We start from the raw sequence: 57,671 nt of genomic DNA on the forward strand, positions 1-57,671 counted from the left end.
CTCGTCATCGTCTCTCCTGATTCGCGGGACAATCTTGCCCGCCGTCAGGCAGAAACTCCACTTATCGCCCTGTTCAGATTTCCGGAGCCGGCTCTCTATTCCTGCTTTGTCTGGGTGATGGTGTATTTTTGCAGCGCTATTGCTGCCGTAGCTCGTTGAAATGCTGCGTAACAAGGTCGGATGGAGTTCGAAACTCCCAGAAAATGCATCAATGCTCGATTGGCACGTCAGACGAGGCTGGCCTTTGACCAGGAAATCGGATTCGCTGGTAGCCGGCTCGTCACACTTTGAACTGGCCGCACAGTTTTGCCAGAAAGTCAGCCTTCTCGATATTCGAGCATATCCGTCGGCGAAGGCTCCGGGCTCCCGGCAACCCGGGCTACTTGGTCCGCCGCAGCGGCCGGTTGCGTGCTTTTGCCGCGCTTGCCATCTCCGGCCGCGTTCCCGCCGTCGCATGCTCGGGCGTGTCGTCCTTCCAGCGTACCGAGCCGAATGGCCTCTCCAGCATGCGGCGCACGCGTACCGGCGCAGGGCCGATGTGGAACTGAATTGCCCGCTGTTCCAGGGTACGTTCCGACCGGGTCGAGCGGTTGCGCCAGCGCAAGTAGTCGAACCAGGTCGGAAAGTGATAGCGCTCGGTCCATAATTCGGGGTCGGCAATGTCGCGCGCGATTGACCAGCCATAGGCGCCGTTGCGCTGGCGAGACAATTGCACGTCTTGCATGACGTTGTGAAACGCGCGGGCATTCTCCTGCGCAATCCGGTATTCGATCTCGACGACAAGCGGTCCGCTGCGTCCGGTCAAGGCGAGCCGTACTTCGGGATCGGCGAGCAGCTCAGCCTCCTCGCCGCGCGCGCCGACACGGGGCATGGGCAGCCACCGGCCGATGAGTGGTGAGACCAGCATCAGGGCGGCCGAAACCAGCAGCGCGGTTTCAACTCCGGCCGCATCGGTGAGATGGCCCCAAGCCCAGCTGCCGACGGCAATCCCGCCCGAGCTCGCCGCCTGATAGGCCGCAAGCGAGCGTCCGGTCACCCAGCGCGGCGCCGACAGCTGCACCCCAATGTTGAACACCGCCCATGTCAGCATCCAGACGGCTCCAGCCAGGACCAGTGCCGCCGCGGTCAATACCGGCTCGCGGCTGAGCGCGACGGCGGCCATCGCCGCGCCCATGGACAACGCGCAGGCGCGAACCGCGGCCTCGCCGCTCATCCGCTTGCGGATCTCGGCAATGTTCAGCGCGCCGACCACGGCACCCAGGCCGAAGGCGCCGAGCATGATACCGTAGGTCTGGGCGTCGCCATGCAAGACATCCCGCACCACCAGAGGCATCAGCGCAGTGATCGCGCCGCCGCCGACGCCGGTCACCAGAGTGCGAAGCAGCACGACCTTGATCGATGGCGAATTGCTGATGTAGCGCACGCCAGACACCATCGCGCGGCTCAATCTTTCGGGCGGCAGGCGTGAAGGGGCGCTGACGCGTTTCCAAAGGAATAACGCGGCGATCAGGGGCAGATAGAGCAACGTGTTGAGCGCGAATGCGGCCACTGCACCGGCGCTAGCCACCACCACGCCGCCGATCGCCGGGCCTACGCTCCGTGCGATATTGTAGCTGATGCCATTCAGCGCGACGGCCGCAGGCAGCTGCGCTTCCAACGGCACTTGTTCGCTTACCGATGATTGCCAGGCCGGTCCCATCAGCGCCATGCCGCTGCCGACAACGAAGCAGAGTACGAGCAAGACGTTCGGTGTGGCCAAGCCAAGCCAGGCGGCTACCGTCAGGCCGGTTGCGCCGGCGAGCGCGATGCCAAGCGCAACCAGCGCCACGACGCGGCGATCATACATATCAGCGATCGCGCCCGCTGGCATCGAGATCAGCATCACTGGCAGCAACAGCGCGGTCTGCACCAACGCGACCTTGTCAGCCGAGGACGTCATCTGCGTCATCGCCCAGGCTGCACCGACACCTTGAATCAAGCTGCCGATATTAGACAGGAGGCTCGCAAGCCAGATACGGCGGAACGTCGCGTGCCGCAGAGGCGCCGTGATGCCGTGGGCGCTACGCGACTGGACTTTGGCTGAATCGGTCATGTCGGATCGTGTTGATCTACCATGATTTGATTCTGGTGCGGATCACAAGGATGTTCCCGGCGCGATATCGCGACCCTGGCATGGTCGTGAATGAGACGCGCCGATCGCATAACGGTGTTCTGCCGGCTGCCGATCCTCTATTCCAGTAAGAACCTTTTCCAATCGTAGCGCACGGCGCGCTGTCGATCGAATGAGTTAGGTCTGCATCATGCCTATTCGCTCCAGCGCGTCGCTTGCATGGTCACGTTGACAGACGGTGCGTCGCCCGCGTGCAAAACCTTGTACGTAACGGACCAACGAGCGAGGTCCACGAGTGCGGAATCATTTGTCGCGAGATACGGTGAACCACGCTCTCACTGCTAGGGAGCTGAAAGCCCATGTAGCCGAAAGCCATGTCACGGACTATCGATAGTTCACATAGCGATGCAGCGTTGGCGGAACTTGCTGTCGATCGGTGAGCTTTTACGTGTCAGTGTAGGGCGCCCGGTCTACCCCCATACCGCGAGATGCGCAGCGAAGGATCCCCATCGAGAACGCAAAGTGGTGCAACAGATCGGGCCACTGAGGCCGAGGCCAACAATTGTTGCCCCCACAGGGAGCGCGTCTGTCGCAGGCCGGATGAAATATTCGAAAGTTGCGATACTGCTCCACCGCTTGATCAGCATATAACCTTCACACCAGGCAAGCGAACGTGACGGCATACCGTGGGCCAGTCTTTGACATGGCCGTGAAGCAATTCGAAGTAATCGCAGACGACCTGTCCATATCGCAGGACGCGAGAGCCCGGCTCCTGATGCCGAAGCGCCCGGTCACGGTCTCTTATCCGACTCACCGCGATGGCGGCACGACGGCCGTCTTCGAAGGCTATCGTGTGCCGCATCACCTGACGCTTGGCCCCACAAAAGGTGGTGCGCGGCTCGCGGCGAGCGTTGATCTCGGCGAAGTCGCGGCACCGGCCATCTGGATGAGCTGGAAATGCGCACTGGTCGCACTGCCGTATGGCGGCGCGAGGGGAGGACTCAACGTCGATCCGTCACGCTTGCCCGAACGCGAACTCGAGGTGCTTTCGCGCCGATATATGCGCGCGCTGCCGCGCGGGCAGGATAGTTGATCAACGGGCACGACGCGACTTACAAAAAATCGACCAAGGCGCGGTCACCTGCGTGATCGAAGCACTCCCGAGTCGGGAATCATGTGTTTGATTAGTGGGCGTGCGACTTGCTGCAGTTATGCGTCCTTCGAGGGAGAGAAAAACGTGCAGTCCGCGCGTCCTGCTGGTTGATTGAAGACAGCTGCGTCTGCCCTGCTGAACAGTGCACGGCGGATCATCCATCTTTCTTTTTTTGGAGCCATCATCGTCGCTTCAGGATTGTGGTATTGGGCGAATTGAGCAATGAACCTAACCGATACAGGCAAGCTTGACGGCTATGCTGTGGCTCTGGTGGCCTTGAAAGAAGCCGATCGGCTGCGCGCCCTGAAGCCGCGCGCAGGGACTGATTTTGCCTCGAACGATTATCTGGCGCTGGCGAGCGCGCCGCGTATGAAGAAGGCTCTCTTCGCCGCGCTCGACGCCGGCACGCCCGTCGGCGTTGGTGGGTCACGGCTCCTGCGCGGCAATTGCGAGGGGCACGGAGCTCTCGAAGCGGAGGCGGCGCAGTTCTTCCGGGCGAAGACAGCGCTTTTCTTTGGCGGCGGTTACATCGCAAATTTCGCTGTTCTGACAACACTGCCGCAACGGGGCGATCTGCTTGTTGTCGATTAGCTCGTGCACGCCAGCCTTCATGAACGCGCTCGAGCGGGCCGAGCCGAGTTTCGGATAAGCGCCCATAATGATCCCCAGTCGATTGAAGACACGATTGGCGACTGGCACGCCAGGGGCGGAGTGGGCGCGTCTGGATCGTGGTGGAGAGCCTCTACAGTATGGACGGTGACTTCGTGCCGCTTGAAGATCTGGTCGCAATCGCCGAGCGCTACGAGGCCTTCCTGGTCGTGGACGAGGCCCATGCCACAGGCGTTTACGGCGATCAGGGACGGGCGCTCACCGCGCCCTATGAGGGACGCGAAGATCTCTTGGTGATCCACACCTGCGGGAAGGCGCTGGGTGCAGCGGGGGCGCTTGTCACTGCTTCCGGCGTATTGCGCGACTTCATGGTCAATCGGTGCCGTCCATTCACTTGCGCCACCGCGCCGTCGCCCCTGATAGCCGTCGCTGTCCGAGAAGCACTCTTGATCCTGCAGGACGAGCCTGAGCGGCAGCAACGCCTGATCGACCTTATCGATTTTGCACATCGGCAGCTCATTGTGTGCGGCCGCCCGAGCCGTTCGAACTCACAGATCATTCCTTACCTCGTGGGCGGCAAGTCCCGCGCGATGCGGCTCGCCTCTGCACTGCAGGCGGGTGGCTTTGATATCCGCGGGATACGGCCGCCAACAGTGCCTGTGGGAACGGCAAGGTTGCGGATGTCGCTGACGCTTGATGTCGGACAAGATGATGTATCCGATATGATTGATGCGCTGGTCGAAGAGACCTGGGGCGACGTGCGATGAGGTCGCCGATCATCATCGTGAGGCTGATGTCCGGATCGCTAAAGCAATCTTCAAACGTGCGCGCCGGCGCGCAGATGCTCCTTTTCGATGGCGCACTTGGGAAATGTCAATGACAAGCCCGCACCTGCGCCGAGCCAGGAGGGCTCTGTGGATGGCACCTCAAGGCGTCTGTCGATCGGGACTGCAGGCTTGATGAACTCAGGCGAGGGTGCAGAAGATTGTTATCTACTACAATCGATGATCGCAATAGTTGTACGGGCGACACTTCCGGTATATGTGGATCCAAAGTACGAGCTCTGGACAGATCCAACGAGGCTGCTCTTCCGACACTGCGGTCTCTTCGTTGGTTGATGCAGGAGAGGCCGTCCGATGCCGACGCGAGTAGCATTTTTCTTAGCATCGGCCGGCTGGGCAGCCGTCGTGGTCGTAATCCTGCTCTATGTGATCTTCAGCCCTGGTTGAGCCGGTTGACCTGAGCTGGACCATCTGTATCGGTGTCAGGGCGGATAGGCCGGGATTCTGCTGGAATTCTCGCCTGTTCCGGAGGCCTGGCTGAGATTCCGGCGCGTCCTGCGGCGCAATCTGCCGCTCAAATCAACTCTGTTGACTTTGGGCTCCAACGTGGAGGCATGGACGCTGCCGGCCGCGGTATGAGTTTTTCCTGGTGCCGGCCGCGCATTGCCAACATAAGTACGAAGAATATGAGGAGGATCAAGAGACCGCGCATACCAGAGTTTTTCCCGAAGCTATGACAATCATGGTGCGGATCACATCCGGTGCATTTGCTGCAGCCCGATCGACGAGTGAATTTCGCAGCAGTCAACGGAAGTCCGGCCAGGCCGCACACGACTGGGCGGCCGTGCGAAAGTGCCAGCTCAGCCCAGCAGATCGACCCTGCCGGTGTCGAGCCGATATAGACCTCCGACTATCTTCAGTCTGTTTTGCTCAATTGCTGAGCTCAGAATTGGGCTGGCCGATTTGAGTTTATTGATGTTGTCAATCACATTTTGCCGGGTCGCATCGGCGAACGTATCTCCGGTTTTCTGGCAAGATCCTTTTACCGCAGGCGCAGCGACGATGGATGGAATATGCCCCGGCGCGGGCCTACCCTCGTGGAGCGACTTGATCGTGGCGTCTATCGCGCCGCAATGATCGTGACCAAGTACCAGGATCAACGGCGTGCTCAGCACGGCGACCGCATACTCCATACTGGCGAGCGTGTCGTCGTTGGCGAAGTTGCCGGCGAGGCGGCAGACAAACAGATCACCAAGTCCGCTGTCGAAGGCAAGTTCGGGTACCACACGAGAGTCTGCGCAGCTCAGAACCGCCGCATATGGATTTTGCCCATCGACCAAAACCTGGCGCTCGCCTTTGAAATGGCCACCTCGTGATGCGCCCTGGACATAGCGATCATTACCTTTCATTAGCCGCTTCAGCGCAGCCTCCGGCGAGAGCAGATTCGCGTCGACAATATTGTCACCAAGCCGGCCAACCGCCGAAACAGCCAAAAGCAACAGCGAGCGCCGCGAAGGCGCGATCGTGACCGGATAGGACGTGTTCTGGGAACGACCTGCATGCATGCGTGTTCACCTCATCGCGAGGCCCTACGCCATCCCGTGGCTTCGGCCTCCGTTTCGCTGCAGAACCAGCGTTCAGCCGGCTTTTTCGTCATGTCGATTTGTCCGTAACTGAGTTGCCCGGGCAAGTGATAAGTGCGCTCGCCGTTGCGGCCCACGGTGCCCTTTATCAGACACTCGGGCGAGGGCGGGTCCGATAGCAGAGCGGATCCAAGCAGGAGTTCCTGCGCGTCGGTCGGCACCGAGCTCGCGCCGACGATGATCGTCCCCTTGTTGCGGCGACGCCAGTCCCAGGGCGCGATGAACGCCCCCGACCACAGAGCCGCGTAGGCATTGCTCGCTATCACCTCATAGATAGTGTAAGTATGGGAAGATGGACCCGATGACAGTGCCCAGCCCGAGCTTACCATCCAGGCGTTCACGTCCTGGCCTTCGATGAAGCAACTGCCGAGTGACCTCCCGTACTTGTCTACTCCCGCGGTCTGACAATCCCACGTTCGTCCGTTCGAGTACTTGATAAGCGCGTCGCGAGCAGCTACGCCGCAAGCCCATTTCCGGTCATGGGCGTCGAGGCAAATCTGATCAGTCTCTGGCGCCTCGATATCCGAGAGCCGAATTCTGGTTTGCTCGATCTCGATCGTATTGCCGTCGACGATGTGCGGCGGGCCGCTGAGTTTCGCCGCGCAAACCGGAGATGTGATGAGAGCGAGCAATGCCGTCATCATTACGCGGTGTTTCATTCCTACAACCTTTTGCTGTCGGTCGATCAGCTCAGAAAGTCGCGATCCGGCGCCGCCACATTCGACTGCTTGACCGCACCATGTCCGTTATCCGGCTTGCATCGTTCGACGTTTGCTTTGTGAAAGTTTGGTCGTGAGTCAACCTACGACCTGACGCGACGTGAGTTTCAAGCGATTTCTTCCGGTGTGCATTTTGCGATATGCTTCCGGCCTTGCCGGTCTCTCTCAGTGGGCGCGCACCGCACCCCCTCGACCGGAGGGGGAGATCCCCCGTGCTGAGCGCCGAACTCGCGATGTAGGACAAAGCCGAAGCTCGGGACTCTGTTTCTCATTCGGTTGAGAATAAAGAGTGTCCGTCCGCCTTTCGGCGGCGGAGCGAAGGTCAGCGCGGATGGACCGACGTTGCCAAAACATCGCTCCAACTTCCATTAGAGAGAACTGCGGATGCTTCTGCTGCGACGAGGACATTCACAGTAGGCTAGGCTCTGTTCACGGAGGGGCCGACCTTTGAACGAAATCTGTTCTCGCTTGCTCTGTCCGATTTGAACAAGAGCGCCATTTCCGCGCTTCGCCACAATACTTCCTGGTACCGCTCCGTTCGTATAAACAGACAAGAATTGTCCAGGGAGAGGCATCGCGACCGCAGCGTTTTTTGCGCCACCATCGGCCACAATTGACGCGCCACACCGACCAAAGGCCTGGCCATTCCTGCAAAGCCGGTGCGATGGTTCGGACTTGAGCCGTGCCGCTCAATCTTCGGCAGCACCATCTCTCGAATCTTGACCAAGACCTTCTCGGCGAGGTGATCGCTGCCATCAGGGCATGGGCGGATGGTCGGATCGCCCGAGCCACGGCGTGCAGCACCGCGTTCGCGAGCCCTGCATGCGCGAAATGTGTAGGCAACCGTAACCAGCCTTGCACGATCGTCTCCCAAAGAGCTTGAATCGTACCTAGCGTCAGCTTGCATAGTCTCAAGCTGACCAGCTCGCGCAATCCAGAAGGCTTCATGATCAAATGTGAAAAGCTCAATGCCTTAAGTTCTAAATATGCGAGAGGTCGCTACTGCGAAACCCTGACGCAAGGCTGGCCTACATCCGATGTGCGCAGTCAAAGGAACTGCCGGAGTGGGACGCGCAGTTCGAGATCAGTCGGACGACTTCGGATTGCCGCTGGGGCGAGGCCAAAGTACAAATCCTGATGTGCCCCATGCCGCTCTTTCCGGAGAGCTAGAGGCAATCGGTGCTGCTTGCGACGGCGCAACTTTGCTCTGCAAGTGCCGGCCGCAAGTTGACTCGAAGCCTCGTTGCGAGCGGCGCCGGTCATTTGGTTGTGGTCGTATCAAGCGGATTTTGAGCAGCACCTCCAGGCGAGTTCCTCTGATACTCTTCCGGCAGAGGCACATGTCCTCTCACTGCGTTGCGTGCGGCGCAGGCCAAACCGGCTCTCGCACGCTGGCACGCCGCTGCTGAGCTCGCGGAAAGGCCGAGAGCAATCGTGCTGCCCGACTTTTCCCATGGCGTGCTGCGGTCTGCGAGACAGGCTCGACTCGCCGAGGCATAATAGCACACGCGAGTTTGAGAGCGCATGTGCCTTGCTTTTGCCCCGAGCCGCCGAGTGCTCAAGGAGTCGCGGCGCGATCTTGCTGTGAGCGATCATCTACCGAGGCCTTTCGCGTCCAATCTAACGCTTCCCGTTCATTTGGCTCTATGCGATCGAACCAGGAGCCGGGAGGAAAAGCCGCGATGCGCTTGGCAAAGAAGGATTGCGGCTCCCAATCTTGTCCGTCGCTCTTCTCGAAGGCGATGACCCCGTTATGGGTAAAATAATGGGGCCCTGGTATATTACAGTTCACCAACAGCAGAACGCGCCACAGATTACCTTTCTCGGTCGGCTTGTCATTCGCCTCCGGTATGTAATCCACCCCGACGGGCTCGACGATGTGACAGCGGCCGTGCCGCAGAACATTCCCGAGCTTGCCTTGCGCCGTCGTCACGAAGTTGAAGTTGGCCGGATTATGTAGAAAGCGAAGATTTGCGTTCTTTTCGCCGTCTGCGACTTCACTGGCGATCAACGACAGCGCCAAGGCGCGCCAGCCCAATTCAATGGGTTTTGCATACGTGGACGCAAGTTCGATCGTCCCATCGAGCGCGATCTTCCAGGTAATGACGTACTGTTCGTCTGATGGATTGTCCTGGTGCCTGGTCCACGAAAAGAAAACATATTCAGTTCGGTCAATCCCTTGAGCGCCCCCCCATGTTCGAGGGACGAACTGCGCCACCCTCGATACGTTGGAGATAATTTGTTCTATCGTCTCACCGTCTTGCGCTCGCCACGTTGACTTGACCCGTTCGACAAGGGCGCTATCGTTGGCGCGAACACTGTTGGTCGTCGCAGCCAGCCCAGCCAGACAGAACAGCGATCGACCGAGGCAAAACCAAAGCACGCCTCTTCCAGGTATTTTCTTCATACGCCGACCCATCTGGTTTTCATCCACGCGTCAATATACAAAAACGGGCAACCTTCAACCTGTCATGCGCGATCGTAAGAAGTTAGCGGCGACGTGACGCGGGCGCCCACTGGTGTCCCGCGCGAGCAGGCGCGTCCCCTCTATGTCACGCGCCGCTAACTTCAGTGGCCAGCCACAGCCTCAAATTGCCGTGCTGGACCCGCCCAGGAGGAGAAGCCTGGGCATGCCGAGGACTTGCATTCTTCGTGCCAGGCAATAGCGAGCAGTTCGCGCTGGATTTGTGTCGTCTTTGTCGAGTTTCCGACTCGCGCGCGCTTCAATGTTTCCATTCAGCCCATCCACCCCGGCTTGTTCATTCTTGTCACGCACGGAATATTCGACCGCGCAGGCGAACGCCTTGCTGCCAGGTTCCTGATGACAATCGGAAGCAGGTTTGCCGCCATTGAACCGCTTGGGTATCGTTGCCGGAGTGTCGGCTTTCGACCTCTACAATGGCTTTCGGCACTTGCGGCCAAAGGGGCCACTGCGCGTACGTGCTCGTGCATGGCGAGTTTGAGCGCAATGACATGGTGCAGTACTCGTCATCGAGGCGATTGCTGCAATGGACGCGGATGTCATCTCGATCGAGACCTCGCGCTCGAAAATGGAACTGTTCGACGCGTTCAGGAGCTTCAAATATCCGAATCAAATCAGGCCGGGCGTGTACGACATCCATTCTCCACGCGTCCCCGAGACGGGCGAGATGAGGGAGCTCATGGTGCTGGCTCGCAAGCGGCTGCAGGATTCCCAGCTCTGGGTCAATCCGGACTGTGGCCTGAAGACGCGCAAACGGGAGGAGGTTCGCCCGGCGCTGGTGAACATGGTCGCTGCCGCCCGCGAACTGCGCGCTGCATCCGATCCGGTCGGCCGTTGATCCTGCGCTTGGGCCTTCTCGAAAAAGCTGATCCGCTTGTAGGTCATTTGCGCTCTCGATCATCTCGATAGAGCTCTGTATGAGTACAAAAAGAGCCCGGCCGCGCTTAGCGGGCCGGGCGGAAGTGAAGTCCGGGAGGAGCGACGCTGACGCATCGCGCCGACTTCCAACGGCGGAGGGAGGATAGCCGATGGTTCGATCACCGGCGGGGACACTCGCCGAAAATCTGAGCCAGATTAAAGCACCGGCTCGGGGTAGCTCAATTATGCCGTGGTATGCAGCCGATATAGCCGAGCATTAGAAATCTACACCAAGGTTTGTCGCTGATGAGCACTCGCAACGGTTTGCCGCGTCGAGCAACGGGGCCGGTGATGCCTGCGCTCGCGGCATCGACGGGCACTAAGCGCACTTGCCGGCGCTGTCCTGCCTGCAAACGATACGCTCGATCAGCGCGACTATACGAAAAACGCGACTGCAAGAATCTCATAAGCATAGCCGATGCATAAGCGACTTGTTATTGTTTTGAACCCTGCTCGGGCAGTCGCTGGTCCGGTTCCACCCGATAGCCAGGTTTCGGCTCGAGCCTCTTTGGGATCGATGAGCGGATCGACGCGGGAGATGTCACGAGCTTGAACGTGGCGGGATGCCAATCGCGTGCTCCTCGCCAAAGCATAAGCCAGTTCAATGATGCCGGACTCGGATCTGAAACGACTCCGTTCGGCGCAGCCGGTTCAGACCGCCCGACTATGCGTAGCGCCGCACTGAGGAAGGTGTGCGTCGAACGCCGATGCGACGCTCCGGACCAGGAACTCAGCGCCATCGGCTACCGAAAGCCGGCCATCGTCAACCACAACGACGCCATCTGCGATAAGGCTGTCGAGTCGAGAACGATCGACGACGGCTAACTCCGGATCCCTGCCGTGACGGCGGGATGTCTCGGCGAGATCGACTGTCATGTCGCACATGATTCGCTCGATGATCTCGGCGCGGAAGCGATCGTCATCCGCCATCAAATAGCCCTTCGCGGTGGCGAGCCGATCCTCGGTGATGCGAGCGAGGTAATCCCTTGTCGAGACAGCGTTCGCGACGAACCCTTGTTGCATGTGGCCGATCGCGCTGGCGCCAAGGCCAATCAGCGCGTCCGCGCAATCGTCAGTATAGCCCTGGAAGTTGCGCCTCAACCTGCCGTTCTGCCTCGCCAGGGCGAGGTTGTCGTCCGGCAGGGCAAAGTGATCGATACCGATGCGTACGTATCCAGCATCAACCAAGGCTTCGGCGATCGTTTCGGATTGGAGGTACCGCTCGACACTGTCGGGCAGAGTGGATTGATCGATCTTGCGTTGATGCTTCTTGAATGCAGGAATGTGCGCGTAGCCAAAGGCGGAAAACCGGTCCGGATGCAGCTCGAGGCATTTGGCAAGGGTGTCCAGGCACGAAGCGACTGTCTGCCGGGGCAGACCATAGAGCAGGTCGAAATTGATCCGGCCGACGCCGGCGCGGCGTAACCGATCGACCGAAGTCGCGGTCTGCCCGAAGCTTTGCAGACGATTGATGGCCCGCTGAACAACTGGATCGAAGCTCTGGACGCCAAGGCTCGCCCGGTTGACCCCGCAATAGCCCAGCGCCTCGGCCATCGGCTCGCTCAACATGCGTGGATCGATCTCCACGGCGATCTCGGCATCAGGCAGGACAGCGAACGAATAACGCAACGAACCGACCAGATCAGCAAATGTTTCAGGTGTCATGATCGTCGGCGTGCCACCCCCGAAGTGGATATGAGAGATCGGTTGTCGTTGGCCGACGGCTTCTGCAACGAGGTAGGCTTCAGTGCGCAGTCCAGCCGCATAGATCGCGATCGGATCGTCGCGTTTCGTCACAGATGTGTGGCAGCCGCAGTACCAGCACATGGTTCGACAAAATGGCACGTGCACGTAGATCGAGGCTGACGCTGACTGCCGGCTGCCCAGGGACTTGAGCCACGCTTGATAGTCCGACTCGCGAACTGACGCTGAGAAATGCGGGGCCGTCGGATAGCTGGTGTAGCGCGGCAGCCGGTGCTGCCCGTAGGATTGTGCCAGGTCCGGTCGCATTCGGATGCCTTTCTCGCTCTCCAGGCCCGATTATCGGACAGGCGCCGGATAAGCTTTGCGCTGCCTCAAAATATCCCGGTTGCTGATGGCTGTGGTGACTCTGAAACGAAATTGGTAGGGCATGCCCGCGGCGCATACATGGTGCTTTGAACCGCGAAGATGCGGTCACAGCTCAGGAATGAGCCTCCTTGACGATGCGGACCCCATAGCTCGTCGTGCTCGACTCGCGCCAGCATTGGGCGAGGCGAACGAAGCAGCAAGCGGTGTCGATGTCGAAGGTGACGTCCTGCGCCCTGGTGTTCGTGCCGAAAGTTCCGGCTTGGCGGCCGCTCGCAGTTGGCGTGCGACGAGCCGAACCGGCTCCGGGCGGATGATTGAGACCGTGCCGGGCGGGGCTTGAGGAGGGGAGTATTTCGCCGCATCCGGCGTGGCCGCAATCGTCTGTCCTCATCGGTCGCCATGAGACGCGCCCGTTCGCGCGATATCAATGCGGTGTGGGCCGAGCCTGCCATCCCTGGCGACGATCACCCCGGAACCAGAGACCCGAGGCAGGTTCGGCGATGCCGTTTGCGCCGGCAATTGAAGCGAGCGATCATCGAGCGCACAAGTCATCCTGACGCTTCGGCAGCCTGCGAGCCGGCGAAGCATCGCCATCCTCATTTCGACAGGATGAGCATGACGTCCACTTGCCTCCTCAAACGGCAGCGATCAATACGGGCCATCCGTCGCGGCGCCGTGTCGCGGGTTGCCGGCCATTGCGGACGAAAACGCGACTGAGCTCCGTTCGGCTTCAGCTTCTTGTTCCAATTGTAGAATATGCGCTCTTAGCGCATCGGAAGTCGCTTCCGCTGTCTCGCTGAATAGCGGATCTCCATGATCGGTGAGGGCGGAAGCGACTTCGGTCCAATCATGAGCCGATAGAGCCTCAAGGGCGGCGGGGAAGAAGTCTCGTTCTTCCCGCATCATGTGGTGCCGCTCGCGTGCTATAAAGTCGCGTACGATGGTGCCGACATCTTGCCGAAGGACTTCACGATTCGCCAGGACGCCATCAATGGCGCGAGAGCACTGGTGCAAACGGTCAATGACTTCTTGGTGCTCATGCGCGAGATCGCCGACCATTGCAGCCGCATCCGGATCGCGCGTCTTGAGCTTGGAAAAAATCAAGTCTTCCTGAGGATGATGGTACATCTCCGGGTAAACCTCGAAGTAGCTGATAATCGCGCGGATCACCTCATAGTCCGGACGAATCCCATGCTCAAAAATCTCCAATTCGCGTTGAAGGGCGACCAGAAGCAGATCAATATTGCGATGCTCTCGAAGCAAAAGATCGATGATCATTGCGGTGCTCCATGGAGGAACAATGTAAGCTAGAAGCGATTCTGTCATTTGTGCCAGATCGCCGAAGCTGAAGTTCGATGTCTTTCGCCGCAATTTGCCGGCGCTGCTTGGCGCACGGAAGTTGCGCATTTCGCCCCCGTGCCTGGAGCTGGGGCAAATCGCCCTAGCCAAAGTTCTGCCCAAAGCGGTTGGACAATTTGTCCTTGCGGAGCTCGACCCGGCGCGAGGTCGGCAGGGCGATCGCGCCATTCTGCTCAAGTTGAGTAAAGGTGCGCGACACCGTCTCAATCGTCAAGCCAAGGTAATCTGCAACATCCTGCCGTGACATGGGCAGTTCGATGGCAGCATTCTTCGAAGCCCGGCGAGACATATCGAGCAGGAACGCGATGACCCGCTCTTCTGCGCTGCTGATCAGGAGCATGTGACGCTGCTGGAAGCGGCGCAGCTCGAGCGCCATCGCGTCCCAGAGCTGCCTTGTGAGTTCCCTTTCGTGACTGGCGCGAAAAATGAGAGTGGAGCGCTTCACCATCAGCAGGTGCGTCTCGCAGATCGCCTCGGCTGAAGAGATATGGCTTCCTTCGGCCTCAAAGCCGAAGATGTCGCCGGGCAGATAAAACGCACCGATCTGACGACGTCCGTCCTCCAGAATCCTGTAGGTTCGCACAGCACCCGACACCACCTGATGCAGATATTCGGCAGCCTCGTCCTCTCCGTATATCTCGCTATTGCGCGTGAACCGCATCGGTGTCGCAATCATACCAAACGGTCCACAACTGTGAGGTTGCCCACGCAAGACGCTATTCGGATGGTGGCTGGTCTCAGTAAAACTGGCGGCCTGGGCGTGCATGGCGGACCCTCTCTTGCGAACGTCGATGGGACGCAGATTGATCGCTGCTGACAAACTGTGAAATCCGGATGTTTTACCTAAGTAGAAACCACTACGTATTTACACGTAGGTCCATGAGGAGGCCGTCTTGAACGAGGGCGGCGCGGCTCCCTGGTTGCTCGAACATACTCAAATCAGATCAGGCGACCTTTGGATCGGAAGTTGCATGCTGACTGGTCGGCCGCGCCCATGGAGACAATCGAAAGCGCACTGCCGCACCCGTGAAGAACTCCAGCCAGGGCGAAACGCTGTCGTCTACCGCCACTTTCAGCTCGCCGCAGGAAGTGTCCATCGGACACCATAGCTCTGATCCCCGTCAACACCGGTCGGCCACAGAGGTGACGAGGCGGATCATCCCGATCGATGTACGCCGGGCGACCTGGACGACGTGCCCGGTCACCATCTGCTATGTGCGCATATGGACCGACTTGGAGAGCGATCATAGAGCTCGGCTCGCACGTGATATTGACCTGGCTCAATAGCTGGCCTTACGGCTCTCCAGCAATTTTAGAAACCGGAGGAAATCGTGATCTGGCCTGGCCTGAAGCTGAGCTCGGGCATCGTCGGATGGCCGGTGACAGACTGTCCGCGAGCAGTTCATGTAGCATCTCGACCAGTAGAGCGGGTGCAGCGTTCGGAGCCGTGGCGCTCGACGCCCGGCTCGGCCGCACCTCGTCGATGGAGCGACGGAGGGACGCATGAGAGCCTCGACAGGGGGCGCTCCTGTTCCTGATCGCGCGGATGGGCTCGCCATGACGCCGATCGCGACGGCGTTCCGACGCATGCTGGCGGGATGGCGACATGTCGCACGTACAATTCGTGCCCTCAGTGCGACATCAGGACCGGGATGTTGATCGTACGAAGCATATGCCCGGCGGCGGCGCCGAGCAGCTTTTCCTGCAGCTGAGAGCGACCGTATCCCCCCATCACCAGCAGGTCGAGGCTTTCGTCGGCCGCAAGCGACAGGAGGGCGCGCTGCGCTGACCCAGATGTCGGAAGTGACACGACCTTTGCAGGGAGTTTTGACTTTGCAAGGTACTCTCCCAGATAGGCAGTGGAACTTTCCGCCGGGACCTTGTCCGGAGCGGTGGTCGCGATGATGGTGAGGGCATTGGCTTTGCACAAAAGCGGCATCGCGTCGTGCAACGCGCGGGCCGCACGGCGGCTGCCGTCCCAGCAAATCCCTACCCGTCTGATCGAAAAAGCGCCGTGGAAGATATGTGGCAGGTACAGAACAGGCCCACCAGCCTGGAAAAGGATCTCCCTGGGAATCAGATTATCGTAACTGTCGTAGCCGCTCTGGGGCTGTGTGACGATGGTCATGTCGTGGACTCGCGCGCTGGCGCAGATGATCCGGCGCGCCTCGGCGGGAATCGCGCTCAGCGCGCGGCTCGCGTAGGAAATGGCGGCATTCCGTGCCTGCAGATCGAAGACACGAAGTGCCGCTTCGGCCCGCTCCAACGCACGCGCCTGCTCGACTTCGAAAACAGAAGTGACTGCCGCCACGCCGAGGGCAAGGAGCTGAGTGTTGGTTCTCTCGTAACCGATCGCCACAACGTCAAGATGCGCGTCGGTGCTCAGTGCGAAGGAAATCGAACCGTTGACCACAGCCCGCACCGGGAGCTCCGTGGGAAGATGCACCAATATGTTCCCAAACATTGCCGTTCTCCGAAGTGAAAGACCTGCTGCTGTCGGGGCACAAATCCAGGCCGGCAATTGATCTGATTCATATGCCGCGTTGAATTTTCTTGAGCACGATCAACTGGCAAGGAGCAGTTCTCGCGATGGTCCGTAGCAGGAATCAGCGTCGCCTGTGTTGCATCGGTGATGTTAGCCGCGGTGCTGCAGGATTCGTGCCCAGCCATTTTGGTGCGATACCAGCGCGGCGATTGGGTTGGCGATTGGATCGCGGAGGCCGTCCATTCCTCACCATGCCCGGTTTGACATTCTTCATGTCCTGGCAAACCAGGCCTGCTGGAGGAACAACGAGCCAGCAACCGAAGGTCATGCAAGGCCTCGTTCGCCGCGTGCGCCGGATTGTTGAACTGCGGCTGGAAACTCGATCAGCGCGGCTCGCCGGTGATTGATGAAAACGGCCGGCAGTCCCGTCGGGTTCGTTTCGGATCGTGATTCCTCCTGTCGCTGGATCAGTCCTGTCGTCGCCGGGAGTGTTTTTTCCGCAGCGCCGGTACTCGTCCTCATCTCGAGCGAAGCGGACCCAAAGATAAGCCTACTCCGCGCCGTCGGACAAGTCGTGGCTCTATGCACCGCGGCAGGCATGCTACAGCCGAACTGAGGCGTGAGGATTTTGGCGTGCTGCACGGAGGCAGCACCTGCGGCCGAGGCGGTATGAGACACCTCCGTGACGATCCGCTCAAGGACTGTCAGGTCAGATAGTTGGATGACAAGCTCGGCCACCTTAACATTGAACCACCCGCAAACACATGGAGGTAGTAAACCTATGGAGGTAATAAACACATGGAGGATATGAAGCCGTGGAGGTGAGAGAGCCAAAAAACGGGGCACGGATGACCTAGAATGCATACGCAGTCTCTCTCGGGAGACGTTCCGTGACCCTAAGGGAGCGGAGTTCACCGTTGGAAGATTGACGAAGGAGATGGCGCTTGCCCACACTCAAGAATCGTCAGTTTTCACAATCAGATCCCCTTCCAATTGTGGACCGATGTGCTTGCTGAAAGCGACGAACGTCGCTCCTACACTGACAAGTGGATTTTCGACCGCGCAGCTTGAATGCCTGATTACGCCATTCCGCGCCGCTTGCGATGCTGCTAGAATCCGGCGGAGATGGCGATCCGCATCAACTCGGACATGCTGCGGACATTGGTCTTGGCCATGAGGTTCGCGCGGTAAACCTCGACCGTCCGGGGGCTGATGCCAAGATCATGGGCGATCACCTTATTGATCTTGCCGGCTAGCAGTCCCTGCAAGACGTCACGCTCACGCGATGAGAGGTCCGCGAGGCGGGCTTCCGCCTGCAGTTTCGCTGCGTCATCCGCTGGCTTCGTTGGTCGCGCTTCCAGGGCACTATTGATCGCACGCAATAGCACCTCGTCCTCGAACGGCTTCTCGATGAAGTCGGCCGCGCCCGCTTTCATCGCTTCAACTGCGAGCGATACGTCGCCATGACCAGTAATCAGGACGACGGGACAGTCGACGAGATCGGCGTTGAGTTTGCAGACCAGTTCGAGGCCGCTCATGCCCGGCATGCGGATGTCTGATACAATGCAGTCAACCGGACCGCTCGCGACGTCACTGAGAAACGCGGTCGCCGTCTCATAGGTTGCGACGTAGAAACCGCCAACATCAAGCAGAAACGCGAGCGAGTCCCGCATCGCGGCGTCATCGTCGATCACAAGAATGCGACGCCCGATCATGCTTCTTCATTAACCTCCGCAAATGGCAAGGTAAACTGAAAGACCGTGCCGCCGCCCGGATTCGCTTCCGCGACGATGTGGCCGCCATGAGACCCGATGATCGTCCGGCAGATTGATAGTCCCACACCCATGCCATGCTCTTTGGTCGTGACAAAGGGCTCGAACAGGCGGTCGGCGATATCAGGGCTGATGCCGGGGCCCGTATCAGCAACGGTAAACCTGGCGAGGCCATCGACCTTGGCAACTCCGACGGTTAATTCGCGACGCGGGCAGCAAGCCATCGCCTCGATTGCGTTGCGTATCAGGTTCAGCGCGACTTGCTGGATCTGGATCTTGTCGACGATGATCGATGGCAGATCGCGATCGCTGCGGATAGCCACCCGTACGCCTTGCTCCCTGGCGCCGAGCAGGGCCAGAGCTACAGCCTCTTCAAGGAGCGTGAGTGGATTCTCCACCGTGTGCTGCGTCTCGCCTTTGGCAACGAAGTCTCGCAGGCGCTTGATGATATCGCCGGCGCGCAGAGCTTGTTGGGCGGCATGTTCGAGGGCATCACCAATGCGGTTGGCGTCCGGCTTGTCTGACGACAGCAGAGCCTTTGCGCCGCGCATGTAGTTTGTAATTGCGGAGAGCGGCTGGTTGATCTCATGGGCGATAGACGATGCCATCTCACCCATGGCGGTCAGCCGTGACACGTGCACGAGCTCGGATTGCAGTTCTTGCAGTCGCCGTTCCTGCGCCCGCCGTTCGGTGAGATCTCGGATGAAGCCGGTAAAGAAACGTTCGCCGCGCACTTTGGCGTCACCGACGGCAAGCTCCATCGGAAAAGTCGAGCCGTCGCTCCGCTCGCCGACCACGATGCGGCCGATGCCGATGATGCGCCGCTCGCCGCTCGTCAGATAACGTTCGATGTAGCGGTCGTGCTCGGCGCGGTATGGCTGCGGCATCAACCTGGATACATTCGCTCCGACCACTTCGTCCGGAGCCCAACCAAATAAACGCACTGCCGCGGCGCTGAACGAGCGAATGATGCCCTTCTCGTCAATCACGATCATGGCTTCCGGCACGGTGTCCAGGATCGACTGCAGATGGGCTTGCCGATACCGCGCCCGCTCTGATTCCCGCCGCAGCCGATCGCCCATGAAGCCGAGGAGGGGACCAAGTACCGCGAATCCCGCGATATCGATCATGTTTGCGGAATCGGTGATGAGGCATCGCCCAAGAAATGCTGCGCTGATGATGAGGCAGAGCAGCGTAGCGAAATTGGCCGGTCCACGGCCAGCGGCGAAAGCGGCAAAAACCACGACCGGGAGGTAGATGATCGTGAACGTGCGGTCCTGAAGATACGGATTTAGCGCCGCGCGCAGCACGAGGGCCAGCGCGGCGGCTGTCGCGGCAGTGCCATAGCGGTACCAGATGTGATCGGACATATTTGCCGGCGGATCCTCTTATTCGATCGACTCTACATCGTTGTTCATGGGAGGCCATCGGAGTAGCCGCATATCAGTTTACGCCAATGTGTGGTGCAGGATGGTCGCCGCTATCCGGGCCAGATGCGCCAGTGCGTGGGCTGCACAGCGACATGTTCCCCGGTCTTGGGCCTGATCCAGCCGCCGAATATCCGGCGGCAGGGAAAGACCAGCCGGTGAATGGTATTACCCTCGATCACGGCAATCTCCAGGTCCCGGTCAAAGGGCGCCGTTTCGATCCGCTCCCAGGTCAGGTTGCCAATAGATCCTGGAGGGTGTTCATCGCCGCGGGCTGACAAATTCAGGCAACCTTCCGAACACTACCGACCAGATCGCTTCGCCGCTGCGCGAACAGGCTCAGCCCAATATTGCCCAAGCGGCGCATGATCTCGATCGCGCCAGTTGCGGTCCGGGTGCTTTGGGTCGTGGCGCCGCCGAAGCTGTCGTGCTGGGACATGATCCGCTCGCCAATCGAACTATCAGGACTGGCGCTGCGAAACAACTCCCGGGATGCGCTCGAGTCGATCCGGACCAGCTCAAGCCGGCGCCGGTTGGTATCTGCTGCTGTTGTACAGAAGCCGGACTGGACTACCGCTCCCGCAATCGCGCCCGCGGCGGGACAAGTGTCGCCGTGGTCTGTCATGTCGAACATCCTTCGTTAGTCGGAAGTCTCCCTGTCCCACGGCGTCAGCGTGGAGCGTTGGGGGTTGATGGCGTCAACTGCGCGAGCCTGGCGGCGTCTCCAGGCGAGAACCGGGGCGACCTCGGTATTCGCTTGATGTCATTCGGATGGACTGGCTGCGCTCGGCCCGAGCTTCGCGCCGATCCGCTGGCCGATGAAGTGGCCGGCATCACAAGCGGCGCAGGTTATCGGGTGCAGCTCGGGGGTGTCCCGCAGCAGTCTTTTAACCCAATCGCGGGTATTGGGACACGAAAAGATGATGGAGCGCCGCCTCTCTCTGTCTGCCATGCGTCTGACCTTGACTGGAAGGTCGTTTCTATCCGCAAGCCGTGGCCGCAGTATTGATGCAAGTCAAAAAAACTGATGCGCGCCCAGAACGGCCCGGGGCGAGCGACCGCTGCGAGCGGGTTGCAGGTAACCTGTACCAACCCGGGTAATTCGCCAGGGCCGCGTGTCGGTCGCTGCACGCCAGCGCGTAGCCGGGTTGATGGAAATCAAAATGCACGACACGCAGTTGTGCGAATATTGGGACGCACCGCACGCGCATTGGGCCATGACAACGTGTCATCAATGCTGCGAGAGCCGCGAAGGAGGTGGTAAATTGATTGCTCGCCTCACATTGTCGTTGGTCTTGCCGGGGCTGATCGCGGCCATATGCTTTGGCGCTGAAGTGTTAAACCTTGGGCTTGTCGAAACTTTGGCTGCGACTGGCCTGATCATCGGCTTTGCCGTTGAGTCCGCGCCTCAACTCGTTCGGTCCAGCGCATGAGCAGACGAAAAGCTGCTGTTCCTGAGCCACTTCAAACAGAGTGTGATCCGCCAAACCTGGACGGATAGCGATTGCAAATTCTGCAGGACAAAAAGAGCGCTCGCATCACGCTGCCCAGTCTCGACTTTATCTCGACGAACGGAGCAGACAATCTCTTCGGGATGGCGCTTGAGACAGATCAAATACTCTCCTGGCGCGAATGGCAGAATGGGGGATAAGCAGACGCAGACGCAGAGGAAGAGGGGTCTCATGCCTTCATTTAGCGTTCGGTTCATCAAGACCGTTTGTGACGATACCGGTTACGAGCATCGTGCCTGTCAGGCAGCGTTCAGGGTGGATGCCGCCTCGCTGAGTTCTGCTGCACAGCAGGCAGAGACCGATTTCTGCAAGCAAAAAGGTGTCCGCGATTGGACCATCTTCGCCGATGCGATGGAGCTTCGAACCCCGCCTGCATTGCCGCCGGCATAGGGTGGTTAGCCTGAGTTCAGCTAGGGTAGTCCGCGAATCTTGATCGCGGGGACAGTCTGCAAATCCAGGTGCGATCCTGGAACACATCTTCCGTGCTTCGGTTCGAGAGAACAGCTCGCGACATTGCCGCCAACTGAGCAGGCCCCCTGTTGTCCGCGACATCAGAGCGGACCTCGCCCGACATTTGGCGGCCTGCGGTTCTGCGGGCTCGTTGCAGCGCACCGCCGAGCCTCGTCCGGGCAGGGCGATCCGGATCGAACGATTTGCTCCCACAGACGGGTCTTATTTGATGCATGTCAAAAACAAGTCTGCGTCCGGCAGCTATGGCTGCTTCGAGGGGTATAACACATGGTTAGCCAATCTGCGTATATCGGTGGCCCGTGGGGGGTCAGGAACCTGCTCAGCCGGTTACGAGCGAGCATGTCCCGGACAGCCGAACTGGCCTATTTGAGCCCGCAGGACATCGACGCGATCGCACGTGAGCTTAACCTGTCCACGTCCGACTTTCGAAGAATGGCGCAAAGTCCGGGTTCTCCTGAACTCTTAAGCAAGCGTCTCACACTTGCCGGCTTTTCGGAGAATACGCTTGCCACCTGCCATGGAGACGTATTGCGCGATCTGCAGCGGGTATGCGGCCTGTGTCAGGCCAAGACCCGCTGCGCCGCCGACCTCGAGCGGCATAAGTCTGTAGATCCCCTCAAAGGCTGCCCCAACGAACAAACCCTGCGCGCGCTCGCTCGTGAGATCGACAGCGTCCCGCAGCGTTTTCGCGATTGATCGCGCTCAATGTTTCCGTCGCCGGAAAATGTGATTCCCGAGCAAGCCGCTTTCAACAAGGCCAAGACATGACAAGCCCATCCCCCGCCTCGAAATCCATGACGATGGGTGAAGCAGGCCTGATGTCGGTATTCGCTGTTTCTGCCTACGTCTTCTTCTTCGCAGGGGCGATGGGGCACGATTCTGCGTTTAGCTTCCACGCATTGCTCGCTTCCGCCGCCAGTCTGGCGGCCGCAGCCGTCATCCTCAATCGCTACTATGAACGCCCGGCGCAATTGCCGCCGGCGGAGATCAAAGGCCGGCCGAATTACAATCTCGCTCCGATCAAATTCGCCTCGGTGATGGCGATGTTCTGGGGCATCGCAGGCTTTTCTGTCGGTGTTTTCATCGCGTCACAACTTGCCTGGCCCGCACTCAATTTCGATCTGCCTTGGACGAGCTTCGGCCGCCTCCGCCCACTGCATACATCGGCCGTCATCTTTGCGTTTGGCGGAAACGTGCTTATCGCGACCTCCTTCTTTGTCGTGCAGAAGACCTGCCGCAGGCGCCTCGCTGGCGATCTTGCGCCGTGGTTCGTGGTGGTTGGCTATAATTTTTTCATCCTGATCGCAGGCACCGGCTATCTGTTCGGCGCCACCCAGTCGAAGGAATACGCCGAGCCGGAGTGGTACGCCGATCTCTGGCTCACTATCGTCTGGGTCACTTACCTCATTGTGTTCCTGGCGACACTGGTGAAAAGGAAGGAGCCGCATATTTTCGTCGCCAATTGGTTCTATCTCGCTTTTATAGTGACCATTGCGGTGCTCCACCTTGGCAACAATCCCGCATTACCGGTCTCCGTGTTCGGCTCGAAGTCCTACATCGCCTGGGGCGGCGTGCAGGACGCCATGTTTCAGTGGTGGTACGGCCACAACGCAGTCGGTTTCTTCCTGACCGCCGGCTTCCTGGCGATCATGTACTACTTCATTCCGAAGAGAGCCGGGCGCCCGGTCTATTCCTACCGCCTCTCGATCATCCATTTCTGGGCGCTGATCTTCCTCTACATCTGGGCGGGCCCACACCATCTACATTATACGGCGCTGCCGGATTGGACGCAGACCCTGGGCATGACGTTCTCGATCATGCTGTGGATGCCCTCATGGGGCGGCATGATCAACGGCCTGATGACGCTCTCGGGTGCGTGGGACAAGCTGCGGACAGACCCGGTGCTCCGCATGCTCGTGGTCTCGGTTGCCTTTTATGGCATGGCGACGTTTGAGGGCCCCACCATGGCAATCAAGGTCGTCAATTCGCTCAGTCATTACACGGATTGGACCGTCGGCCACGTGCATTCTGGCGCGCTGGGCTGGGTCGGCTTCGTATCATTCGGCGCGCTCTATTGTCTGATTCCCTGGCTTTGGAATCGCCAGCTGTATAGCCTCAAGCTCGTCAACTGGCACTTCTGGATCGCCTCGATCGGGATCGTGCTCTACATCTCCGCGATGTGGGTGTCCGGCATCCTGCAGGGCCTGATGTGGCGCGCTTACACCTCGCTTGGTTTCCTCGAATACTCGTTCATCGAGTCGGTCGAGGCTATGCATCCCTTCTACATCATCCGTGCCGCGGGGGGCGCAATGTTCCTGATTGGTGCGCTGATCATGGCCGCCAATCTTTGGATGACGGTAAATGCAAAGGAAACCGATCAAATCCAGGACACTGGAGCGCTCCAAGTCGCGGAATAGGTCATCGCATGTCTCTCTGGAACCGACACAAGATCTTTGAGAAGAACTCGATTATCCTGATCGCAGGGATCCTTGCCGTGATAGCGGTCGGGGGGCTGGTCGAGATCACGCCGTTGTTCTACCTCAAGAGTACGATCGAGGCGGTAGACGGCGTGCGGCCGTATACGCCGCTCGAGCTTGCGGGCCGCAACATCTATGTACGTGAGGGGTGCTATCTGTGTCACTCGCAGATGATCCGGCCATTGCGTGACGAGGTCGAGCGCTACGGACATTACTCGCTCGCCGCTGAGAGCATGTATGATCACCCGTTTCAATGGGGTTCGAAGCGTACCGGCCCGGACCTCGCACGCGTCGGCGCGAAATATTCCGATGAATGGCACGTCACGCATCTGATCAATCCGCGCGCCATCGTGCCGCAGTCGGTGATGCCCGGATATCCGTCGCTGGCGCACACCGAGCTCGACCTGACCGACATGGTCGCACATCTGCGCACCAGCCGGGCGGTCGGTGTCCCCTATACTGAGGAGCAGATTAAAAACGCCATCGCCGACTTGAAAACCCAGCTCGATCCTGACAGCGCGGACCTCGCCTCGTTCCAGAAGCGCTATCCCAAGGCGGCTGTCCGCAACTTCGACGGGAGGGTTGGCAATCCGACCGAACTCGATGCGCTCGTCGCCTACCTGCAGATGCTCGGCACGCTGATCGATTTCAAGCTCTACGACGAAAAAGCCAATCTGCGCTGAAGGAGGATCATGTGATGAAAGCCGTCATTTCCATCGAGAGCCTCGCGTCAAGCTTCATCGTGACCCTCTGGACGCCGCTGTTCGTCACCATCTTCATAACCATCGTCGTTTATGCACTCTGGCCCCGCAACAAGAGGCGTTTTGATTCTGCGGCGCGCATGCCGCTGCGTCGGGATTGACAGATCATGACGGACCAAGACGACTTCGATCGCATCTCCGGCCGCTCCACCACGGGACACGAATGGGATGGCATAAAGGAGCTCAATACGCCGCTGCCCCGCTGGTGGATTCTGACGTTTTACGCCACGATCCTTTGGGCGATGGGCTATTGGGCAGTTTATCCAGCCTGGCCGCTCCTCTCTGGCTACACGACCGGCGTGTTTCATTATTCGACGCGCGCCAGCGTCGTCAACGACCTTGCCGGCCTCGAGAAACTGCGGGGCGAGAAGATGGCGGTGCTCGGCAACGCGTCTCTTGCAGAGATCGAGGGGGATCCGGCTCTGCTGGCACTGGCCCGCGCCCGCGGCAAGACGGTATTCGCGGACAATTGCGCGCCATGCCATGGGAGCGGCGGCGCTGGTGCCAAAGGCTATCCCAATCTCAACGACGATGACTGGTTGTGGGGCGGATCGCTTGACCAGATCCTGCAGACCATCCAGTTCGGCGCACGTTCCGGGCATGCCCAGGCGCATGAGGGACAAATGCCGGCCTTCGGCCGCGATGGCATCCTCAAGAGAGATGAGATCGTCACGGTAGCGAATTACGTGCGATCGCTGTCAGGCCTGTCAACAGCGGCGAATTTCGATGCTGCAGCCGGCACAAGGATCTTTGCCGAGAATTGCGCGGTCTGCCATGGCGAGAACGCCAAAGGCAATCAAGCACTCGGCGCGCCGAATCTGACGGACCACATTTGGTTGTACGGCTCGGACGAGGAGACGCTGGTCGAGACCATCAGCTATGGTCGCGCCGGCATCATGCCGGCCTGGAGCGGGCGGCTCGATCCCATCACAATCAAGGCACTTGCCGTCTACGTGCATTCGCTTGGTGGCGGACAATAGGCGAGATGAGCCGAGAAGCCCAGGGGCCCATTGACCTAGCTCTACGTCAGTCACCTGCGCCAGATGTAAGGTCGGCCATGAAGCTCGTCGTGAACAAGACCGTTTCGCGCGATGACCTGCCGGTCGGCGAGGACGAGCGTCTTTATACAGCTCATAAGAAGGTCTATCCGCAGAGCGTCTGCGGCACTTTCCGCGCGATCAAATGGCGGCTGATGGCGGTGTGTCTGGGCATCTACTATCTGCTGCCGTTCGTGCGCTGGCGTCGTGGCTTAGGCGCTCCCGACCAGGCGGTGTTGCTCGACTTCCCGAACCGGCGATTCTACTTTTTCTTCATCGAGCTGTGGCCGCAGGAGCTTTATTACTTCACCGGGTTGCTCGTGCTTGCCGCCCTGGCACTGTTCTTGATGAACGCGCTGGGCGGACGGATTTGGTGCGGCTATCTTTGTCCGCAAACGGCCTGGACCGACCTGTTCTATGCGGTAGAGCGATGGGTCGAGGGCGACCGTCGCGCGCGGCTGAAGGCCGCCGCACGGCCAATGACAGTGAGGATCGCGGCAAGGCGCGTGCTGAAGCACGCGATCTGGCTGATGATCGCTTGGTGGACCGGTGGTGCCTGGGTGCTCTACTTCGCCGACGCGCATACATTGGTGCGCGATCTGGCAACCTTCCAGGCGCCCGCGGTCGCCTATATCTGGATCGGAATCCTGACTGCTTCGACGTACCTATTGGCCGGCTACATGCGCGAGCAAGTTTGCGTTTATATGTGCCCCTGGCCGCGCATCCAGGCTGCGCTCACCGACGAGTGGGCGCTCAATGTCACCTACAAATACGATCGTGGCGAGCAGCGCTGCTCATTGAAGAAATCGTTCGATCTGCGCGCGCGCGGCGAAAAGATCGGAGACTGCATCGATTGCAATCAATGCGCGGCAGTCTGCCCGACCGGAATTGATATCCGCAATGGCGCCCAGCTCGGCTGCATCCAGTGCGGGCTGTGCATCGATGCCTGCGATGCCGTCATGAAGAAGATCGGGCGCAAAACCCGCCTGATCGGTTACGACAACGACATCAATATCCGGCGCCGCATGGAAGGCAAGTCGGAGGTCTTCAAGCCCGTACGCCCGCGCACGATCGTCTATGCGTCTTTGATCTCGCTCGTCTGCGCGATCATGCTCTATGGGCTGTTGTCGAGAACGCTACTCGATCTCAGCGTGCTGCACGATCGCAATCCTGTGGCGGTCAGGCTCCGCGATGGTTCGATTCGCAACGGCTACACGGTGCGCTTGCTCAACAAGCGTGCCTTCGACCGTGTCATCGCGATCGACATCGATGGGCCGCCCCGAACGTCCGTCCACGTCGTCGGCGTAGATTCGGTGACGGTGGAACGACCGACGATTGTCTTGGCTCGCGATACCACTACAGAATTGCGCATATTGGTGACTGCACCGGCCGACGACAAGTCGGAACGGTCAATGCCGGTGAGGTTTCGGGTCACCGACATTGGCCTTGGCGAGGCCGCCTCCGCAACGGATCATTTTGTCCTGCCCTAAAGGCCACTAAACGGGAGCTTACCATGACCGCATCAATTCCGGCCGCGCGGCCCATCACTGGACGCTTTGTCCTGATCGCCATGCTCGCCTTCTTTTCCGTCGTGATTGGCGCCAATCTGGTCATGACGCGCTTTGCCATCACGACGCTGCCGGGAACAGAGGTTGACAGCGCTTATAGCGCGAGCCTCGCCTATCAGCGTGAGATCCTCTCGGCACGGCAGCAGAACGAGCGAAACTGGCAGGTGCAAGTACATATCCAGCGGCAGTCCGGCGGCGCGGCTGTGCTTGCGATCGAGGCGCGCGACCGCGCAGGCGCGCCTCTCGCCGGAATGAATTTCGTGGCCCGGCTCGAGCGACCGGTCGACCGCCGGGCCGATCGCGCGATTGACGTGGCGGAGGGAAATGCTGGAACCTACCACGGCAGCGCCGAGGGGGTCGCTGTCGGGCAGTGGGATCTCTTGATCGAGGGCGAGGCTGACGGCCGCCGCATGTTTCTGTCGAAAAACCGCATCGTCCTGGACTGAGAGCACATTGGCATGCAGGCGGACATCGACTTTTCGCACTATTTGAAGAGGACAGGCACGGGCCTCGTCCAACTCGACCTCGCGGTCGAGGGCATCGATTGCGCGGGCTGCATGGGCAAGATCGAGCGCGATCTGTCGAGCATTCCGGACGTGACTTCGGCACGCGTGAACCTCACCGATAACCGGCTGGCGCTCGAATGGAAAGCAGGCGCGCTCGATCCAGCGCTATTCATCAAGCGCCTCGCCGAACTAGGCTATCGGGCATATCCGTTTCAGCGGGACAATGCGGAGACGCTGGAGGCGGAGCGGGCGCAGGACTTGCTGCGGCGGCTGGGCGTCGCTGCCTTTGCCGCGATGAACGTTATGATGCTCTCGATCCCGGTATGGTCTGGCAATGTCTCGGATATGCTGCCGGAGCAGCGCGACTTCTTTCATTGGCTCTCCGCGCTGATCGTGCTGCCGGCCGCGGCTTATTCTGCGCAACCGTTCTTCTCTTCCGCTTTTACCGCGTTACGGGCGCGCCGCGCCAATATGGACGTGCCGATCAGCATCGGCATCTTGCTCGCATTGGCGACCTCGGTGATCGAGACCATCGCTCATGCCGAGCATGCATATTTCGATGCGGCGGTCATGTTGATCGCCTTCCTGCTCGCAGGCCGCTATCTCGATCAGAACATGAGGCGGCGCACCCGTGCCTTCGCCGGCAACCTTGCCGCACTTAAGGCGGAGACTGCCGCGATGTTCATAAGCCCGACGGAGATCAGAACCGTTCCGGCGGCAGCGATCAAGCCGGGGGACGTCGTGCTGGTGCGACCCGGCGAATGCTGTACCGTCGACGGCAGCGTGATCGAGGGACGCTCCGAGGTCGATCAAAGCCTCATCACCGGCGAGACCTTGCCGGTGATCGCGACGCCTGGCTGCGCGGTGTTCGCCGGCACATTGGTGCGCTCCGGTACCCTGCGCGTCCGCGCGGCGGCGGCCTCGGAAGATACGCTGCTCGCCGAGATTTCCCGCCTACTCGATCACGCTCTGCAAGCGCGCTCGCACTATCTGCGCCTCGCCGAGCGCGCGTCGCGGCTCTATGTACCGATCGTTCACGCAACTGCCTTCTTGACGATGCTAGGTTGGCTTGCCTGTGGTGCCACCTTCCATGATTCGATCGTCACGGCGATCGCGGTCTTGATTATCACCTGCCCTTGCGCATTCGGCCTGGCTATACCCGCGGTGCAGACGGTAGCCTCCGGCGCACTGTTCCGTTCCGGCGTGCTGCTCAATGCCGGGGACGCGATCGAGCGTATTGCCGGCGTGGACCGGGTGATCTTCGACAAAACCGGCACACTGACACTGCCGGAGCTCGATGTCGCCAATCTCGCCAGCATTCCCGACGACGCCGTCAAATTGGCAGGCCGGCTTGCATTGTCGAGCCGCCATCCGGTCGCCGCCGCCGTGGCGCGAGCTGCCGGCGCAAGCGAGCCGCTGGCCGATATCGAAGAGGAGCCGGGGCGGGGCGTCCAAGGTTACTATGAGGGGGCGGAGATCCGGCTTGGCAACCCCTCCTTCTGCGGCGCTGACAGCCTCGCTGACGAGACCCTGTGCTGCGATCCCGAGGCCTCTGTCGTCGCCTTCAGCCACGGTGACAGTAAGCACGTCTTCGCCGTCCGGCAACGGATGCGGCCAGACGCGGCCGAAGTCGTCGCGGGCCTCGCTCGCCTTGGCGTCACGGTGGAGATTGTGTCGGGCGATCGCGAGCCAGCAGTTCGGCGGACGGCCGAAACGCTCGGCATTCATAAGTGGCGCGCCAACGTCTCGCCGACGGATAAGGTCGCGCGGGTCGAGAGCCTGATGAGCCAGGGGTACAAGGTGTTGATGGTCGGCGATGGCTTGAACGACGCGCCCGCGCTCGCAGCGGCCCATGCTTCGATGTCGCCTGTCACCGCCACCCATATGAGCCAGGCGGTCGCTGATGCGGTCTTCCTCGGTGAGCATCTCCGACCCGTGATGACGGCGGTTAGGAACTCGCGCAAGGCTCTGCGGCTGATGCGGCAGAATCTGTGGCTCGCTGTCGTCTACAACGTCCTGGCGGTGCCGGTTGCGATCGCCGGCCTGGTGACGCCGCTGATTGCCGCCGCGGCGATGTCAGGTTCGTCGGTGCTGGTCATGCTCAATGCGCTGCGGGCGCGCAGGAGCGGGGCAGTCTGATGGAAGTCCTGGTGTATCTGGTTCCACTCGCCCTTGCGCTCGGCTCTATCGGTCTGCTCGGCTTTGTGTGGTCGCTGAACAGTGGCCAGTATGACGATCTCGATGGCGCGGCCTGGCGCGCCGTCGCCGATGACGAGGCCAATGAGCCCTCGTGCCGGTCCAAATAGTGCAAATGGACCAGCGCGATGCGCAAGCGGCGGTCAGCGGTGCAGGTGAGTGCTAACTCGGGCGTTCCAGTGGTTTCCCGGCGCAACCGCGAGACGCGCGATCGTAAAGTCGGCCAGCGAGCAGCCTGTTGATGGAGGCAAACCGATGCTCGGCAGGTCGGACCACGGATGGCGGCAGTATCTACGACACCAAGATAGCTGCATAGTCGCGCCTCGAGAAATCGCCTTCGCAGACTTAACGAAAGCCGGGCCGCTGCAGCCTCGCATCGATTATGGCAATTTCGATCGATCGCGTAATCAATCCGGCTGGCACGTCGCATAATCCGGCAAGGTTGAGCCGGCCGAGCAGTGAGGAGAATGCTCGGTGGTACGGCCGCTTCGGATCCGAGAGGCTAAGCATCGTATCACGGGACTGACGTGGCCCATGAGGCGGCTGCATCTGTCGCAACGCAATTCGGCGTGCGTTGCGCGCTGCGTGTCCCCCGAACATCGGCGCGCATCGATCAGGCTCGATGCGTGCCTGACAGCGGCGATCCAGGGCTATCAAGCGTCAGCTTTGTCTCTCTGGCGAATATATATACATCACATAAAAAGCGAATTGGACGAAGAGCGGGCCATCAAGGCTGAAGCGTTGGCCGTTGATCTTGACGTCGGCCGAAGCCTCTCCCTCTCTCGTGCGCGCTCTAACGGATCATCGCGACGCTGAAACCACAACGTTGTTCCGTTTTCCATCCTTCGTCAAAAGAACTGAAGCTGTTCATACAAACACACGTTGCCTCTCGGACACGTTGAGCCGAGACCGGACGACGGACACAATGACGAGATCCGATTTGGTGTCCTCGTCCAGCACCAAGGGAGGCTCTCGGAATCTAGACGACGCAGCGCGCTCAGCGAAGGGCGAGCATAGTAAAAAGACCGCCAGGACGTCTCGTAGCGTCTCGATGATGATCCATCAAGACCTAATACAAATCAGGAACCTGCCCGATTTGGAGCTGTTCAGGCTCAATGCAATTTACTTGCTCATCTCTTTCTAGCGATATGTTTCAATCTGCGAGTCTGGCTTCGAAGAAACGGGTATCGATTGAGGGCTTCATTCGCCAATTCATGGTGATGCCTCTCAACGCGGCACCCGCATGAAATTTAGAATCGCGCAGCCACCAGTACCGAGATCTTGTCTTCTGAACACATGACGAGCTTGCAGCATGGCGCGAGTTCCTATGATTGCCTCCCTTTTACGGTCGTCGCTCCAAAAAAACCATGTTACAAGCCGCTCCTCTCAAAAGGAGCATTCATTGTGAAAAAAGCAACCAAGAAACGCGTTAAGCGGCGCGAGTGGACCAAGGCAGAGATCAAAGAGCTCAAAGTCCATTCGAAGGCTCGGACTCCGGTCATAAAAATAGCAAAAATGACCAAACGCAGCGTCGGTGCGCTACGCCAGAAGGCCTTAAATCTCGGAATCGGACTCGGACATCAGCGGTAGCTTGCTGAGCCGCGCTGGTAACTGGCATAGTAGGGCGGCTCGCGGGCCGCCCTTTATGGCCATTGAAATCATTTTGCAAATCGGCTCTCCAACTGCGCTGAAAGAGCTTTTTCTTGGCACGTGCCGGATGGCCTTTCATTGTCGCGGAGCAGGCTCCAGCGCGTCGGCATCTTTGACGAGGTGTCTTGAAAGGCGATACCGACGGCGAAGAGTCACTTTGCGCGGCAGAGAGTGAAGACATGGCCTTATCCATAGCCCTGTTTCGAAGGTTTCCCGGCCTGGGCATTGCCTCGACGGGCGCTCGACGCGTCGTCGAATATTCAAAGAATAGCAACGGATCGTTACCGAAAGCCCCGATTGGCCACGTAACGGGGAGGCGCGACCGAGCCAATTGTGCGAATCGGAACGAATCCAGCCGAGGTCGACTCGATGCTTGAATCATGGCGGACCAGGTGCCGCCATGTTGAACATCCACGCCGGCGCGATCGCTCCGCGTCCGACATCTCCATAGCGGCTGGCGAATTCTTGCGAGGCGAGGTCGCGCAGCTTGAGCAGATCCTCAATATCGCTTAGGGTGATCTGGATGCTTGCGATCAAAACACGCTGGCTGATTTAGCCGAGATCCTTGGCCCGCAACGAGCCCGATCTGCACGCCGATAACGTGCAACGCGGGCGTCGGCCTGCACCAGCGGTTGAATGCGATAGGCTGCCGACGATGTATGTCTGCTCTCCAACGGGCACTTGACCTGATAGACGAGCCATGCGCCTTGGCTAGCCGTTTCCGCCGCGGATATTTCTCCTCTGGGCTGGAGCCGTAGAACGGCGAAGAACAGCGATCCTGCATCGAAAGAACATATATATGCTGCCGAAACATCTGCGCCGTCTCGAAGCTGAATCGATCGAAATCATGCGTGACGTGGTCGCCGAGTTCAAAAGGCCGGTCATGCTTTACTCGATCGGAAAAGACTCGAGCGTGATGCTGCACATTGCGATCAAGGCGTTCTATCCGGCAAAATTGCCTTTTCCCCTGCTTCACGTCGACACGACCTGGAAGTTCCGCGAGATGATCAGCTTCCGGGACGCGACAGCCAAGCGGCTCGGCCTCGACCTGATCGTCCATGTAAATAAGGAGGGCATCGCGCGCGGGATCAATCCGATCGACTCCGGCTCCGCGCTTCATACCCAGGTGATGAAGACCGACGCCCTGAAGCAGGCGCTCGACCTCCACGGATTTGATGCCGCCTTTGGCGGAGCCCGGCGTGACGAGGAAAAGAGCCGCGCAAAAGAACGGATACTCTCCTTCCGTTCGGCCGGACACGTCTGGGATCCCCGTAACCAGCGGCCGGAGCTCTGGAACCTGTTCAACACACGGATCCGCCAGGGCGAAACCATGCGCGTGTTTGCGATGTCAAACTGGACCGAGCTCGACGTGTGGGAATACATCATGCTCGAGAAGATCCCGGTCGTCCCGCTCTACTTCGCAAGGCAAAGACCGATAGTGTGTCGAAATGGCGCGACGATCATGATCGACGATAGGCGATTGCCGCTCAACTGCAATGAGACGGCGGAAATGCGGATGATCCGCTTTCGCACGCTGGGATGTTATCCTTTGAGCGGGGCTATTGAATCCGATGCGACGACGATCGAAGACATCGTCGCAGAAATGCAGACTGCGAAGGTGTCGGAGCGCCAAGGACGCCTTATTGATACCGATGAAACCGCTTCGATGGAGAAGAAGAAGCGGGAAGGCTACTTTTGATGGCTTCCAAAGCGACATCCGGACCTGTCGAGCCTGGCACAAAGGACCAGCTGCGATTCATCACATGTGGCTCGGTGGACGACGGAAAATCGACGCTGATCGGCCGGTTGCTGCACGACAGCAAGATGATTTACCACGATCAGCTCACGGCGCTGGAACGCGACAGCATCAAGCACGGCAGCGCCGGGAATGACATCGATCTCGCGCTGCTCGTGGACGGGCTCGAGGCCGAACGCGAGCAGGGCATCACGATCGACGTCGCCTACCGCTTCTTCACGACGTCGCGGCGCTCCTTCATGGTGGCCGATACTCCCGGTCACGAGCAGTACACCCGCAACATGGCAACCGGCGCCTCGAATGCCCAGCTCGCCATCATCCTGATCGATGCCCGCAAAGGCGTGTTGGTTCAGACCCGCCGCCACTCCTTCATCTGTTCGCTGCTCGGTATTCGTCATATCGTCCTGGCGGTGAACAAGATCGACCTTGTCGCATACAATAAGGAGTGTTTCGATCGGATCGTCGGCGACTATCTGGCCTTTGCTGCCGGTCTCGGCTTCACCTCGCTCGTTCCGATTCCGATCTCGGCCCGCTATGGCGACAACGTCGTCGACCGTTCCGCACATACCAACTGGTACTATGGTCCCTGCCTGCTCGAGCATTTGGAGAGCATCGATATCCAGTCCGGCACCGCAAGCCAGGCTTTCCGCTTTCCGGTCCAATGGGTGAACCGGCCCAACCCGGATTTTCGCGGCTATGCCGGGTCGGTGGCGTCCGGGAGGATCTCAGCAGGAGACGAGATCCTTGTCGCCGCATCTGGACGAACCACGCGCGTCAAGCGAATCGTGACCCAGGATGGCGACCTTGCGGGCGCTGAAGCCGGCGATGCCATCACCATTACACTGGAAGACGAGGTCGATATCAGCCGTGGCGACCTTCTGTCGCGACCGGGCGAACGACCGAAGGTCGCCGACCAGTTCGCCGCCTATCTCATCTGGATGGACAAGGAGCCGCTCGCTCCCGGACGCAATTACGTCCTGCGGATTGGATCGCAGACGGTTTCCGGCAGCATTGCCGCAATCAGACATCGGATCGACGTCAACACTTGTGAGCATCTGGCGGCCGGGACGCTTTCCCTCAACGAGATCGCCTTCTGCGATGTTGCGACCGCGCTGCCCGCGGTATTCGATCCTTACGATGTCAATCGCAAGACCGGATCATTTATCGTCATCGATCGTTACACCAATCGTACGGTCGGTGCCGGCATGATTGCCTTTCCGCTACGGCGGGCCACCAATATTGCCAGGCAAGCGCTATCCGTGGGCAGGGGGCAGCGCGCCGCGCTCAAGAATCAGAGACCTTGCGTCATCTGGTTCACGGGCCTGTCTGGCGCGGGAAAGTCGACAATTGCCAACCTCGTTGATCAAAAGCTGTTTGCAATGTCGCGGCATGCCGTGCTGCTGGACGGAGACAATCTCCGGCACGGATTAAACGCCGACCTCGGCTTCTCGGAAGCTGACCGGGTGGAAAACATTCGGCGTGTCGGTGAAGTTGCCAAGTTGATGGCGGACAGCGGCTTGATCGTGATCTGCTCGTTCATCTCGCCCTATAGGGCCGAACGAGACAGGGTGCGCAGTCTGCTTGGTAAGGAGGAGTTCATAGAAGTCTTCGTCGATGCGCCGATCGAGGAATGCGCGCGGCGCGATCCAAAAGGCCTCTATTCAAAGCTGAAGTCCAGCAAAATAAAGAACTTCACCGGGATCGATGCGTGCTACGAAGCGCCGATAACGCCGGAGATTCATCTCAGGACCGTGGACCAGAAGCCTGAGCAATCAGCGGAAGCCGTAGTGGATGTCTTGATGGCGCGCTCAATTCTCGACGGCTAAACGTCGCACCATCGATTTTGCACAATATCCCCTCACCATCCTGCTGGCCCGGCCAAGCCGACGCGGCTTAGGCAGGGCCATCGATCGGACTTGTCGCTCTAAAGGAACAAAATGGTCGCCCCCATTCGTCGATTGCCCGCTTCTGGTTATGTGCTCGAAGTCGACGGACAATTCAAAACCGAATTCGCGACCAGAGATGGAGCATGGGCCGGAGCGGAGGAGCTCAAGAAGCGCCGTCCCATGCTCCAAATCAGAATCTACGACGCTATGACAAAGGTCCGAGAGGAAGTCCGACTTCCAGTAGCTTGAGTTTTTCGCTTAGCGCTTTTTCCTGTGCGTGCGGCTAGCGCCGCACCGAGCGCTCGTAAAACCGAGCCGCGGCGTCTCGGTAGGGCTTCGATCTCTCGCGCACGATGAGGGGGGCCTGGTTTTTCCGAGCCTGCCGCATCCGGCGAGCTGACACTTGCTTCCTGGTAGCTTGACCGATCTGGAACAAGAAGTCGGTCGCGACTCCTTTCGCGGCCATGCCGTTTGGGGAATTTGCTTCCCTTTGGCCCACCGCTCGTCGGCAGACACCGCCTGCGCGCGCCCCGCGCCTTTGCATCGCGAGACAAAATAGCCGCGAACTTTGCCATCTCGCGCTGACGCTTCGGCCCTGCGCGGCGCTTCGGGTTCTGGTCCGTTCCGCCTGCCGTCGGATGATCGCCATCAAGGCCGCGATGGGAGCGGCCGAACAGGCAAGGGAGCTCACCCATGGCAAGCGACCATGACGACATCGACTTCGAACCGCCGCACAGTTCATCCCCGACCACTCACCCTCTCAATGAGCTGCAGCTCTATGGCTTCCGTCCCTCGCGCGAAGAACTCAACCCGGCCGCTTCCCGACGGCTGGGCGATCGCTCGCGCCATCTTCGACGTTTTCGACGCCCTGGTCCCGAGTTTTAGCGACACCCGCCTCGCACCGGACCTTGAAGATCTGCTCTGGTCAACCGTCAACCTGTTCCACCGCGTGAAGCGAGAAGATCAGGCCAATCTCACCTACCTGCAGGCATCGAGCTTGCAAGCGACGATCCTGATGTCGAACTCTCAAATTCTTAGCTAGCTCGCCGTGAATCTCCGCACTCTGCCGCCCACGTCGGCTTGTCGCCGCCAGATGGAGGTGCGTGTCAGGAAAAATTCACGCGAAGGAATCACGGAGGGGGTTGAAACGCACCTAACGTCAAGTTGTACGATCTCGAAATGGACAGCGACGGTCATCAACGTCCCAAAACCTCCAACGAGCGACAGTGTGCGAATGTCCTCAAGTCTCAGGTTCACGCGGAAAGAGTCCCGTTACCAACGACAATCATCAAGTGCGCCATGCCCGGATCTGTATCCGTGCGCGCTGATCCGACGTGCATCGTTATCCTAACTTCAACCTTTTGCCCGAATGGCGCAGGTCGCACGTAGGCCGATCGGCCGACCTGCCGGTTCACGACGAACGCGACCGCGCTCAAACCTGTGCGTGCGTGATGGCCGGACAAGAGTGCGTCGTGCAAATTGCGTTCGAAGGCGCGGTCGCAAAGCTAATTCCTGGGGGATCTGAATGACATCGGTGAGGAGCTTTGTGAAAGATCGCTCTGCATCTGCGACGAGATGTGGAGCTTGTCGTCCGGCAGGCTTTCAGACGCCGAACGGAAGCGCGACCGCGATCGTTGGCGTTTGACCCAAAGCTCTTGAACGGAACAAGCTGAAGCTCGCCATAGGGGCTCTCCCCCGGTCGGGCGATCGTGCTCCAGATCCATTGACCAATACAACTTGAGGGGAATGGTGTGACAAGACAGCGCTCTCTGCTGACGCCTGGTCCATTGTCGTTGTCGCCGGCGGTCAGGAGCCAGATGCAGCTTGATCTTGCATCGCGCGATTGCGAGTTCAAGGGCGTGACCGCCCACATGAGGCGGCTGTTGCTCAATCTGCTGGGAAATGCTGACGACTATTCGGTGGTTCCTATTCAGGGAGGCGGCTCTTTTGCGATGGAAGCCGCTCTGTCTACATTCGTGTCTAGAGCCCATAAGCCGCTCGTTTGCGTAAATGGCATCTATGGCGAGCGCATTTTCAAAATCTTGCGGCTGTGGGGCGTCGAAGCACTGAAGCTTGTCAAGCGAGCGACGGAGCCTTTGGACGCTCAGGAAGTTGCCGAGCATCTGAGCCGGAATCCCGGCGTTACGCACCTATGTCTTGTGCATTGCGAGACGACGACCGGAATCGTCAATCCGCTGGACGCGGTCGTTCAAGAGGCGAGGCGACGTGGTGTGAAGACCATCATCGACGGGATGAGTTCCTTTGGCGCCATTAACATTGACTTGAGCCAAGGTGGACCTGACGTCCTGGTCACGTCGAGCAACAAGTGCATAGAAGGGCCGCCGGGAGTAGCGTTTGTCATCGCGTCTCGCGAGCTGCTGGAGAAAGCGGTTCAAGACCCAAGGTCATTTGTGCTCGACGTGAGAGATCAATGGCTCTCGCTCGAGCGCACAGGTGAGTGGCGATCGACCCCTCCCACCCACATTGTTCAGGCAACGACAAAGGCGTTGGAGATTCTGTACGAGGAGGGCATTCATGCCAGGCGCCGCAGATATGAGAAGGTCAGAGACGATCTCGTCAAAGAACTTGAAGGAGTAGTGTCCCCGCTGCTGTCCGCGGACTTGCAGTCGCCGGTCTGCGTGGCGTTCAGTGCGCCGTCCGGAATCGCGGACCAGGCAGGATTTGATGGGCTATATCGCCACCTGGCGGCCCACAACCTTTACATCTACTCGAAACTGCACCTTGCGACGCGGAGTTTTCGGGTCGGCTGCATCGGCGAAATCCAATCCAGTTGGATCGAGCAGTTGGGGTGCACTTTTCGTACATATTTCCGGTCCGGTCAGGCTCCGTCGGCGGGATCGGTGTCAGCTCGGGAGACTTGCGGGTCTCGCGTAGAGATGTCGCCTGCACGCACCTCACAGCTGCCATTTTCCGTCGAGACTGCTGTCCTGCATGCGGGCTACCGACGCGACCCGGTGACGAAAGCCGTCGCAGTGCCGATCTACCAGAATACGGCTTATGAACTCGATGGTGATCTAAACCACATTGCTGACGTCTACAACGTCAAGGCTGATGGGTTCACCTACACGAGGATCATCAATCCGACGACCCGCGCGCTGGAAAGGCGGTACGCTGCCGTCGATATGGGAAGCGACTCGCTCGCCGTCGCATCAGGTCAAGCGGCGACATTCCTTGCTATCGTCAACTTGTCAAGTGGCGAAGTGGGAGACAATGTCGTCGCCTCTCCGTATCTATATGGCAATACCTGGAACCTGCTCCACAATACATTAAAGCGTCTTGGGATCAGGGTCAGGACGGCAGATCCTCGAAGGCCCGAGGCGTTCGAACGTGCCATTGATGATCGCACGATATGTCTGTTCGGAGAGGTGATTTCAAATCCTTGTCTGATTCCGCTCCCCGTCAAGCAGCTGGCGGAGATCGGCCGAAAGTACGGCGTGCCCTTGGTCGTGGACAATACGACGACGCCACTGGTATGCCGGCCGTCAGATCTCGGCGCCGCGATTACGACGTACTCCGCAACGAAGTATATATGCGGCCATGGCACGACGCTCGGCGGACTGATCGTCGACAACGCTAAGTTTAGCTACCGGGGAGGCTCTCGCTTTCCCTTGTTCAACAGTCCTGACGACGCGCATGGCGGGATTGTCTGGCGCAATGCGCTGCGCGACGTCGACGATCTTGGAAAAAGCGAGTTTCTCCTAAAGGCTCGCATGACCTGGTTGCGCGATACTGGCGCGGCCATCGCCCCGTTTGCGAGCTTTCAACTGATCCAGGGGCTTGAAACGCTGCCCCTTCGCATGAAGCAGCACTGCGCGAATGCCAGGATCGTGGCCGATGTTCTTAAGGAGCATCCAAAAGTGCGCCGTGTCTTCTACCCGGGGCTCTTTGAAGGAGCTGATCGGGAAACCGTCGACCAGACACTCAATCCCGCATACGGACACGGGGCGATGGTCATGTTCGAAGTGGAGGACGAACAGGCCGGGCGCAAGTTCATCCAGAACGTCGACTTGATGTACCACGTTTCGAATGTAGGGGATGCCCGTACGCTCGTGACCCATCCTGTTTCTACGACCCATACCACCGTCCCGCGGGAAAAGCGCGAAGCCGCCGGCATATTTGGCGGCTCGATCCGACTTTGCGTCGGCATCGAAGATGTCAACGACATCGTACGCGATCTGGACAAGGCCCTTTCCGCAATCTGACGACCTGCAAGGCGATCAGGAAGAGGTTCTCATGAATCATGCAGACGCTTGGAAACTGAGGTCATCACGCTATGAGGCCGCTCAATTCAGCCGCGAGATCAATAGGCAGCTCTCCGAGCTAAGGCCCGACAACATAACGGGAGCCGCTTATATCGCCAAAGATCACGCTGTCATCGCAGCGTGCATGCTCGCGACCGTGTCCGTCTCATGGTGGCTCTACCCGCTGGCCGTTCTTCTCATCGGTGCCTATCAGCGCGGCTTGACAACCATCGCTCATGATGCGGCTCACCGCACGCTTGCGAAGAATACGAGCTGGAATTATGTCCTCGGCATTCTGTTCGCTGCCTATCCCCTGTTCCAGCGCCACTGGGCCTACCGGATCTCACACGTCTACTTGCATCATCCCTATCTCGGCGACCCGGACAAGGATCCTGACCTGAAGTTCTTCCTGGCCAGCGGCGTTTACAACGTGCAGGCTCCGGAGCGGTACGCTTTCAACATCATCTGGAAGCCGATATTTGGCGGCGCGACCGTGGCGTATCTGAAGTATCTCTGGACCAATCGGTTTTCGATAACAGATGCCGAGGATCAAAGCCGGTCAGGCATACTTGTCGACAAGTATGGCTTCTATCTCTTCTGGATTAGCCTGCTGGCCGGGTCATATGCTGTTGGGCTACTCCACATCGTGATCCTGTTTTGGATCGTGCCCTATCTCACCACGTTTCAGATCCTCGGCTGGTTTATCGAGCTCGCCGAGCACGCACCTATGTGCGAAACCGAGACGCAGAACGTCTATCTAACCAGGAATCGGAAAGGAAGTTTCCTCGAGCGGGCCATCCTTGGGCAGAATCTGGATGAGTACCATCTTGAACATCACCTTTCGCCGGGTATCCCGTTTTGGCTGTTGCGCAAAGCTCAGAAAATCCGAATGCAGGATCCGAACTACGCGAAGGTTGCCGCAACCTGGGGAGGGCTCTTCGTCAAAGGACCTCAAGGTCAACCTAGCGTTATAACTCAGTTGAAGGAGCGAAATCGACGCTTGTATGAGCAGTCCGTTGCCGACGCTCGCACGAGGGGGCAAGTGGCGTGACATTGCTACAGCCAGACAGAGCCCGAGCCGTGGTCGGCGTCACTTCGAACCGTCTTTTGGTCGACGGCGTGCATCGCGACTGGTTGCGACGCAAGTATGTGCAGGCGCTCCTTCGTCATGCGGGAGTGGCGTGCGTCATATTGCCGACGATCGACGCGGAAGATGCAAGCGGTGAGGCTGGCCCGGCGATCATGCGCGGGCTCGACGGCCTGGTGTTGACAGGAGATGAATCGAATATCGACCCTGCGGTCCTGAGAGCGCCTGCGTGCTTAACAGAGGCTGCCCGGCAGGACGTTGAGGTTGGGATCCTTGACCGTCCGCGGGACAGACTCTCTGCTGTAACGATTAAGAACGCCATCGCGCTTGGAATGCCTATCCTGGGCATCTGCCGTGGGCTCCAAGAACTCAACATCTATTTCGGCGGCACACTCCGCCCATCGCTTGCGGAGTGGAGGCCTGAAAGTGGCCAGATGCACGCCGAGAAACCAGATCGTCCAAGAGACCGCCAGTACGACGCCGCGCACAGCGTGAGGATATCCTCCGATGGTGCGCTCTTCCCGGTTGCCCGCGCCATCGAAGCGCAAGTCAACTCCCTGCACAATCAAGGCATAGAGGTGCTTGCCACCGCGCTCAGGCGGGAGGCGTGGGCGCCTGACGGTCTGGTCGAGGCGGCTTCGATCATTGGCGCGCCGACGCTGCAAATCGGTGTGCAATGGCATCCCGAATGGCACGTCTCAACCGATCGCCTCAGCAAGCAACTGTTCACGGCATTTGGAGAGGCGTGTGTTGGGTACTGCCGGACAAAGAAATACTAGAGGCGGATTGTGACATTTCAAACGAAACGCGGTCCGTCCAGGTCGAAAGGAGAGCCCCTCGAAGCCGATGCACGCGTCTGGTTCTCCGGCAGCCGTGCGCCGCACCGCGGGCACAGGAAGAGCGGGCGATTGACAAATCGATTCGCCATAGGCGTTCTCTTTGTGGCGCTTTATGTCGTCGTGAGCGCGGGAGGCGAGGTTTATGCGGCGTCGTATTTTCAGCAAGCAGATGTGTTCGTCGCTCTCCTGCTTGCCTTCGCTGCGGTTTGTCTGACGTTCAATCTCCTGGCTCGCTACGAGGCAGGCGAGGCAAGGGTGGTGAAATGGTCGCTTCTGGTCTTTGTCGCGCTCAATGCGGTGACTGCGATAAGCTGGATCGGTCTATTTATCGGACTGAAATACGCTGAACCTGCGATTGTTGTCGCCTTCATGGTGGCACTAGGGCCCACCGCAACAGTTTGGTTAAACGCACTGATCAGGCGCCAGGGCACCCCTCCAGCATCCGATATTGTCGTGAGCGTTACGATTGCGACGATCGGGAGCTACATGATCTGGATCTCGGCCAGCGGCAACGCGGGCGTGCAGTGGGGGGCTCGATCGTCCTTTGGCATCGTCCTGGCCATCGCGGCCGGCCTGTCGCTAGCCCTTACAAATATACTTGTCAAACTGCTGTTTGATAGCGGATTTTCTGGCCGACAAGTGCTGGCACATCGCTTTTATGGAACGATTCTTTTGCTGCTGGGACTGGTCGACCATTCATCGATCGTGCCTGAGATCTCACAGCATTGGTTTGCGATCGCAACGATTGGGATATCCACGATCATTGCTCCTTTGCTCTTGATCCAGGAGGGCATTCGGCGCGTCGAGCCTTTCACAGTCAACATGGTCCTGTCCACCGCTCCTATCATTACGTTCCTGTTCCAGTACTTTGATTCTCGCATCGCGCCGTCGCCACATACGTTCGTTGGAAATGTTCTCATTACGGCTGTTGCTGTCGGCAAGGTCTACTTGCAGTATCGGAGGTCCGCATGAACGAACGGAATTGTGCAATCGTCGACGCATACTCTACCGGCCGATACCTGCCGGAAGAATTCAAGCGTTATGGAATTGGAACGGTGCATGTGATGTCGGCTGCACAGATTCCACCCGTATTCCAATCGCATTTCAATGCGGATCTGTATGATGAAGTCTTTCGCCCCTGCGAGCCCATGGGATACGACGAGATCGTTGAATTTCATCTTCAGGCTCTCCGTGGCAGGGAGCTGGAGTTCGTTATAGCAGGCTGCGAGACCGGAGTTGAGCTTGCCGATTCTTTGTCGGAGCGGCTGGGCTTACCTTCAAATGGGACCGCGCTGTCGGCTGCTCGGCGTAACAAAGCGCGTATGTCTGACGCGCTGACCTCTGCAGGCGTGCGATCGATCAGACAAGTCGTGTCCGACGATGCGGAACAGGTAGCAAGCTGGAAAGATCAGGCCGGTTTCGACGAAATCGTGATCAAGCCGCTGAACAGCACGGGTACCGAGGATGTGTTCTTTTGTTCGACAGATGCTGATATTCAGCGGGCTCTAAGCGCAATTGTCGGGAAGACCAACCGTGTCGGAGCGTTGAATCGTTTCGCGCTCGGACAGGAGAAAATAAACGGCCAGCAATACACCGTAAATGCCGTATCGATCGACGGGGACGCTTTCGTTACGGAGGCCTGGACCTATGACACTGTTCCTATTGAGGGCGCGTCGTCGGTCTGCTCACTTGAGAGGTTATTGGGGGGCAGAGAAGCAATCGTTCAGCAGCTGTCCGACTACTTGGTGCGTGCGTTGCAGGCGCTTCAGATCGTTGACGGACCGGCTCATGCTGAGATCATCGTCGATCATCGCGGGCCGGTTCTGGTGGACTTCGGAGCGAGGCTTCAAGGGACCATGTCGGCAAAAGCGCGAACGATGGCGTTAGGGCACAACCATATGACGTTGACCGCATGGCGCTACGCAGATCCCAAGGGCTTTGGTGAGTATATGAGACTGCGCGGGTCCTACAAGCGGCAGGCTCAGGCACTGTGCGTTTCCTTGATCTCCGATATGGGCGGTGTTGTTACCGGTTACCCGGGACTCGAAGCAATCCGCAAGCTCCCGAGCTTCGCGGATGCCATTGCATTCGTTCCGATTGGTCAAAAGCTGGTTCCGACGATCGACTTAGCGTCGACGCCGGGAATTGTCTATCTCGTGAATGACGACTTGATACAGCTTGAGGATGACTATCGCAAGTTGCGAGCAATGCGGATGGACCAGGTGTTCGATTTAGTGACGCAGGATCGCAACTAATGCCAACTGATGCCGGGATGACTGGAGCGAATCCAGGCCGCGCCGCGATGATCGGCGTGAGCGACTTTGATGGCGTCCTTCGAGGCAAACACGTCTTGGGTGAAGATCTCTCGGATGGAGGTAGAACCGTCAAGTTCTCTGAAGCGGTGCTGGCCTGGGATTGTTCCGACCGGGTCATTCCGGCGAGTTTCACGCAGAACCCGCTGTCAGCATTCGGAGACGCCGATCTGCGTGTTCTGTTGGGAACCGGCCGTTCGGTGTCTTATGTCGGCGATCAGTGTCTCTACCTCGCCGAGTTTACGGGGGCGCATGAGAGCCTCTGCCCGCGTGGGATGCTGCGTAAGGTCCTACGAAGGGCTGCTGACCACGGATACGGCTGCACTGTGGGGTTCGAGTTTGAGTTTATGCTGTTCAAGGAGAACGCCGATACAATTGAAGACAAGCCGTTCCCCGAATGGACTCCTTTAACGCGGGGCCCGTTCGGCTACTCGATTGCGCGTTCTGTCGCGCATCATGAGCTGTTCGGTGAGATCCTGGCGCTTTGTGAGAAGGCCAGAATACCTCTCAGCGGGTTGCACTTTGAAACGGGACCTGGCGTGATTGAGGCGTCACTTCGTCATTGTGATGCGCTGGAAGCTGCGGATCGAGCAATCATATTCAAATCGATGATAAAGGCCTGGGCGCAAACGCGAGGCATGATGGCTACGTTCATGGCCAAGGTTTCCGAGAAATGGCCCGGCCAGTCCGGCCATATTCACATCTCGATGTCCTCAGATGGTCAGAATGCGTTTTACGACAGTGAAGCGTTCCGCAACGTCTCGAAGCTTATGAGGCAATTCATCGGCGGACAACTGAAATACATGAATGATTTCTGCGTGCTCGCTGCGCCGAACTTCAATAGCTACAAGAGATTGGTGCCTGGCTGCTGGGCACCAATCTGTCCAAGCTGGGGACTCGACAACCGCTCCTGTGCGGTTCGGGCCATTCCGGGAGAGCCGTCCGTACATCGCCTCGAGTATAGGCTGGCTGGCGCAGACGTGAACCCATATCTCGCCCTCTCAGGTGCCATCGGTTCTGGCATACTGGGCGTCGAGACAGATGCGGCATTGCCGGCTTCGATCGCCGGTGATGCAAGCGTGGAGATGTGTCTCCCATCCGGGAGACTGCCTCAAAGCCTATCAGAGGCAACATATCGGTTTGCAAAGTCTCCAGCAGCCAATGAGCTCTTCGGAGAAAGGTTTGTTGAAACCTTTTCTTGCTCCCGCCGTTGGGAATGGGAAGCCGTTCAACATCGGGTCACCGACTTTGAACGTCGGAGGTACTTTGAGATCATTTAGCTTGAGCTCTTCGATAGTTTGCATCTCAGGTTCTGTGGTCATCATGTGAATGGCACCGGACGGCCGGTGCGGTTGCCTGTGCGGGCGCGATGTTCGACTTCGAACAGAGCGAATGCGCGTCACTCGTTAACCGCCGGGCCCTTGGCGAAGTTGAGGAGGTCTGCCGCGGTCTGCTCTGTGGCCGCAACCGCGATTGCTCCGATGCGGTGCCGGTGATCCCGCCGAGGAAGAAGGCCACTTCCATTCGCGTCGATGACGACGTGCTCGACTTCTTCGAAAGCTAAGGCGAAATACATGCGCAGAGAAATACATGCGCAGAATCGATATGACGAAGGCTGTCCAAAGCATCACCCTGTCGCCCTCACGCGACATTCCGTCAACACGCTGGCGCTGAGTCCATCCAACGTCCGTCATGTGAAGGCGGGGATTTCGATCGAGCAACTCGCCGAACGCATCGCCGCGCGTACGCTTCTACAGAGCCCCAACGTTGGTGCCGTCGTTGATGGCGAGGGGAACGAGACTGGTACGTTCGAAGTGCCTGCAGGCGGCAGGCGCTATCGCGCGCTCGAACTGCTTGTGAAGCAAAAGCGCATGGCGAAGACGCAGGCTGTTCCTTGCGTCGTTTAGCAAGCGCGGCTTTGCGATGACCTCCGGCCTTGGCGGCCCATGGCGGCACGTATAGCGATGGGGACGGCAAGACAATCGTGATCAATCCGAGCTCCGGGCGCGGCGACGTCGTCGCCGAAAGCGATGGTATACGCATCGTGGCGGGGTGCAAAGGCGGCGTTGTCAACACGCGGCATGCAGGGCAGCTTTCGCGGCTGCGTCAGGGTCTGTGCGAAGCGATTGGACTCTCGCTTGCGACGCCGCTCGTGGAGGGGCGGCACCAGTTCGCGGTCGTGCCGCGGACGAAGGTGACCGAGACATTGGCGGGACGCATGGCAGCGAGGGCACTGAGGCCGTGGCGACCGTCATGACGGATCTCGCGGAAAGCATTGAGGGTCAAAAGCTCGCTGCCATGTCAGCGCATTTCGAGCGCGCTTGCGGCCAGCGAGCCGGCTATCTGCTCGATCGGCTCGGTCATACCGAGCGCGCCAATGCGCTTCACGACCGGCTCTTTGAAAAAGAGGCGATGCCCTGGGTCACGCTCGAACCGGAGCGTCGAAAGGATAGGAAGACGCAACGCACGCCTGTCGAGCGCAACAAGCATTGGCGCGTGATTGTGCAGCGTTATCCGGAGATCGATGAATGATCCCCGCTCAAAACATCATCGCTTGGTCAAAGAATGCGCCGTGGGCTGAGCAGAGGCAAGTCGAACAAGACCTCATCATCGCACGAGCGCTCGTCGAGCTTTTCAACGATCCGGAAACCATGAGGGCGGCGTCGCCTGAGACAAGGCCAAGCTGGACATTATTGCGGTTCCGTTGCTGGCCGCCGGGATGGAGGAGGCCGCCGAGAATGCGAGCCCCATCGAGGCGTCCGATAGCCGCGAGATGTTCAAGCGCACGCAACGCGTTCGGTCCGAAGGCCACAAGCCAAGCCTTGGGAAGCATGGCAAAGGTCGACCGCAAGGTTCCCTTCGATCATACGCCCCATGAAGGGGCGGGCCGTAATGCGGCTGTCTCCGGCGTAGTTGCCGGATTTCTTCAGCACCGGATAGCGCAGGGCCGATGTGAAATGCGCTCGGCGCGCGGCGCTGACGAAGAGATCGAGCGTTGACGCAAGGCCGAAGAGCCGGTGCAAATCGAAGTGATCCATCAATCGCTCGCCAAGTGTGCGCATGCTGCCCTTGAACGACGCGGCCCTTTTGGCGCGATGCGCCGCCTCATCAAGCGAGCCGCCAGCAGCAAGCAACGCGCGAAAGCTCAGCAGGGCTTCGAGCGCCTGTTGTGTGCCGGGCGTGACCCCGACGATGACAATATCGGCTTCGTCGTCGATCCAATCGAACGGCGCGAAAAACGCGCTGTAGCCGGCCTCCTGGACCAGCGCCTCATCTCGCAAGGCCGACGGGCCGTCAGACATGACGGCACGGCGAACGTCATCCTCGGTCGCGCGCGTGATCACCGGGCGCATGCGCTCCAAGAGGGCGCGGGAAAGCGACTCGATCCGAAGTGGTGGCCTTCTGATCTTCGTCCGACTTCTCTCAGGCGATCCGCTGGCAGACCGGTCGTCTGCTTTCCTCCCGAATGGGAACTGACCGCCGGACCACCGGCGGCCCTTTTTCACCGTCGTTGGCTTTCCACAGCCCGGCGGGCGCTTCGAATGCTCCAGAATTAGCTTGCGATATACGAAACGGATCGTATCGTAGTTCGTAAGATTGCGCTGCAGTCCGCGCCGACGGCGCGGACTTAATGAACAAGCGCAGAATTCGGATTGGGAGGGCCGGTGCAAAAGATCAGACAGACCGTCTTCGTTCTGCCCAGCGCCCTGGTGCTCGCTGAGCGCGTGGGACTGGTCGACGATCTCGCGATCCTCACCAACTTCACGAAGTCATCGCTCGAAAGCTCTATCGAGCGAGGATGTCGATCTTGCCATCACGGCGATAGACAACATCATCGCCTGGAATGATCGGGGCGGCGACTTTGTGCTCGTCGCCCAGATCGAACAGACGACACCACTGACGCTGCTCGCTCGAGCACCGGTTCATACGATCGGTGCGCTGGCCGGAAGCCGCATCGCGGTAGATGCGCCGGACAGCGGCTTCGCAATTCCTTTGCGAGCCATCCTCAAACGTCAGGGCGTTCTGTTCGAGGATGCTACGTGGCTGCTTCTGGGCGGTGTCAGAGAGCGCTACGAGGCTTTGATCGCGGCTCGTTGCGACGCGACCTTGCTCGGGCCGCCTTTCGATCTTGCGGCCAAGGCCGCCGGTTTCGTACCGCTTATTGAGATACAGCAAGTGTGGTCCGACTTTCCTGGCCAAGGGGTGGTCGCTTCACGCAAGGCTCTGAGAGACAAGTCCACAATTTTCGAGACGTACCTGTCGACCATCGCCCGAGCCGCTTCATGGGCCCGCGAAAATCCGGATCAGGCTGAGGCAATTCTTGTTCAATCATCGCCTTCGCAGGAGATGGCTCGCGCCATGCTCCGGGCGATGCCTAACGATCTCGTGCCGTCGCAAAGCGGCGTAGATCGGCTGATCGAAACTCGATCCGAACTCGGTCTCCTCGCTCCCGGAACCCTCAAGTACGGCGATCTCGTCGATCGTACGATCGTCGCACGACTAGCGGGGACCAACCGCAGGGAATGAAGAAGGGGAACGTGTGGACCAACGAACCAAGAAAGACGATGGGAGAAAAAACGTATGAGTGGTACTGTCCGATCTGAGAACGAACTCTGGCGCGGACGCGGTCTCATCGCCGGATGCCTGATCGGCATGATGATGAGCGTGTCGTCGATCTATTTCTATACAACCGGACTATTCTTGAAGCCGTTGGCCGCCGAGTTCGGCTGGACGCGCGGAATGGCATCATTGGGTCCCCTTGTGGGCATCCTCGCCATTGGAGTCGCGTCGCCCTTTGCCGGCAGGTTGGTGGATCGCTTCGGCGCCCTCAGGATGGCCATTCTGTCCGCAGCCGGACTAGCGGCTTCCTTTGCCTTGCTGGGCACGGCGACCGCGGGACTCGTCAGTTTCCTTCTGATCACGCTCCTGGTCTGCGTCGTCGGCAGTGCAACGACTCCGGTATCCTATGGACGGATCGTCGTCGGAAAATTTCCGACACGGCTCGGTTTGGTCTACGGAATCGTTTACTGCGGTCCCGGATTGGGCGCTCTGGTCTTCCCCGTGTTGGTCGGCCAATTGCTCGGCACTTACGGTTGGAGAGAAGCTTATTTCGGACTGGCATTCATCACCCTTTGCACGATTCCCATCATCGCGTGGTTGCTGCGGACGGAGTTCGTCCGGGATCGGACGCAGATTGAGCGCCAACCATGGAACTGGCGCCTCTATGCCAACCGTCGGTTTGCGCTGCTCGCGGTCATCTTCTTGCTCGCCTCGACCGGAATTTTCGGAACCATCGTTCATTTCGTCCCGATGTTAACCGATCGCGGAATCGCTCCAGCCACCGCCGCAAGCATGGCAGGACTGATCGGTTTCGCCGTAATCGCAGGGCGTCTGATCACAGGCTACCTTCTCGATCTGGTCGAGACCAACCTTCTCGCGACGGCCGTGTTTCTTCTGTCGGCCGGCGGAGCTCTCATGCTTTCGACAGGCAACACGGCATTGATCTTGCCCGGGACGCTGGCGATGGGTTTCACGATCGGGTCGGAGTTCGACCTCGCTCTCTTCCTGATTGGCCGACGTTTCCCGCCTGCCCATTTCAGCACGCTGTTCGGCGGCATCTACCTCGCTGTTTCACTCGGTGGTGGGGCCGGTCCAATTTTGGCCGGAGCGCTTTTCGATGCCACAGGCAATTACCTGAGCTGGCTGAGCGTGGCGATCGGCTGCCTGGTGGCATCCGCCGGCCTCTGCCTGCTTGGACGATTGCCGGCGTTCCAGGCAGGCGTCCACGAAGGGCTCGAGCCCGCGAGCACTTGAAGTCGCCGAACGCTCGGCAGGGCAGCAGAGAGGTCAGCCGGCTTTGACTGCGGCTGACCTCGTTTCGACAGCATTTCCGGACTCTCAGAATGAATCTTGATCAGCAACTGCTACGTAGACTTTCCTCTGGCAGGGAATTGCCTGCCGCCGTCGCTTCGAGCGCCCTGGCTAGGGCTCTCCAGACGCAGTTGAAGGAGATCGATCCAAAAACCGCCAGCGTCGAACTATTATTTGTTGTGGGAGACGACTTCACACAGGCGGAAGACGTTGTTCACGGTGGAACCGTAGCGACCATGCTCGATTTCGCCATGGCCTATGCCGCACTCATGGCCGTCGACGACGGCCTCTCGGTGGCCACGATAACCATGAACGTATCGTGCATACGATCCGCCAAGCCTGGCGCCTACAGGGCCCGCGGGGAAATCGAACGTTGCGGTAGAAACATCGTTTTCGTGCGCGGAATTCTCTCCGACGGCGAAGGACGCCTCGTCGCTACCGCCGCTTCCTCGCTGGCGATCGTCAGTCCTCGTCGCATGACGGAACAAGCCGCACAGAGAGAAAGTCCCACCGCCAGGACGGTTTAGCCGAGATGCGGACCTCGACCGAGATCGTCGTCCCTACTGCTTGGTCGATGTGCGAGACGCCTTTGACGGCGGCTGCGCTATCAACAGATCGACGGTATCGCATAGGCGGCCGATGAACTCCGCATCTAACGGGATCGCGAACATAAGACGCCGATAGATCGGCGCATAAAGAAGCTCAACGATCCAGCTCGCATCTAGGTCAGTCCGGAATTGCCCCTCGGTCTGTCCGCGCTCAACCGTCTCTTGCACGAGCCGCCGCCGGTTTTCGGTGAAGCGCCTATTGAATTCGGCAAACAGCGCTTTATCGTCGCGTCCCTCGCAAAGTATTTGGACGACGAGGGTGCCGGCGCGGCCATTGAAGTACTTTGCCAGCGACGTCAGATGCCGTTTGATGGCCGAGCGGGGGTCCATCGCTGTCGGCATGGGGGTGTTGCTGAAGTGGGAGTCGAGGAATGCCTCGATCACCAGCGCCCCTTTACTCGTCCACCAGCGATAAATCGTCGCCTTGCCTACCTTCGCCTCTCGGGCGACCGCTTCAATGGCGAGATCGGCAACGGAGACCGTCTGCAAGAGTCTCATCGTGGCCGACAGGATAGCTTGCCTGGATGCCTGGTCACGAGGCCGACCGGTTCGGCCGGAGTCGGAAGTTTCATCTTCGACGAGCCGCTTCTGCAACCGGTCAGATCGCGGTTTGAGCGACCGGCGCGCTTGAGCCGTTGATGCCATTGTCCTCGATGCACTCATGTTAGGCCCGATTCGATCCGGGCAGGATCGTCTCTGAGTATCACAGCCGGAACTCCCCCGACAGGCGCAGCACCCGCAAGATCACACATGATCCGGCGCGCTTGACAAGGGGATACCCGGATATTACGAAACGTATCGTATCAAAACAAGGGGGGACCGAAATGAAGCTCGGACGCATTGCTGTTGAAACGCCATTCGGTCCGGTCGCCCGCCTCGTCGCGGTTGATGTCCAAAAAAACGCGGTCGTCGATCTCGCTTCGGCGGAAGTCCTGCGGCGCTTGGCAAAGGGCGCAACCCGTGAGGCGGCTCAGCGCTACGCTTCGGCGCTGTTTCCCGGAAGCATGTCCGCGGCGATCGGACTCGGCGACGCCTTCCTTGAAAATGCGCGGGAAGCGGCTCTTTCGCGCGCTGACGACGCCTCGAAGCCCATTTCCGAGATCAAATGGCTGAGTGCTACGGACCCTTCTGTAATCCGTGACGGTCTGACGTTTCTCAAGCACATCAAACAATTTCACGAGCGCGTTGGGGCAGAGCCGGCGTCCGCTTTGTTGGAGATTCCCGGCTACTTCAAGGGTACGCCTCATACGGCAGTCGGTCACGATGCCGAGGTCGCCAAGCCCTTCTATACGGAATACTGCGACTACGAGCTGGAGCTGGGTTACGTCGTCGGCCGTGCTTGCCACAACGTCACGCCCGAAGAGGCCAAGAGCGCGATTTTCGGAGTCACGATCTTCAACGACTGGAGCGCGAGGGACGTCCAGAAGATCGAGCTTGGAATCGGAATGGGGCCCGGCAAGGGCAAGGATTTCGCATTCGGTATCGGCCCGTGGATCGTCACGATGGACGAAATTGGACGCACGGACGATCTCGAGATGATCGTGCGCATCAACGGGGAGGAGTGCTCCCGCGGAAACAGCGCCGAGACGCTCTGGAGCCCCGAAGAGCTGCTGGCCTACATGTCCATCTCGGAGACCGTGCAGCCCGGAGATCTCATCGGTTCGGGCACCGTCGGGAATGGCTCGGGTCTCGAAATCGGTCGAAAGCTCGAGGTCGGCGACGTCTTGGAATTGGAAGTGTCTCGCCTGGGGACGCTCCGAAACAAGATCGGGCCGGCCGAGCAAAGGCGCTGGTGGCCGGAGAAGCGCAAGAAATTCTGGTGAGTGAAAAGTGCGCCCATCTCTCAGTGAGTTGAAATAGCCATGGCAAAGCCAATTCGTCGCATTGTAACCGGTCATCGTGCGGACGGTCGGTCCGTCATTCTCTCCGACGACGCCGCGCCTAGCGTCCACGTGGTGCCCGGTACTCCCGGGTTGGCGGGAACCGTTCTGTGGGTCGCCGACAGGAGCCCGGCGGATATCGTCGAGCAAACGGAGACAGCCCCTGCCGACCGCAAGCTGGCGATCGAGCCGCCAGCAGGCGGCAACATGCTGCGCATAGCCGAGTTTCCGCCGGATAGTCTCTATTCGCGCGAAGAACTCGAGAAGTTCAGGCGTGAAATCGGAAGTCCACAGGCATTCGACACGAAGGCCAGGCACTTCTTCTTCCATAAAACCCCCACGCTCGATTACGCAATCGTGCTCGAGGGAGAGGTGTGGGCGATGATGGACGAAGGCGAGACGCTGATGAGGCCGGGCGACGTCCTCATCCAGCGCGGGACGAACCACGCCTGGTCCAACCGTTCGGACAAGGTCTGCCGGGTCGCCTTCGTGCTGATCGACGCCGAACATCACTAGAAGCAAAGCTGGCCAAGATCGATGTCGAATCCGACCATCATCACCTGCGCGCTGACCGGTGCCGGCGACACAGTTAGCAAGAGTCCCGCGGTTCCCGTCACGCCGAAGCAGATCGCCGACCAGGCGATCGATGCCGCAAAGGCAGGCGCGGCTGTCGTGCACATTCACGTTCGCGATCCGGCTACAGGTGCACCGTCCGTCGAGTTCGCACACTACTCGGAAGTCGTCGAACGAATACGGGGATCATCGACGGACGTCGTCGTGAACCTGACCAGCGGTCCGGGTTCGCTATATGCGGCGGATGGTCTGCTGCTCCATCCGGCTCCAGGCGTGAACCCACCGATGACGCCGCAACAACGGCTGGAACACATCCTGAAGCTGAAGCCGGAAGTCTGTAGCCTGGATGTAGCCACGCTGAATTTCGGAAGAATCGCGATGATCAATCTCGTTCAAGACCTTGAGGTCATGGGACGGGCGATAACAGACGCAAACATCAAGCCAGAAATCGAGGTGTTCGATCTGGGTCACATTCGGCTGGCCAAACACCTGCTGGAAGTCGGGATTCTGAAATCTCCAGCGTTCTTCCAGTTCTGTCTGGGCGTTCCTTGGGGAGCGCCAGCGCAGTCGGACGTGCTTGAGGTCATGCGCGGCATGCTTCCTTCCGGAGCCCTCTGGAGCGCATTCGGAACCGCGCACGATCAGTTCAAGATCGCCGCTGCGGCATGTGAACTCGGAGGCCACGTGCGCGTAGGTCTCGAAGACAACCTGTACATCGCAAGAGGACAACTTGCGTCGAGCAACGCGCAGCTCGTCGAGGAGGCCGCTCGGGTCATCACGCGCCAGGGGTCGAGACCGGCATCCCCGGCCGAGGCACGGGAGATCCTGCTCGGTGGGTAGTCGGCCTTTCGAACCCAAAAGGTAGCCAAGCCCGGTATCAAAAAAAGAGCGGGCACTTGCAGGCAGGATGGGATGGTCGAGCGGACGCGGTCCGAGATCACCGACGGAATGCGCATCGACTGGGACGTAGGTATCCGCATGGATGATGGTGTTATCGTGCGTGCCGATGTCTTCCGGCCCATCAGCGAAGGAAAATACGCTGCGCTCCTGTTCTATGTCCCTACGCGAAAGGTTTGCACTTCGAAGACGGCTATCCGGACGAGCATACGCCAGCGATCAGCACGGTTCATGCCGTGCTCAATCGCCATGGCCTGGTCAAGCGCCGAACCAGACGACGCAACAGGGCTGAGGGCACCACTCTCTCTCGCCCGGCCCAGCGCAATGAACTGTGGTGTGCCGATTACAAGGGCGAGTTCATGCTTGCCGATAGGCGATATTGCTATCCACGGACCATCACCGACTTCGCCTGCGACGCGCTCTCTACCACCAAGGAAGCCCACGCTTTCTCGGTGTTTGAGGCCGTATTCGAGGAATTTGGCCTGCCGCGGGCCATCCGCACCGACAGCGGCGTTCCCTTTGCTAGTCCAATGCCTGTTCGGATTGAGCAGACTGTCGGTGTGGTGGCTCAGGCTTGGCATCGAGATCGAGCGCATCAAGCCCGGCCATCCGCAGCAGAATGGCAACCATGAGCGGATGCATCTGACCTTCAAGCTGAAGGCCACCAAGCCGGCCGCCAAAACTTCCTGCAGCAGCAGGCCAGGTTCGACGACTTCATCGATTGCTATGACAATGAGCGGCCGCACCAGGCCCTCAAAATGCAGTGCCCAGCACAATGCTACCAGCCCTCGTCACGGCCGTACTGCGGCTTGCCAGACCTCGACTAGACGATTCGAACGTGTAACCTCCACCCTTCGCAGGGGACGCTCTATCTCTGGCGGAAGCGCAGCGCATCCCAACGCGCTGCGGCTTGCCATGGAAGGGCATGGGTAAATCTGCTCCTCGTTCACGCCTTAGCCGTCCAGCGACCCAATGAAAGCAATCCGCTAGGCTTCTGTTGCGACATCGTCAAACCAGTGTTCGCTGTTCACTTTAGATTTGGGAGCTTCGCGCGGTCGGCAGAATTTACAGCGGCGGCCCCAGAGTGCTCGTCGAAAAATCGCTCTCGATACCCAGGGAGGCAAGTGCAATCGCGTGAACGCTCCATCCCTATAAGCGCGATAACGCCTTCCACTCTTTGTAATGGAATTCGCATGCGCCCGTCGCGAAGAGCGAAATACATCGCTTGGATGACAGGTTGGTCGCCGAGGACCGCGATGGCCGTTGGATGATGTAAGATGTCTAACGACCAGCCTGGATTTCGCGTTTTCAATAGCGCGCTGGCGCGGCTTCGTCCGCGCCGTTCATCGATAACCGGCAGGAAAAATCTTGCTGCCGCGATGGCGATCGTTGCAGCTTCGCCGTCGTCAAGGGAGGGCGAGGTAGACGTGAGTTCATGAAAAATCTCGTATTCGGCGTCGGTCATAGTGGCGAGCGTCACGATTCCACCAGTCACGAGATCTAGCAGAAAGCGGTGCTCGCCGTTCTGCCGGCTCGTCTCGTGCTCCAGCTCTCCAGCCACGATCTCGGACACGAGGACATCGTTGGGAATGGACGCGAGGATGCGCTCGCCATACTTGCAAGCGTGAAGGTTGATCAGAACACTCGTGTCGAGAATCAGCGGATCCGCGATATCAATCAGGGAGCTTGCGCAACTCATCCGTGTCTCTTTCCTCAAGCTCGATCTGGTCGATAACGCCGCGAAGCTCCACTCGGCCCACCTTCAGCAGCTCCGCCAATTGTCCTTCCGACATGAGCTCGCGCTTCCAGGCGGCATGCGCCATCAGGCTCAGGCGGTGGGAGATGGGTCGGTCCGCGTCGCTCTTTGCGGGATCGCGGCGACCGGCCATTTCGCCGAGGACCTCTCGGACATTGTCATCGGTGATGCCGCCGTTGTTTTCGAACCATGCCCACGTGCCTTTCTTGGCAAGGCCCAATTCCTCGAGCCGCAGCCCGCAGGCTTGGCGCGAGATATTATATTGCTGGGCGAGGAGAATGATCAGGCGCCGGGTCGTTTTGCCGGTGATCTCCTTCAGTTGGCGGAAGCTTTCCGAGAAGCTCTCGGCTGGCGTCAGGAATGCACGGCCAAAGACGTTAGCATAGCGTTCATCGCGTGAGAGGAACTTCTCATCGTCTTCGAGCACTTCGGGAATCTGACGGGTAGCATAGAAGTGGCCGACCTCATGCGCCGCGGACTGGATGCGCCGCGGCAATGGGTGGTTGGCGTTTAGAAGTATGCAGGCGCCGACACTTTCATCGTAGGTGAAAAGGCCAGCAACCTTTGAACTGGATGAGAGACGACGCTGATACAATCGGATGCCAAGACCCAGTTCGATGACCGAGAAGATGTCGGCGATCGGCCCCGGACCGAGACCCAGCCAGTCGCGCAATTCCTTGGCATGCTTTTCTGCGAGGGCCGCAACGTCGCCCTCGTTTATACCGTGTTCCGGGGGGTAATTTCGACGTCGGTGGATGCCGAGGACATTCTCCATTTCAACGTCCGCTTTAATCAGGTCGTTGAATAGCTGAACGGCTTCAGTGGTGTGCGCGTCCTCCGTCTCCCGCAACTTGCGGAACCGAGGCATCAGATCGGTATGCACTGCCTCGCGGCGGAGGAGGGCGTTGACCGATACGCCGTAGTGGCGCGCGAGCGTCTGGATTTCCTGGATGCGCACACGGCGCACGCCCTTCTCGATGGATACAAGGGTGGGGCGGGACATGCCGATGACCTGGGCCGCGTCATCCTGGCGGACGTCTGCGTTCTCCCGTGCTATCCGCAGCCGGCGTCCTATTTCCTGTGCGCTCAGCTCATTCAGATCAGCCATTGCGCCCTCCATCCATCCAGCTTTTCAAAAAGCTTTGATCTCCTTGCGCGGACAAAAATGCCCGCCATTCCTCGGCATGAGTTACCAACATCGTCCTCAGTTTCTTCAGAGTGTCTTCGTAGTTTTCCGCTATCGCAGCTGAGATTTGCGAGGCGTGAACGCGAATGTTCTCGTCAGGCAAGCCGCTCATGTCCGCGAGATGCTGCAGGTGACGCGCACCGACGCTTCCGTATTCGACCATGATGTCCCGATCAGCCTTTTGGGGTATAATCGATAAAGCATCGGCCGCGTCAGAAGCGGCAAGGTCGGACACGATATACGTACCAGGCGCCTCGTTAACGCCAGCGGCATGCAGGCTGAGGCGTCTCAGCAAGCAAGCCGCGCACAGGCCACACTGCTTTCTACCGCCTACATTGACGACCCGGCGCGTTTGCCAACAGGAATGGGTACTCGTCAGATGCTGTTCGGACTTTCCGATCATGTCCAGAAACGCGCGCAACGTCTGACCTTTCGTCGACCAGAGGCGTGGCTGCTCAAACCGCACTCGGTAGCCCAGCACTGCCTTGATGAAGCGCTCCATCTTCCGAAAGAACGTCGGATGGTTGCGATAGTCGGCGTAGACGTTGTGCAGCGGGAGAAGTACCGGCCCAAGCGCGCCCTGGCCGCTCTCCGGAACAATGACGCGCGTCACGTTTGAGAGCTGTGCAGCAATCGCCGTCACCGTCGCAAACTGAAATCCCCGCGAGCGGAAGCTGCTTTCGTTCCCGCGATATCCCTTCACCTTGAAGGGAATCTGCGTGAAATAACTATCCCCGTTTTTGCGCCGCTGGCGATTGCCCGCGACCCGGATACACAGTGCCTCAGCCTCGCTCCCGCTCAGAGCGGAGACGGCACGCGAATCCAAACCATCGCTGTAAGCGACGGCGAAGGTCTTGGCCTTGCCGAAGTCCAACGGCATCTGCCGCGTGCCGATCGGCGAGAAGTTCTTTGCCTGGACAAAGGTCAATCGCCATGCGTCGCCGGTCAGGTGGTTCAAGACGCCGTGCAGGGCCTTCAGAACCTCCGGCTTCTGCCAAGCCTTAAGGTCGATGACTGGGATCGCCACATCGAAGGTTCGGCGCCAGCCCAAC

At 59.3% G+C, this 57,671-nt stretch carries 46 protein-coding genes and 6 pseudogenes (1 of these 52 running past the window's edge); 35 read left to right on the forward strand and 17 right to left on the reverse strand.

Going from position 1 to position 57,671, the window contains the following annotated elements:
• Window positions 1-379: 379 nt before the first annotated feature.
• Window positions 380-2,092, reverse strand: coding sequence for an MFS transporter (locus tag ABIB78_RS35155; RefSeq protein WP_429033301.1), 1,713 nt, complete (start codon window positions 2,090-2,092; stop codon window positions 380-382).
• 691 nt (window positions 2,093-2,783) lie between these two features.
• Here ABIB78_RS35155 and ABIB78_RS35160 point away from each other — a divergent pair.
• Both ABIB78_RS35160 and ABIB78_RS35165 read left to right on the forward strand, forming a co-directional pair.
• Window positions 2,784-3,182: pseudogene (locus ABIB78_RS35160) on the forward strand (Glu/Leu/Phe/Val dehydrogenase dimerization domain-containing protein); the annotation flags it as partial.
• Window positions 3,183-3,485: 303 nt separating this feature from the next.
• Window positions 3,486-4,639 (forward strand): annotated as a pseudogene (locus ABIB78_RS35165) (8-amino-7-oxononanoate synthase).
• An 875-nt stretch (window positions 4,640-5,514) separates the two neighbouring features.
• On the opposite strand, the gene ABIB78_RS35170 reads toward ABIB78_RS35165, so the two are convergent.
• The 3 genes from ABIB78_RS35170 to ABIB78_RS35180 all read right to left on the reverse strand — a co-directional run bounded on the left by ABIB78_RS35170 (window position 5,515) and on the right by ABIB78_RS35180 (window position 9,423).
• On the reverse strand, window positions 5,515-6,219 hold the full coding sequence (locus tag ABIB78_RS35170) for a carbonic anhydrase (RefSeq protein ID WP_429033303.1): 705 nt from the start codon (window positions 6,217-6,219) through the stop codon (window positions 5,515-5,517).
• 11 nt (window positions 6,220-6,230) lie between these two features.
• Complete coding sequence (locus ABIB78_RS35175; RefSeq protein WP_429033306.1) at window positions 6,231-6,956, reverse strand: thermonuclease family protein; 726 nt, start codon at window positions 6,954-6,956, stop codon at window positions 6,231-6,233.
• A gap of 1,618 nt (window positions 6,957-8,574) precedes the next feature.
• Window positions 8,575-9,423 carry a nodulate formation efficiency C protein gene (locus ABIB78_RS35180; RefSeq protein WP_429033309.1) on the reverse strand — a complete coding sequence of 283 codons (849 nt, stop codon included), beginning with the start codon at window positions 9,421-9,423 and terminating at the stop codon, window positions 8,575-8,577.
• A 580-nt stretch (window positions 9,424-10,003) separates the two neighbouring features.
• Between ABIB78_RS35180 and ABIB78_RS35185 the strand changes: the two are divergent.
• A pseudogene (locus ABIB78_RS35185) lies at window positions 10,004-10,336 on the forward strand (5-methyltetrahydropteroyltriglutamate--homocysteine S-methyltransferase); the annotation flags it as partial.
• 731 nt (window positions 10,337-11,067) lie between these two features.
• On the opposite strand, the gene hemN reads toward ABIB78_RS35185, so the two are convergent.
• The 7 genes from hemN to ABIB78_RS35220 form a co-directional block, all read right to left on the reverse strand.
• The gene (gene hemN / locus ABIB78_RS35190; protein WP_429033311.1) at window positions 11,068-12,426 is read right to left on the reverse strand and encodes an oxygen-independent coproporphyrinogen III oxidase; all 1,359 of its coding nucleotides are present in this window, start codon (window positions 12,424-12,426) and stop codon (window positions 11,068-11,070) included.
• 708 nt (window positions 12,427-13,134) lie between these two features.
• The gene (locus ABIB78_RS35195) at window positions 13,135-13,893 is read right to left on the reverse strand and encodes a hemerythrin domain-containing protein (protein WP_429033312.1); all 759 of its coding nucleotides are present in this window, start codon (window positions 13,891-13,893) and stop codon (window positions 13,135-13,137) included.
• Window positions 13,894-13,927: 34 nt separating this feature from the next.
• Window positions 13,928-14,521, reverse strand: a complete 594-nt coding sequence (locus tag ABIB78_RS35200) for a helix-turn-helix domain-containing protein (protein WP_429033313.1) — start codon at window positions 14,519-14,521, stop codon at window positions 13,928-13,930.
• Window positions 14,522-15,475: 954 nt separating this feature from the next.
• Window positions 15,476-16,309: a universal stress protein gene (locus ABIB78_RS35205; protein ID WP_429033316.1), complete on the reverse strand. Its 834-nt coding sequence runs from the start codon at window positions 16,307-16,309 to the stop codon at window positions 15,476-15,478.
• 1,130 nt (window positions 16,310-17,439) lie between these two features.
• A complete protein-coding gene (gene fixJ / locus ABIB78_RS35210) occupies window positions 17,440-18,045 on the reverse strand; it encodes a response regulator FixJ (RefSeq protein ID WP_429033319.1) in 606 nt (201 codons plus the stop codon).
• Window positions 18,042-19,472 carry a PAS domain S-box protein gene (locus ABIB78_RS35215; protein ID WP_429033321.1) on the reverse strand — a complete coding sequence of 477 codons (1,431 nt, stop codon included), beginning with the start codon at window positions 19,470-19,472 and terminating at the stop codon, window positions 18,042-18,044. The genes fixJ and ABIB78_RS35215 overlap by 4 nt, the downstream gene beginning before the upstream one ends.
• A 340-nt stretch (window positions 19,473-19,812) precedes the next feature.
• A complete protein-coding gene (locus ABIB78_RS35220; RefSeq protein WP_429033324.1) occupies window positions 19,813-20,154 on the reverse strand; it encodes a hypothetical protein in 342 nt (113 codons plus the stop codon).
• A gap of 538 nt (window positions 20,155-20,692) precedes the next feature.
• Between ABIB78_RS35220 and ABIB78_RS35225 the strand changes: the two genes are divergently transcribed.
• From ABIB78_RS35225 to ABIB78_RS35280, 12 genes are all read left to right on the forward strand, one after another.
• The gene (locus tag ABIB78_RS35225) at window positions 20,693-20,962 is read left to right on the forward strand and encodes a hypothetical protein (protein WP_429033325.1); all 270 of its coding nucleotides are present in this window, start codon (window positions 20,693-20,695) and stop codon (window positions 20,960-20,962) included.
• Between the two features lie 249 nt (window positions 20,963-21,211).
• Window positions 21,212-21,430, forward strand: coding sequence for a hypothetical protein (locus tag ABIB78_RS35230; RefSeq protein WP_429033328.1), 219 nt, complete (start codon window positions 21,212-21,214; stop codon window positions 21,428-21,430).
• A gap of 420 nt (window positions 21,431-21,850) precedes the next feature.
• Window positions 21,851-22,207 carry a hypothetical protein gene (locus ABIB78_RS35235; RefSeq protein ID WP_429033331.1) on the forward strand — a complete coding sequence of 119 codons (357 nt, stop codon included), beginning with the start codon at window positions 21,851-21,853 and terminating at the stop codon, window positions 22,205-22,207.
• A 68-nt stretch (window positions 22,208-22,275) separates the two neighbouring features.
• Window positions 22,276-23,928: a cytochrome-c oxidase, cbb3-type subunit I gene (gene ccoN / locus ABIB78_RS35240; protein WP_429033423.1), complete on the forward strand. Its 1,653-nt coding sequence runs from the start codon at window positions 22,276-22,278 to the stop codon at window positions 23,926-23,928.
• Window positions 23,929-23,936: 8 nt separating this feature from the next.
• The gene (ccoO, locus tag ABIB78_RS35245; protein ID WP_429033334.1) at window positions 23,937-24,671 is read left to right on the forward strand and encodes a cytochrome-c oxidase, cbb3-type subunit II; all 735 of its coding nucleotides are present in this window, start codon (window positions 23,937-23,939) and stop codon (window positions 24,669-24,671) included.
• Between the two features lie 14 nt (window positions 24,672-24,685).
• Window positions 24,686-24,850, forward strand: a complete 165-nt coding sequence (locus tag ABIB78_RS35250) for a cbb3-type cytochrome c oxidase subunit 3 (RefSeq protein WP_429033336.1) — start codon at window positions 24,686-24,688, stop codon at window positions 24,848-24,850.
• Between the two features lie 6 nt (window positions 24,851-24,856).
• Window positions 24,857-25,729 carry a cytochrome-c oxidase, cbb3-type subunit III gene (gene ccoP / locus ABIB78_RS35255; protein WP_429033339.1) on the forward strand — a complete coding sequence of 291 codons (873 nt, stop codon included), beginning with the start codon at window positions 24,857-24,859 and terminating at the stop codon, window positions 25,727-25,729.
• A gap of 77 nt (window positions 25,730-25,806) precedes the next feature.
• Entirely contained in the window at window positions 25,807-27,276 is a 1,470-nt protein-coding gene (ccoG, locus tag ABIB78_RS35260; RefSeq protein WP_429033341.1) for a cytochrome c oxidase accessory protein CcoG, read from the forward strand.
• A gap of 23 nt (window positions 27,277-27,299) precedes the next feature.
• Window positions 27,300-27,800, forward strand: a complete 501-nt coding sequence (locus ABIB78_RS35265; protein ID WP_429033344.1) for a FixH family protein — start codon at window positions 27,300-27,302, stop codon at window positions 27,798-27,800.
• Between the two features lie 12 nt (window positions 27,801-27,812).
• A complete protein-coding gene (locus tag ABIB78_RS35270) occupies window positions 27,813-29,999 on the forward strand; it encodes a heavy metal translocating P-type ATPase (RefSeq protein WP_429033346.1) in 2,187 nt (728 codons plus the stop codon).
• Window positions 29,999-30,166, forward strand: a complete 168-nt coding sequence (gene ccoS / locus ABIB78_RS35275; RefSeq protein WP_429033348.1) for a cbb3-type cytochrome oxidase assembly protein CcoS — start codon at window positions 29,999-30,001, stop codon at window positions 30,164-30,166. The genes ABIB78_RS35270 and ccoS overlap by 1 nt, the downstream gene beginning before the upstream one ends.
• A 1,294-nt stretch (window positions 30,167-31,460) precedes the next feature.
• Window positions 31,461-31,646, forward strand: coding sequence for a hypothetical protein (locus ABIB78_RS35280; protein WP_429033351.1), 186 nt, complete (start codon window positions 31,461-31,463; stop codon window positions 31,644-31,646).
• 438 nt (window positions 31,647-32,084) lie between these two features.
• Here ABIB78_RS35280 and ABIB78_RS35285 read toward each other — a convergent pair whose 3' ends face one another.
• Window positions 32,085-32,243 carry a hypothetical protein gene (locus ABIB78_RS35285; RefSeq protein ID WP_429033353.1) on the reverse strand — a complete coding sequence of 53 codons (159 nt, stop codon included), beginning with the start codon at window positions 32,241-32,243 and terminating at the stop codon, window positions 32,085-32,087.
• A 262-nt stretch (window positions 32,244-32,505) separates the two neighbouring features.
• Between ABIB78_RS35285 and cysD the strand changes: the two genes are divergently transcribed.
• The 12 genes and pseudogenes from cysD to ABIB78_RS35345 all read left to right on the forward strand — a co-directional run bounded on the left by cysD (window position 32,506) and on the right by ABIB78_RS35345 (window position 46,380).
• Window positions 32,506-33,405: a sulfate adenylyltransferase subunit CysD gene (gene cysD, locus ABIB78_RS35290; protein WP_429033355.1), complete on the forward strand. Its 900-nt coding sequence runs from the start codon at window positions 32,506-32,508 to the stop codon at window positions 33,403-33,405.
• The gene (gene cysN, locus ABIB78_RS35295; protein WP_429033358.1) at window positions 33,405-35,288 is read left to right on the forward strand and encodes a sulfate adenylyltransferase subunit CysN; all 1,884 of its coding nucleotides are present in this window, start codon (window positions 33,405-33,407) and stop codon (window positions 35,286-35,288) included. Before cysD ends, cysN begins: the two co-directional genes overlap by 1 nt.
• A gap of 753 nt (window positions 35,289-36,041) precedes the next feature.
• Window positions 36,042-36,297: pseudogene (locus ABIB78_RS35300) on the forward strand (hypothetical protein); the annotation flags it as partial.
• Window positions 36,298-37,099: 802 nt separating this feature from the next.
• The gene (locus ABIB78_RS35305; protein WP_429033361.1) at window positions 37,100-39,571 is read left to right on the forward strand and encodes a 2-aminoethylphosphonate--pyruvate transaminase; all 2,472 of its coding nucleotides are present in this window, start codon (window positions 37,100-37,102) and stop codon (window positions 39,569-39,571) included.
• 31 nt (window positions 39,572-39,602) lie between these two features.
• Complete coding sequence (gene rtxC / locus ABIB78_RS35310) at window positions 39,603-40,661, forward strand: dhydrorhizobitoxine desaturase (protein ID WP_429033362.1); 1,059 nt, start codon at window positions 39,603-39,605, stop codon at window positions 40,659-40,661.
• Window positions 40,662-40,690: 29 nt separating this feature from the next.
• Window positions 40,691-41,476, forward strand: a complete 786-nt coding sequence (locus ABIB78_RS35315; RefSeq protein WP_429033364.1) for a gamma-glutamyl-gamma-aminobutyrate hydrolase family protein — start codon at window positions 40,691-40,693, stop codon at window positions 41,474-41,476.
• Window positions 41,477-41,605: 129 nt separating this feature from the next.
• Window positions 41,606-42,508 (forward strand): EamA family transporter, encoded by a 903-nt coding sequence (locus tag ABIB78_RS35320; protein ID WP_429033367.1) that lies wholly within the window; start codon window positions 41,606-41,608, stop codon window positions 42,506-42,508.
• Complete coding sequence (locus ABIB78_RS35325; RefSeq protein ID WP_429033370.1) at window positions 42,505-43,791, forward strand: ATP-grasp domain-containing protein; 1,287 nt, start codon at window positions 42,505-42,507, stop codon at window positions 43,789-43,791. The genes ABIB78_RS35320 and ABIB78_RS35325 overlap by 4 nt, the downstream gene beginning before the upstream one ends.
• A complete protein-coding gene (locus ABIB78_RS35330) occupies window positions 43,791-45,128 on the forward strand; it encodes a glutamine synthetase family protein (protein WP_429033373.1) in 1,338 nt (445 codons plus the stop codon). The genes ABIB78_RS35325 and ABIB78_RS35330 overlap by 1 nt, the downstream gene beginning before the upstream one ends.
• Window positions 45,129-45,217: 89 nt before the next feature.
• On the forward strand, window positions 45,218-45,412 hold the full coding sequence (locus tag ABIB78_RS35335; protein WP_429033376.1) for a hypothetical protein: 195 nt from the start codon (window positions 45,218-45,220) through the stop codon (window positions 45,410-45,412).
• Between the two features lie 41 nt (window positions 45,413-45,453).
• A pseudogene (locus ABIB78_RS35340) lies at window positions 45,454-45,752 on the forward strand (ParB/Srx family N-terminal domain-containing protein); the annotation flags it as partial.
• A gap of 349 nt (window positions 45,753-46,101) precedes the next feature.
• Window positions 46,102-46,380, forward strand: coding sequence for a hypothetical protein (locus tag ABIB78_RS35345; protein WP_429033378.1), 279 nt, complete (start codon window positions 46,102-46,104; stop codon window positions 46,378-46,380).
• A 245-nt stretch (window positions 46,381-46,625) separates the two neighbouring features.
• Here the strand turns inward: ABIB78_RS35345 and ABIB78_RS35350 are convergent, their stop codons facing one another.
• Window positions 46,626-47,201 carry a hypothetical protein gene (locus tag ABIB78_RS35350; protein ID WP_429033380.1) on the reverse strand — a complete coding sequence of 192 codons (576 nt, stop codon included), beginning with the start codon at window positions 47,199-47,201 and terminating at the stop codon, window positions 46,626-46,628.
• A gap of 312 nt (window positions 47,202-47,513) precedes the next feature.
• Here ABIB78_RS35350 and ABIB78_RS35355 point away from each other — a divergent pair, with 312 nt between their 5' ends.
• The 4 genes from ABIB78_RS35355 (at window position 47,514) to ABIB78_RS35370 (ending at window position 50,246) form a co-directional block, all read left to right on the forward strand.
• Window positions 47,514-47,696: a hypothetical protein gene (locus tag ABIB78_RS35355; RefSeq protein WP_429033430.1), complete on the forward strand. Its 183-nt coding sequence runs from the start codon at window positions 47,514-47,516 to the stop codon at window positions 47,694-47,696.
• On the forward strand, window positions 47,662-48,375 hold the full coding sequence (locus ABIB78_RS35360; protein ID WP_429033427.1) for an ABC transporter substrate-binding protein: 714 nt from the start codon (window positions 47,662-47,664) through the stop codon (window positions 48,373-48,375). The genes ABIB78_RS35355 and ABIB78_RS35360 overlap by 35 nt, the downstream gene beginning before the upstream one ends.
• A 54-nt stretch (window positions 48,376-48,429) precedes the next feature.
• The gene (locus tag ABIB78_RS35365; protein ID WP_429033383.1) at window positions 48,430-49,662 is read left to right on the forward strand and encodes an MFS transporter; all 1,233 of its coding nucleotides are present in this window, start codon (window positions 48,430-48,432) and stop codon (window positions 49,660-49,662) included.
• Window positions 49,663-49,751: 89 nt separating this feature from the next.
• Window positions 49,752-50,246: a PaaI family thioesterase gene (locus ABIB78_RS35370; protein ID WP_429033385.1), complete on the forward strand. Its 495-nt coding sequence runs from the start codon at window positions 49,752-49,754 to the stop codon at window positions 50,244-50,246.
• Between the two features lie 33 nt (window positions 50,247-50,279).
• On the opposite strand, the gene ABIB78_RS35375 is transcribed toward ABIB78_RS35370, so the two are convergent.
• Entirely contained in the window at window positions 50,280-50,921 is a 642-nt protein-coding gene (locus tag ABIB78_RS35375; protein WP_429033388.1) for a TetR/AcrR family transcriptional regulator C-terminal ligand-binding domain-containing protein, read from the reverse strand.
• A 230-nt stretch (window positions 50,922-51,151) separates the two neighbouring features.
• Here ABIB78_RS35375 and ABIB78_RS35380 point away from each other — a divergent pair, with 230 nt between their 5' ends.
• The 4 genes and pseudogenes from ABIB78_RS35380 to ABIB78_RS35395 form a co-directional block, all read left to right on the forward strand.
• Complete coding sequence (locus tag ABIB78_RS35380) at window positions 51,152-52,150, forward strand: fumarylacetoacetate hydrolase family protein (RefSeq protein ID WP_429033391.1); 999 nt, start codon at window positions 51,152-51,154, stop codon at window positions 52,148-52,150.
• A 39-nt stretch (window positions 52,151-52,189) separates the two neighbouring features.
• Window positions 52,190-52,723, forward strand: a complete 534-nt coding sequence (locus ABIB78_RS35385) for a cupin domain-containing protein (RefSeq protein ID WP_429033393.1) — start codon at window positions 52,190-52,192, stop codon at window positions 52,721-52,723.
• Window positions 52,724-52,744: 21 nt separating this feature from the next.
• Window positions 52,745-53,620, forward strand: coding sequence for a 3-keto-5-aminohexanoate cleavage protein (locus tag ABIB78_RS35390; RefSeq protein ID WP_429033396.1), 876 nt, complete (start codon window positions 52,745-52,747; stop codon window positions 53,618-53,620).
• A gap of 257 nt (window positions 53,621-53,877) precedes the next feature.
• A pseudogene (locus ABIB78_RS35395) lies at window positions 53,878-54,501 on the forward strand (integrase core domain-containing protein); the annotation flags it as partial.
• A 203-nt stretch (window positions 54,502-54,704) separates the two neighbouring features.
• Here ABIB78_RS35395 and ABIB78_RS35400 read toward each other — a convergent pair.
• The 3 genes in view from ABIB78_RS35400 to ABIB78_RS35410 are tightly spaced (each overlapping or abutting the next) and all read right to left on the reverse strand, a layout consistent with a single transcriptional unit that may run on beyond the window.
• Complete coding sequence (locus tag ABIB78_RS35400) at window positions 54,705-55,376, reverse strand: DNA-binding protein (RefSeq protein ID WP_429033398.1); 672 nt, start codon at window positions 55,374-55,376, stop codon at window positions 54,705-54,707.
• Window positions 55,351-56,541: a helix-turn-helix domain-containing protein gene (locus ABIB78_RS35405; protein ID WP_429033400.1), complete on the reverse strand. Its 1,191-nt coding sequence runs from the start codon at window positions 56,539-56,541 to the stop codon at window positions 55,351-55,353. Before ABIB78_RS35405 ends, ABIB78_RS35400 begins: the two co-directional genes overlap by 26 nt.
• Window positions 56,534-57,671 carry the 3' portion of a 7-cyano-7-deazaguanine synthase gene (locus tag ABIB78_RS35410; protein ID WP_429033403.1) on the reverse strand. It continues 242 nt past the right edge of the window, so only the last 1,138 of its 1,380 coding nucleotides appear in the window; its start codon lies beyond the right edge, outside the window; it ends in the stop codon at window positions 56,534-56,536. Before ABIB78_RS35410 ends, ABIB78_RS35405 begins: the two co-directional genes overlap by 8 nt.

Origin of the sequence: Bradyrhizobium sp. I1.14.4 (assembly GCF_050435825.1) — a bacterium.
Classification (GTDB): Bacteria; Pseudomonadota; Alphaproteobacteria; order Rhizobiales; family Xanthobacteraceae; genus Bradyrhizobium.

Excerpts from the sequence above, each read along its gene's own strand:
- ccoN (WP_429033423.1), top strand. The coding sequence starts at position 22,276 with ATGACAAGCCCATCCCCCGCCTCGAAATCCATGACGATGGGTGAAGCA.
- ABIB78_RS35380 (WP_429033391.1), top strand. The coding sequence starts at position 51,152 with ATGAAGCTCGGACGCATTGCTGTTGAAACGCCATTCGGTCCGGTCGCC.
- ABIB78_RS35365 (WP_429033383.1), top strand. The coding sequence starts at position 48,430 with ATGAGTGGTACTGTCCGATCTGAGAACGAACTCTGGCGCGGACGCGGT.
- ABIB78_RS35235 (WP_429033331.1), top strand. The coding sequence starts at position 21,851 with ATGTCCCGGACAGCCGAACTGGCCTATTTGAGCCCGCAGGACATCGAC.
- ABIB78_RS35205 (WP_429033316.1), bottom strand. The coding sequence starts at position 16,309 with ATGTTTGGGAACATATTGGTGCATCTTCCCACGGAGCTCCCGGTGCGG.
- ABIB78_RS35250 (WP_429033336.1), top strand. The coding sequence starts at position 24,686 with ATGAAAGCCGTCATTTCCATCGAGAGCCTCGCGTCAAGCTTCATCGTG.
- ABIB78_RS35220 (WP_429033324.1), bottom strand. The coding sequence starts at position 20,154 with ATGACAGACCACGGCGACACTTGTCCCGCCGCGGGCGCGATTGCGGGA.
- ABIB78_RS35230 (WP_429033328.1), top strand. The coding sequence starts at position 21,212 with ATGCCTTCATTTAGCGTTCGGTTCATCAAGACCGTTTGTGACGATACC.
- ABIB78_RS35175 (WP_429033306.1), bottom strand. The coding sequence starts at position 6,956 with ATGAAACACCGCGTAATGATGACGGCATTGCTCGCTCTCATCACATCT.
- ABIB78_RS35200 (WP_429033313.1), bottom strand. The coding sequence starts at position 14,521 with ATGATTGCGACACCGATGCGGTTCACGCGCAATAGCGAGATATACGGA.
- hemN (WP_429033311.1), bottom strand. The coding sequence starts at position 12,426 with ATGCGACCGGACCTGGCACAATCCTACGGGCAGCACCGGCTGCCGCGC.
- ccoG (WP_429033341.1), top strand. The coding sequence starts at position 25,807 with ATGAAGCTCGTCGTGAACAAGACCGTTTCGCGCGATGACCTGCCGGTC.
- ABIB78_RS35350 (WP_429033380.1), bottom strand. The coding sequence starts at position 47,201 with ATGCGCCCGGTGATCACGCGCGCGACCGAGGATGACGTTCGCCGTGCC.
- ABIB78_RS35405 (WP_429033400.1), bottom strand. The coding sequence starts at position 56,541 with ATGGCTGATCTGAATGAGCTGAGCGCACAGGAAATAGGACGCCGGCTG.
- ABIB78_RS35390 (WP_429033396.1), top strand. The coding sequence starts at position 52,745 with ATGTCGAATCCGACCATCATCACCTGCGCGCTGACCGGTGCCGGCGAC.
- ccoS (WP_429033348.1), top strand. The coding sequence starts at position 29,999 with ATGGAAGTCCTGGTGTATCTGGTTCCACTCGCCCTTGCGCTCGGCTCT.
- ccoO (WP_429033334.1), top strand. The coding sequence starts at position 23,937 with ATGTCTCTCTGGAACCGACACAAGATCTTTGAGAAGAACTCGATTATC.
- ABIB78_RS35270 (WP_429033346.1), top strand. The coding sequence starts at position 27,813 with ATGCAGGCGGACATCGACTTTTCGCACTATTTGAAGAGGACAGGCACG.
- ccoP (WP_429033339.1), top strand. The coding sequence starts at position 24,857 with ATGACGGACCAAGACGACTTCGATCGCATCTCCGGCCGCTCCACCACG.
- ABIB78_RS35155 (WP_429033301.1), bottom strand. The coding sequence starts at position 2,092 with ATGACCGATTCAGCCAAAGTCCAGTCGCGTAGCGCCCACGGCATCACG.
- ABIB78_RS35195 (WP_429033312.1), bottom strand. The coding sequence starts at position 13,893 with ATGCGCAACTTCCGTGCGCCAAGCAGCGCCGGCAAATTGCGGCGAAAG.
- cysD (WP_429033355.1), top strand. The coding sequence starts at position 32,506 with ATGCTGCCGAAACATCTGCGCCGTCTCGAAGCTGAATCGATCGAAATC.
- rtxC (WP_429033362.1), top strand. The coding sequence starts at position 39,603 with ATGAATCATGCAGACGCTTGGAAACTGAGGTCATCACGCTATGAGGCC.
- ABIB78_RS35370 (WP_429033385.1), top strand. The coding sequence starts at position 49,752 with ATGAATCTTGATCAGCAACTGCTACGTAGACTTTCCTCTGGCAGGGAA.
- cysN (WP_429033358.1), top strand. The coding sequence starts at position 33,405 with ATGGCTTCCAAAGCGACATCCGGACCTGTCGAGCCTGGCACAAAGGAC.
- ABIB78_RS35385 (WP_429033393.1), top strand. The coding sequence starts at position 52,190 with ATGGCAAAGCCAATTCGTCGCATTGTAACCGGTCATCGTGCGGACGGT.
- ABIB78_RS35215 (WP_429033321.1), bottom strand. The coding sequence starts at position 19,472 with ATGTCCGATCACATCTGGTACCGCTATGGCACTGCCGCGACAGCCGCC.
- ABIB78_RS35400 (WP_429033398.1), bottom strand. The coding sequence starts at position 55,376 with ATGAGTTGCGCAAGCTCCCTGATTGATATCGCGGATCCGCTGATTCTC.
- ABIB78_RS35225 (WP_429033325.1), top strand. The coding sequence starts at position 20,693 with ATGCACGACACGCAGTTGTGCGAATATTGGGACGCACCGCACGCGCAT.
- ABIB78_RS35330 (WP_429033373.1), top strand. The coding sequence starts at position 43,791 with ATGCCAACTGATGCCGGGATGACTGGAGCGAATCCAGGCCGCGCCGCG.
- ABIB78_RS35180 (WP_429033309.1), bottom strand. The coding sequence starts at position 9,423 with ATGAAGAAAATACCTGGAAGAGGCGTGCTTTGGTTTTGCCTCGGTCGA.
- ABIB78_RS35265 (WP_429033344.1), top strand. The coding sequence starts at position 27,300 with ATGACCGCATCAATTCCGGCCGCGCGGCCCATCACTGGACGCTTTGTC.
- fixJ (WP_429033319.1), bottom strand. The coding sequence starts at position 18,045 with ATGATCGGGCGTCGCATTCTTGTGATCGACGATGACGCCGCGATGCGG.
- ABIB78_RS35335 (WP_429033376.1), top strand. The coding sequence starts at position 45,218 with ATGTTCGACTTCGAACAGAGCGAATGCGCGTCACTCGTTAACCGCCGG.
- ABIB78_RS35345 (WP_429033378.1), top strand. The coding sequence starts at position 46,102 with ATGACGGATCTCGCGGAAAGCATTGAGGGTCAAAAGCTCGCTGCCATG.
- ABIB78_RS35170 (WP_429033303.1), bottom strand. The coding sequence starts at position 6,219 with ATGCATGCAGGTCGTTCCCAGAACACGTCCTATCCGGTCACGATCGCG.
- ABIB78_RS35325 (WP_429033370.1), top strand. The coding sequence starts at position 42,505 with ATGAACGAACGGAATTGTGCAATCGTCGACGCATACTCTACCGGCCGA.